The 57,671-nt window shown below is 69.2% G+C and carries 40 protein-coding genes, 1 pseudogene and 2 CRISPR repeat arrays (1 of these 43 cut by a window edge); of the genes and pseudogenes, 15 read left to right on the forward strand and 26 right to left on the reverse strand.

The window, feature by feature from the left end; all coding sequences use genetic code 11:
- Positions 1–586 precede the first annotated feature (586 nt).
- Positions 587–3,731: direct repeats of the CRISPR family, unit length 29 nt; unit sequence CTGCTCCCCGCGCGAGCGGGGATGGACCC.
- A gap of 210 nt (positions 3,732–3,941) precedes the next feature.
- The 7 genes from casA to cas2e are packed head-to-tail and all read left to right on the forward strand — an operon-like array spanning position 3,942 to position 13,299.
- A complete protein-coding gene (gene casA, locus ACFY9V_RS03835) occupies positions 3,942–8,579 on the forward strand; it encodes a type I-E CRISPR-associated protein Cse1/CasA (RefSeq protein ID WP_391159194.1) in 4,638 nt (1,545 codons plus the stop codon).
- Complete coding sequence (gene casB, locus ACFY9V_RS03840) at positions 8,576–9,283, forward strand: type I-E CRISPR-associated protein Cse2/CasB (protein WP_391159197.1); 708 nt, start codon at positions 8,576–8,578, stop codon at positions 9,281–9,283. Before casA ends, casB begins: the two co-directional genes overlap by 4 nt.
- Positions 9,280–10,506 carry a type I-E CRISPR-associated protein Cas7/Cse4/CasC gene (cas7e, locus tag ACFY9V_RS03845; protein WP_391159199.1) on the forward strand — a complete coding sequence of 409 codons (1,227 nt, stop codon included), beginning with the start codon at positions 9,280–9,282 and terminating at the stop codon, positions 10,504–10,506. Before casB ends, cas7e begins: the two co-directional genes overlap by 4 nt.
- Positions 10,503–11,231 (forward strand): type I-E CRISPR-associated protein Cas5/CasD, encoded by a 729-nt coding sequence (gene cas5e / locus ACFY9V_RS03850; protein ID WP_391159202.1) that lies wholly within the window; start codon positions 10,503–10,505, stop codon positions 11,229–11,231. Before cas7e ends, cas5e begins: the two co-directional genes overlap by 4 nt.
- 2 nt (positions 11,232–11,233) lie before the next feature.
- Positions 11,234–11,938 (forward strand): type I-E CRISPR-associated protein Cas6/Cse3/CasE, encoded by a 705-nt coding sequence (gene cas6e, locus ACFY9V_RS03855; protein ID WP_391159205.1) that lies wholly within the window; start codon positions 11,234–11,236, stop codon positions 11,936–11,938.
- Between the two features lie 3 nt (positions 11,939–11,941).
- On the forward strand, positions 11,942–12,934 hold the full coding sequence (cas1e, locus tag ACFY9V_RS03860) for a type I-E CRISPR-associated endonuclease Cas1e (protein WP_391159208.1): 993 nt from the start codon (positions 11,942–11,944) through the stop codon (positions 12,932–12,934).
- Entirely contained in the window at positions 12,931–13,299 is a 369-nt protein-coding gene (gene cas2e / locus ACFY9V_RS03865) for a type I-E CRISPR-associated endoribonuclease Cas2e (RefSeq protein ID WP_391159211.1), read from the forward strand. Before cas1e ends, cas2e begins: the two co-directional genes overlap by 4 nt.
- A 322-nt stretch (positions 13,300–13,621) precedes the next feature.
- Positions 13,622–15,774: a CRISPR direct-repeat array (repeat unit 29 nt; unit sequence CTGCTCCCCGCGCCCGCGGGGGTGGACCC).
- Positions 15,775–16,320: 546 nt separating this feature from the next.
- Here the strand turns inward: cas2e and ACFY9V_RS03870 are convergent.
- From ACFY9V_RS03870 to ACFY9V_RS03915, 10 genes are all read right to left on the reverse strand, one after another.
- The gene (locus ACFY9V_RS03870; protein WP_391159213.1) at positions 16,321–17,277 is read right to left on the reverse strand and encodes a thiopeptide-type bacteriocin biosynthesis protein; all 957 of its coding nucleotides are present in this window, start codon (positions 17,275–17,277) and stop codon (positions 16,321–16,323) included.
- On the reverse strand, positions 17,259–18,491 hold the full coding sequence (locus ACFY9V_RS03875) for a lanthionine synthetase LanC family protein (protein WP_391159215.1): 1,233 nt from the start codon (positions 18,489–18,491) through the stop codon (positions 17,259–17,261). The genes ACFY9V_RS03870 and ACFY9V_RS03875 overlap by 19 nt, the downstream gene beginning before the upstream one ends.
- Entirely contained in the window at positions 18,488–21,514 is a 3,027-nt protein-coding gene (locus tag ACFY9V_RS03880) for a thiopeptide-type bacteriocin biosynthesis protein (RefSeq protein WP_391159217.1), read from the reverse strand. Before ACFY9V_RS03880 ends, ACFY9V_RS03875 begins: the two co-directional genes overlap by 4 nt.
- A 134-nt stretch (positions 21,515–21,648) precedes the next feature.
- Positions 21,649–21,849, reverse strand: coding sequence for an FxLD family lanthipeptide (locus ACFY9V_RS03885; protein ID WP_391159219.1), 201 nt, complete (start codon positions 21,847–21,849; stop codon positions 21,649–21,651).
- Positions 21,850–21,900: 51 nt separating this feature from the next.
- Positions 21,901–23,133 carry a methyltransferase, FxLD system gene (gene fxlM / locus ACFY9V_RS03890; RefSeq protein ID WP_391159221.1) on the reverse strand — a complete coding sequence of 411 codons (1,233 nt, stop codon included), beginning with the start codon at positions 23,131–23,133 and terminating at the stop codon, positions 21,901–21,903.
- A 40-nt stretch (positions 23,134–23,173) separates the two neighbouring features.
- Complete coding sequence (locus ACFY9V_RS03895) at positions 23,174–23,743, reverse strand: DUF6907 domain-containing protein (protein ID WP_391159223.1); 570 nt, start codon at positions 23,741–23,743, stop codon at positions 23,174–23,176.
- Positions 23,740–24,135, reverse strand: coding sequence for a hypothetical protein (locus tag ACFY9V_RS03900; RefSeq protein WP_391159224.1), 396 nt, complete (start codon positions 24,133–24,135; stop codon positions 23,740–23,742). The genes ACFY9V_RS03895 and ACFY9V_RS03900 overlap by 4 nt, the downstream gene beginning before the upstream one ends.
- A 52-nt stretch (positions 24,136–24,187) precedes the next feature.
- On the reverse strand, positions 24,188–24,676 hold the full coding sequence (locus ACFY9V_RS03905; RefSeq protein ID WP_391159226.1) for an ATP-binding protein: 489 nt from the start codon (positions 24,674–24,676) through the stop codon (positions 24,188–24,190).
- Between the two features lie 161 nt (positions 24,677–24,837).
- Complete coding sequence (locus ACFY9V_RS03910; protein WP_391159228.1) at positions 24,838–25,077, reverse strand: hypothetical protein; 240 nt, start codon at positions 25,075–25,077, stop codon at positions 24,838–24,840.
- A gap of 92 nt (positions 25,078–25,169) precedes the next feature.
- Entirely contained in the window at positions 25,170–26,396 is a 1,227-nt protein-coding gene (locus ACFY9V_RS03915) for a helix-turn-helix domain-containing protein (RefSeq protein WP_391159231.1), read from the reverse strand.
- Between the two features lie 164 nt (positions 26,397–26,560).
- Between ACFY9V_RS03915 and ACFY9V_RS03920 the strand changes: the two genes are divergently transcribed.
- A complete protein-coding gene (locus ACFY9V_RS03920) occupies positions 26,561–27,187 on the forward strand; it encodes an HAD-IA family hydrolase (protein WP_391159232.1) in 627 nt (208 codons plus the stop codon).
- 139 nt (positions 27,188–27,326) lie between these two features.
- Here ACFY9V_RS03920 and ACFY9V_RS03925 read toward each other — a convergent pair whose 3' ends face one another.
- On the reverse strand, positions 27,327–27,665 hold the full coding sequence (locus ACFY9V_RS03925; RefSeq protein ID WP_391159235.1) for a hypothetical protein: 339 nt from the start codon (positions 27,663–27,665) through the stop codon (positions 27,327–27,329).
- Between the two features lie 176 nt (positions 27,666–27,841).
- Here ACFY9V_RS03925 and ACFY9V_RS03930 point away from each other — a divergent pair.
- Positions 27,842–28,103, forward strand: a pseudogene (locus ACFY9V_RS03930) (hypothetical protein); the annotation flags it as partial.
- 941 nt (positions 28,104–29,044) lie between these two features.
- Here the strand turns inward: ACFY9V_RS03930 and ACFY9V_RS03935 are convergent.
- Positions 29,045–30,613 (reverse strand): restriction endonuclease, encoded by a 1,569-nt coding sequence (locus ACFY9V_RS03935; protein WP_391159237.1) that lies wholly within the window; start codon positions 30,611–30,613, stop codon positions 29,045–29,047.
- A 387-nt stretch (positions 30,614–31,000) separates the two neighbouring features.
- Between ACFY9V_RS03935 and ACFY9V_RS03940 the strand changes: the two genes are divergently transcribed.
- Entirely contained in the window at positions 31,001–32,185 is a 1,185-nt protein-coding gene (locus ACFY9V_RS03940) for a hypothetical protein (RefSeq protein ID WP_355335910.1), read from the forward strand.
- A 166-nt stretch (positions 32,186–32,351) separates the two neighbouring features.
- Positions 32,352–34,361 carry a PQQ-binding-like beta-propeller repeat protein gene (locus tag ACFY9V_RS03945; RefSeq protein WP_391159240.1) on the forward strand — a complete coding sequence of 670 codons (2,010 nt, stop codon included), beginning with the start codon at positions 32,352–32,354 and terminating at the stop codon, positions 34,359–34,361.
- A 62-nt stretch (positions 34,362–34,423) separates the two neighbouring features.
- Here ACFY9V_RS03945 and ACFY9V_RS03950 read toward each other — a convergent pair whose 3' ends face one another.
- From ACFY9V_RS03950 to ACFY9V_RS03980, 7 genes are all read right to left on the reverse strand, one after another.
- On the reverse strand, positions 34,424–35,512 hold the full coding sequence (locus ACFY9V_RS03950) for a hypothetical protein (RefSeq protein WP_391159241.1): 1,089 nt from the start codon (positions 35,510–35,512) through the stop codon (positions 34,424–34,426).
- Positions 35,513–35,597: 85 nt separating this feature from the next.
- Positions 35,598–37,676 (reverse strand): methyltransferase, FxLD system, encoded by a 2,079-nt coding sequence (fxlM, locus tag ACFY9V_RS03955; RefSeq protein ID WP_391159244.1) that lies wholly within the window; start codon positions 37,674–37,676, stop codon positions 35,598–35,600.
- Positions 37,677–37,702: 26 nt separating this feature from the next.
- A complete protein-coding gene (locus ACFY9V_RS03960; RefSeq protein ID WP_391159246.1) occupies positions 37,703–38,977 on the reverse strand; it encodes a lanthionine synthetase LanC family protein in 1,275 nt (424 codons plus the stop codon).
- The gene (locus tag ACFY9V_RS03965) at positions 38,974–41,934 is read right to left on the reverse strand and encodes a thiopeptide-type bacteriocin biosynthesis protein (protein ID WP_391159248.1); all 2,961 of its coding nucleotides are present in this window, start codon (positions 41,932–41,934) and stop codon (positions 38,974–38,976) included. The genes ACFY9V_RS03960 and ACFY9V_RS03965 overlap by 4 nt, the downstream gene beginning before the upstream one ends.
- A 189-nt stretch (positions 41,935–42,123) precedes the next feature.
- Positions 42,124–42,303 carry an FxLD family lanthipeptide gene (locus ACFY9V_RS03970; protein WP_391159250.1) on the reverse strand — a complete coding sequence of 60 codons (180 nt, stop codon included), beginning with the start codon at positions 42,301–42,303 and terminating at the stop codon, positions 42,124–42,126.
- A 180-nt stretch (positions 42,304–42,483) separates the two neighbouring features.
- Positions 42,484–42,885, reverse strand: coding sequence for a hypothetical protein (locus ACFY9V_RS03975; RefSeq protein ID WP_391159252.1), 402 nt, complete (start codon positions 42,883–42,885; stop codon positions 42,484–42,486).
- A gap of 108 nt (positions 42,886–42,993) precedes the next feature.
- On the reverse strand, positions 42,994–43,494 hold the full coding sequence (locus ACFY9V_RS03980; RefSeq protein WP_391159255.1) for an ATP-binding protein: 501 nt from the start codon (positions 43,492–43,494) through the stop codon (positions 42,994–42,996).
- Positions 43,495–43,688: 194 nt separating this feature from the next.
- On the opposite strand from ACFY9V_RS03980, the gene ACFY9V_RS03985 reads away from it, so the two are divergent.
- Complete coding sequence (locus ACFY9V_RS03985) at positions 43,689–44,861, forward strand: helix-turn-helix domain-containing protein (protein WP_391159257.1); 1,173 nt, start codon at positions 43,689–43,691, stop codon at positions 44,859–44,861.
- Between the two features lie 94 nt (positions 44,862–44,955).
- Here ACFY9V_RS03985 and ACFY9V_RS03990 read toward each other — a convergent pair whose 3' ends face one another.
- The 4 genes from ACFY9V_RS03990 to ACFY9V_RS04005 all read right to left on the reverse strand — a co-directional run bounded on the left by ACFY9V_RS03990 (position 44,956) and on the right by ACFY9V_RS04005 (position 50,057).
- Positions 44,956–46,686: a relaxase/mobilization nuclease domain-containing protein gene (locus tag ACFY9V_RS03990; RefSeq protein WP_391159260.1), complete on the reverse strand. Its 1,731-nt coding sequence runs from the start codon at positions 46,684–46,686 to the stop codon at positions 44,956–44,958.
- Positions 46,683–47,219 carry a plasmid mobilization relaxosome protein MobC gene (mobC, locus tag ACFY9V_RS03995; protein ID WP_391159262.1) on the reverse strand — a complete coding sequence of 179 codons (537 nt, stop codon included), beginning with the start codon at positions 47,217–47,219 and terminating at the stop codon, positions 46,683–46,685. Before mobC ends, ACFY9V_RS03990 begins: the two co-directional genes overlap by 4 nt.
- Before the next feature lie 356 nt (positions 47,220–47,575).
- Positions 47,576–48,283 (reverse strand): DUF2637 domain-containing protein, encoded by a 708-nt coding sequence (locus tag ACFY9V_RS04000; RefSeq protein WP_391159263.1) that lies wholly within the window; start codon positions 48,281–48,283, stop codon positions 47,576–47,578.
- 253 nt (positions 48,284–48,536) lie between these two features.
- Positions 48,537–50,057, reverse strand: coding sequence for a DnaB-like helicase N-terminal domain-containing protein (locus ACFY9V_RS04005; protein WP_391159266.1), 1,521 nt, complete (start codon positions 50,055–50,057; stop codon positions 48,537–48,539).
- A 289-nt stretch (positions 50,058–50,346) separates the two neighbouring features.
- Here ACFY9V_RS04005 and ACFY9V_RS04010 point away from each other — a divergent pair, with 289 nt between their 5' ends.
- The 3 genes from ACFY9V_RS04010 to ACFY9V_RS04020 all read left to right on the forward strand — a co-directional run bounded on the left by ACFY9V_RS04010 (position 50,347) and on the right by ACFY9V_RS04020 (position 52,575).
- On the forward strand, positions 50,347–50,886 hold the full coding sequence (locus ACFY9V_RS04010; RefSeq protein WP_391159269.1) for a helix-turn-helix transcriptional regulator: 540 nt from the start codon (positions 50,347–50,349) through the stop codon (positions 50,884–50,886).
- Positions 50,887–51,037: 151 nt separating this feature from the next.
- The gene (locus tag ACFY9V_RS04015; RefSeq protein ID WP_391159272.1) at positions 51,038–51,340 is read left to right on the forward strand and encodes an excisionase family DNA-binding protein; all 303 of its coding nucleotides are present in this window, start codon (positions 51,038–51,040) and stop codon (positions 51,338–51,340) included.
- Positions 51,341–51,351: 11 nt separating this feature from the next.
- Positions 51,352–52,575, forward strand: a complete 1,224-nt coding sequence (locus ACFY9V_RS04020) for a tyrosine-type recombinase/integrase (protein ID WP_391159275.1) — start codon at positions 51,352–51,354, stop codon at positions 52,573–52,575.
- A gap of 81 nt (positions 52,576–52,656) precedes the next feature.
- Here ACFY9V_RS04020 and ACFY9V_RS04025 read toward each other — a convergent pair whose 3' ends face one another.
- The 3 genes in view from ACFY9V_RS04025 to ACFY9V_RS04035 are tightly spaced (at most 3 nt apart) and all read right to left on the reverse strand, a layout consistent with a single transcriptional unit that may run on beyond the window.
- The gene (locus ACFY9V_RS04025; protein ID WP_391159276.1) at positions 52,657–55,734 is read right to left on the reverse strand and encodes an HsdR family type I site-specific deoxyribonuclease; all 3,078 of its coding nucleotides are present in this window, start codon (positions 55,732–55,734) and stop codon (positions 52,657–52,659) included.
- 3 nt (positions 55,735–55,737) lie between these two features.
- Positions 55,738–56,988: a restriction endonuclease subunit S gene (locus tag ACFY9V_RS04030; protein ID WP_391159278.1), complete on the reverse strand. Its 1,251-nt coding sequence runs from the start codon at positions 56,986–56,988 to the stop codon at positions 55,738–55,740.
- On the reverse strand, positions 56,981–57,671 hold the final stretch of the coding sequence (locus ACFY9V_RS04035; protein WP_391159281.1) for an N-6 DNA methylase. 860 nt of this gene lie beyond the right edge of the window; 691 of the gene's 1,551 nt are visible here — the last part of the coding sequence; the start codon falls outside the window, past its right edge — the gene reads right to left on this strand; its stop codon occupies positions 56,981–56,983. The genes ACFY9V_RS04030 and ACFY9V_RS04035 overlap by 8 nt, the downstream gene beginning before the upstream one ends.

Below are 57,671 nucleotides of genomic sequence, written 5' to 3' on the forward strand. Positions count from 1 at the left end.
TGACGGCGCCGACCCGCCAGGCAATTGCGTGAGCAACGTCGAGGCAACAGCGGCTACGGCTGGCCGCGCCGGAATCGCCGAAGATGCCTCGGCCGTGTGCCTTGCCGAACCGCGAGTCTTCAGCCGAGATCCGGGACGGCGCTGGCGTGGGCGGCAAGGCCCCGCCAATTGCCGTCAGCGTGTATCCAGGTGCGCCTGTAGCGAAAGCGCGCTGTGAACTGATTCCTCCGGCGGTGCCTTCGAGCCCAGCCAGCACGCGGGTGATGCCCGTGGAGTCCACCACAGTGACGTGCAGTTCCTGCGGCTCGAAAATCTCGACGGTCAGGGTTGCGCGGGGAGCGCGGGTGGTCCGAGCTGGGCAGGCGTGGTGGCTCCAGGGCCGGCTGGACGCTCGTGGGCGGGGATAAGCGTCCCGGGGATGCCGACCAGGGTTGGCAACTTCGCATTGCTGGCGCCCGTCTCGGTAGCCGTAGGCTGTTTGCTGGGCGATTGCATGTCGATCCGAGGGCAGGAATGCGGTTTTTGCGGCTTTCTCTGAAGTTGGTTCCGTACGGCCTGCGTCCCCGCAATGACTGCAGGTCAATGAGACTGCTCCCCGCGCGAGCGGGGATGGACCCAACTGTTCGTCGGCCGCCCGTGGCTGCTCAGCACTGCTCCCCGCGCGAGCGGGGATGGACCCTTCGCGGCCTCGTTGTCGACGGTGTACGACGGCTGCTCCCCGCGCGAGCGGGGATGGACCCGCCTTCACCCCGCGCCTCTACCGTGTGATCAGCTGCTCCCCGCGCGAGCGGGGATGGACCCGCCTTCACCCCGCGCCTCTACCGTGTGATCAGCTGCTCCCCGCGCGAGCGGGGATGGACCCGCGGGGATCGTCCATTTCGATGTGCGGCAGGGGCTGCTCCCCGCGCGAGCGGGGATGGACCCCATGCAGGGAACGTGTTCCCACGCTGCTCACGCTGCTCCCCGCGCGAGCGGGGATGGACCCGTCGCACTCGGCCACAGAGCATAGCCAGGGGGCTGCTCCCCGCGCGAGCGGGGATGGACCCTGTCGAGCACGTCGACCAGGGGGATACGTCCGCTGCTCCCCGCGCGAGCGGGGATGGACCCACCGGCTCCGGCTTGCCCGTGTGATTGAAAACCTGCTCCCCGCGCGAGCGGGGATGGACCCACCCTGCACGGCTTCGTGCCGCGGCTCCAGCTCTGCTCCCCGCGCGAGCGGGGATGGACCCGACGACAAGGCCAAGGCCGACGCCACGTTCTGCTGCTCCCCGCGCGAGCGGGGATGGACCCAGCTCGCGCAGGATCTCCGCCAGCGTCTCCGGCTGCTCCCCGCGCGAGCGGGGATGGACCTTCCACAGCAGGGTGAGCGTGTGGGAGCCCGATCTGCTCCCCGCGCGAGCGGGGATGGACCCGCCTGGCTCTGCACGCCGGTGGTGTGCAGGATCTGCTCCCCGCGCGAGCGGGGATGGACCCGTCGCCGGGGTCAAGCTCCCGCGCACCTCGGACTGCTCCCCGCGCGAGCGGGGATGGACCCGTCATCGCGTTCACTCAGGCGTCCACCGGACACTGCTCCCCGCGCGAGCGGGGATGGACCCCAGTGAGCGTGATCCACGTCGTCACCGCATACCTGCTCCCCGCGCGAGCGGGGATGGACCCGCTCACCGGCGCACGGCGCGCCACCCGGGACGCTGCTCCCCGCGCGAGCGGGGATGGACCCAGCCCTGGCCAGCTACCTCGCTGACCAGGGCCCTGCTCCCCGCGCGAGCGGGGATGGACCCTACTGGCTGGGCGGGAAGGACCACTATCCGGTCTGCTCCCCGCGCGAGCGGGGATGGACCCGTGTCGAGCATGGAGACCAACATCTCCGGCTGCTGCTCCCCGCGTGAGCGGGGATGGACCCGCGACGGTGACGGCGATCAGGGCGAGCGTCCACTGCTCCCCGCGCGAGCGGGGATGGACCCCGTACGCGTTCACCGTCGTGATCTCCTTCGGGCTGCTCCCCGCGCGATCGGGGATGGACCCTCGCCCCCGACGGGTCCGGTTTCCGCGAGACCCTGCTCCCCGCGCGAGCGGGGATGGACCCTCACCGACGGTACCCCCGTCACCTGCGCCGCGCTGCTCCCCGCGCGAGCGGGGATGGACCCTTGGTCGACGGGTGGGCGGGGAAGCTCGATTACTGCTCCCCGCGCGAGCGGGGATGGACCCTCGACATCGTCGGGCATCAGCCGGATCGAGATCTGCTCCCCGCGCGAGCGGGGATGGACCCGGGTCGTCGTCGGCCGGCTGGGTGTTGTTCGTCTGCTCCCCGCGCGAGCGGGGATGGACCCTCGGGCACCCTTGAGGCCCAGAGAATCACCCCCTGCTCCCCGCGCGAGCGGGGATGGACCCGCGGTCTTGTACTCCGGCGGGAGGCTGTTGAGCTGCTCCCCGCGCGAGCGGGGATGGACCCACGATGTCACCGCGGCGGATGCCGGACCCGGCCTGCTCCCCGCGCGAGCGGGGATGGACCCAGGCCGGTCTCGGCGCCGAGGGCCTTGAGCGACTGCTCCCCGCGCGAGCGGGGATGGACCCGCCGCCGTGATGCCCTGCAACTGCCGCTGAAGCTGCTCCCCGCGCGAGCGGGGATGGACCCGACTACGCTGCGGCAGCACTCAAGGAGTCTCGCTGCTCCCCGCGCGAGCGGGGATGGACCCGGTCAACGCAACGTCAGAAGAGGGCCCCCTGCCTGCTCCCCGCGCGAGCGGGGATGGACCCACGCATTTCACCGCGAGGTGACCGAGGAAGCTCTGCTCCCCGCGCGAGCGGGGATGGACCCAACCCACTTCACCGGACCAGCCTGCTGAAGACCTGCTCCCCGCGCGAGCGGGGATGGACCCCTCACGCACATCCGCCAGTCCCTGTGGCAGGTCTGCTCCCCGCGCGAGCGGGGATGGACCCGCAGCAAGCACCGCGGCGACCGACACGCGGTCCCTGCTCCCCGCGCGAGCGGGGATGGACCCGAGACGCTGCTGTCGGGCATCGGCACGCTGACCTGCTCCCCGCGCGAGCGGGGATGGACCCGGGTCCGTGCTCGTGGTCGGCAGACCAGCGGCACTGCTCCCCGCGCGAGCGGGGATGGACCCGCGACGCCGACCGCCTCAAGAAGTCCAGCGAACTGCTCCCCGCGCGAGCGGGGATGGACCCGCGACGCCGACCGCCTCAAGAAGTCCAGCGAACTGCTCCCCGCGCGAGCGGGGATGGACCCGCGCGAGCCGACAGCCACATCTCGTCGCGCTTCTGCTCCCCGCGCGAGCGGGGATGGACCCGCGGTGATTTGCCAGCCCGCGCCGGGGTGCCTCTGCTCCCCGCGCGAGCGGGGATGGACCCGTACGGGACTTGCGGGAGGCGATCCGGAGACTCTGCTCCCCGCGCGAGCGGGGATGGACCCGCCACCGACATTCGCGGAAACGCGGTGTCGCACTGCTCCCCGCGCGAGCGGGGATGGACCCATGCCGCGCGTCGTGCTGTGGTTCTCGGTGTGCTGCTCCCCGCGCGAGCGGAGATGGACCCGTGATGTCCGTGCGGTGCTGGGAGGCCAAGGGCTGCTCCCCGCGCGAGCGGGGATGGACCCGTCGTCAGTGATTGGGAGAACGCCAAGCGGCGCTGCTCCCCCCGCCTGCGGGGATGGACCCGACCTGGGTTTTCCCCTTCGGCCGGCGACCTCTGCTCCCCGCGCCTGCGGGAATCGCCTGGGCAGCGAGGACGGCGTCCCTCGATCTGCACGGTAAAGAACTGCGAGCCGTTTCCAGTAATGATCGACCTTGCGTCGAATAGAAAGAATTTGATCACTTCGTACTACTGTGCCCCGGTCGTGCTCCCCGCCCTGTTGAATAAGCGGCGTGCGTGGCGATGACAGAGGGCCGGCGCCCCTGGGCGACCGGTTAACAGGTGCGGCCCGGACCGTGTGGGCGAAGCACGACCGGGATACGGCGAAGTGGCTGCCGCTGTGGCGGCACATGGCGGACAGCGCCGCCGTCGCCGGGCTGCTATGGGATCACTGGCTGCCGCGCAACGTGCGGGAGATGGTGGCCGGGCCGCTGCCCGGGGGAGTGGACGACGGGCGGCGGCTGTGCGTGTGGCTGGCCGGGACGCATGACATCGGGAAGGCGACGCCCGCGTTCGCGTGCCAGGTGGACGAGCTGGCCGATGTGATGAGCGCGACCGGTCTGGCGATGCGTACGCGCAAGCAGTTCGGCGACGACCGGCGGATGGCTCCGCATGGCCTGGCCGGACAGGTGCTTCTGCAGGAGTGGCTGGAGGAGCGCCACGGGTGGACGCGGCGGGCGTCGGGGCAGTTCGCGGTCGTCGCCGGCGGTCATCACGGAGTTCCGCCGGATCATATTCAGCTGCACAACCTCGACGCCCATCCGGAGCTGCTGCGAACTCCGGGCCCGTCCGAGGCGGTGTGGCGACGGGTGCAGGGCGAGTTCCTAGATGCCTGTGCCGGTACGTTCCAGGTGGAGGAGAGGCTCGCCGATTGGCAGCGGGTGAAGCTGCCCCAGCCGGTGCAGGTCCTGCTCACCGCGATCGTCATCGTGTCCGACTGGATCGCGAGCAATCCGGACCTCTTTCCGTACTTCCCCGAGGAGCATGCGCGTAGCGAGACCGAGAGGATCGCAGCGGCGTGGCAGGGGCTGAGGCTGCCGGCGCCATGGGCTCCCGCCGAACCGCGTGAGCCGGCGGCGGAGTTGTTCGCCACGCGCTTCGGATTCCCACCCGAAGCGCGGATCAGACCCGTCCAGGAGCAAGCGGTGACGATGGCCAGGGCCATGCCGGAGCCGGGCATGCTGATCATCGAGGCGCCGATGGGCGAGGGCAAGACCGAGGCTGCGCTCGCCGTCGTGGAGGTGTTCGCGGCCCGCTCCGGAGCCGGCGGCTGCTACGTCGCGCTTCCCACGATGGCAACGAGCAACGCCATGTTCCCGCGCCTGCTGGACTGGCTCGACCGGCTCCCGCGCAGCGACGTATCGGACGACGAAGCAGGTGCCGGATCCCCAGCCGGTCCGTCCGCCGGTGAGCAGCACTCGGTGCTGCTCGCCCATGCCAAAGCGGCCCTCCAGGAGGATTACGCGCTGCTGTTGCGCAGCAGTCATCGCACGATCGCCGCAGTTGACGCATACGGCAGCGAGTACGCACAACAGACCGGCGGGGCCAAGAGCGCGTCCGCCGACCTCGTCGCCCACCAATGGCTGAGGGGTAGAAAGAAGGGGTTGCTCGCGTCGTTCGCCGTCGGCACGATCGACCAGCTCCTGATGACCGGGCTCAAGAGCCGCCACTTGGCCCTGCGGCACCTCGCGATGGCGGGCAAGGTCGTCGTGATCGACGAAGTGCACGCCTACGACGCGTACATGAACACCTACCTCGACCGTGTGCTGTCGTGGCTCGGTGCCTACCGCGTACCGGTGGTGGTCCTTTCCGCGACGCTCCCCGCCGCCAGGCGAGCGGAGTTGGCCGAGGCGTACACCGGGTCGGGCGCCAAAAAGCTGAGGGACGTCACCGGCTATCCGCTGCTGACCGCCGTCGCTCCCGGCTCGGAACCCGTGACGGCATCGCCCGCGCCGTCCGGTCGCCGCACCGACGTGGCGCTCGAAGCGCTGGCCGACGACGATGCCGTACTCGTCGATCGTCTGGCCACGGAACTGACCGACGGCGGCTGTGCGCTGGTTGTACACAACACCGTCGACCGGGTGCTGAGTACGGCGGCCGTACTGCGCGAGAGGTTCGGCGAGGAGCACGTCACCGTCGCGCACGCACGCTTCATCGACGTCGACAGAGCGCGCAAGGACGCGGCGCTCCTGAGGCGTTTCGGTCCACCGGGCAGCGACGGCCGGTCGCCGGACCGCCCGCGACAGGCCCACATCGTGGTGGCCAGCCAGGTGGCCGAACAGTCACTGGACGTGGACTTCGACCTCCTGGTGACCGACCTGTGCCCGGTGGACCTGCTGCTCCAGCGGATGGGCCGGCTGCACCGGCACCCGCGCGGCGCCCAGCAGAGCGACCGCCCGCCCCGCCTGCGGGAACCCCGTTGCCTGGTGACCGGGGTGGACTGGCAGGCAGAGCCGGCACCCGAACCGGTACGAGGCTCGCGCACCGTCTACGGCGCCTACCCGCTGCTGCGCTCCCTCGCCGTCCTGGCCCCGCACCTGGGCACGACGGACAGACCGGGCCTGCCGGTACGCCTCCCGGAGGACATCAGCGTCCTCGTCCAACTCGCCTACGCAGAAAGCGAAGAGCACTGTCCGTCCCAGTGGGCCGGAGCCCTTGAGGCGGCACGCGCCCAGCACGAAGAAGACCGCACGACGCAGCAGCGGAAGGCCGAGGTCTTCCGGCTCGACGAGGTACGCAAGCCGGGCAGGCCGCTGATCGGCTGGATCGACGCGGGTGTGGGGGACGCGGACGACTCCCCGGCCGGGCGCGCGCAGGTGCGTGACAGCCGCGAGAGCCTGGAAGTCCTGGTGGTGATGCGCCGGTCCGACGGCACCCTGTGCACCGTGCCGTGGCTGGACGGAGGACGCGGTGGCCTCGAACTGCCCACCGACGCGGTGCCGTCCGCGCGGGCCGCCAAAGCGGTCGCCGCATGCGGCCTGCGACTGCCGTACCACTTCTCCTTCCCCGAGAGATTCGACCAGGCCCTGGCCGAACTGGAGGAGTTGTACGTCCCCGCCTGGCAGGAGAAGGAGAGCCACTGGCTCGCGGGAGAGCTGATTCTCGCGCTCGACGAGCAGTGTCGGACCCGGCTGGCAGGGTTCTTCCTGACGTACGACCCCGATGAGGGCCTGATGGTGAGTCGTGACGAACCGAGCAAGGAGGAGGAAGGAGCAGCGCCGATGACCACTGCGGAACCGTCCTTCGACCTGACCAACCGCCCCTGGCTACCTGTCCAGTTCACGGACGGGTCCGAGCGTGAGCTGTCCCTGCTCGACGTGTTCGACCAGAGCCGTGACATCCGCCGGCTGGCCGGGGATCTGCCGACGCAGGATTTCGCGCTGCTGCGCCTGCTGTTGGCGATCCTGCACGACGCACTGGGTGGTGAGACGCAGCGAGCGTCGGCGCCGGCCGATATCGAGGAGTGGGAAGAACTGTGGGAAGCCGATACCCCGTTCGCACCGGTCAGCCGCTATCTCGAGCGACACCGCGGTCGGTTCGACCTGCTGCACCCACGAGAGCCGTTCTTCCAGGTCGCCGGGTTGCGCACCGCCAAGGACGAGATCTTCTCCCTCAACCGGCTCGTCGCCGATGTACCCAACGGTGATCCCTTCTTCAGCATGAGAAGGCCCGGCGTCGACCGGCTCGGCTTCGCCGAGGCGGCGCGCTGGCTGGTGCACGCCCAGGCGTTCGACTCGTCGGGCATCAAGTCCGGTGCGGTTGGCGACTCGCGCGTCAAGGCCGGCAAGGGCTACCCGCTGGGCGTCGCCTGGGCCGGGAACCTCGGTGGCGTACTGATCGAAGGCGACACCCTGCACGAGACGTTGCTGCTCAATTTGATGGCGGCCGACACCGCGCACCAGCATTTCGGAGATGCCGACCGGCCCGCGTGGCGGGCCGAGCCGTGCGGACCCGCCGAGGCGACCGACCTGGCCCAACGCCCTTACGGACTGCGGGATCTGTATACCTGGCAGTCACGGCGCATCCTGCTGCACCACGATGCCGACGGTGTGCACGGCGTCGTGCTCGCCTACGGCGACCGGCTCGAACCGCACAACAAGCACCCGTACGAGCCCATGACGCGCTGGCGTCGCAGCCCCGCGCAGGAGAAGAAGCGCGGCGAGGCGCTCGTCTATCTGCCACAGGAACACGATCCCGCGCAGACGGCCTGGCGCGGTCTGAAGGGTCTCCTCGCGGGACATGATGCGGGGACCACCCAGGGGGACGGGGGCGCCGATCGTCTGTCGCCCCGCATCGTGGAGTGGATCGCCCGGCTGACCACCGAGGGGTTCCTCCCCCGCCGGCACCTGATCCGCGCCAGGGTCGTCGGCGCGCAGTACGGAACCCAGCAGTCGGTGATCGACGAGATCATTGACGACGGTGTGCTGATGTCTGTCGTCCTCCTCCACCGAGAGGACGACCGCTACGGGCAGGCAGCCCTGAGCGCGCTCGGCGACGCGGAAGCCGCCGTACGCACGCTCGGAGACCTGGCCGCCGACCTCGCGCTCGCCTCGGGATCCGATCCCGCCCCTGGCAAGGACGCCGCCCTCGACCTCGGGTTCGGCACCCTGGACACGCCGTACCGCCAGTGGCTCCGCGACCTCGGTGCGGCACCCGACCCGTACGAGCAGCGGGACCGGTGGAGGCGCCAACTCCACAAGGCCGTCCTCGGCCTCGGTGCCGGTCTGCTCGACGACGCGGGACTCGCCGCCTGGGAAGGCCGTGTCGTCGACGGCAGGAGCGGTCCGCGCTGGCTGAATGACACCGCCGCCGAACTCCGCTTCCGCACTCGTCTCGGCCGGCTCCTGACCGCCGCTCCGGAAGAGACAGCCGGAGACCGCCGACCTGCCGACCTGCCGAACGCTCGATCCGTTCCTCTGGAGTCGCCGGTATGACCGTCACCACCCCCACCGCTGCGCCCGCGACCAGTGTCCGGCAGCAGCCCCTCGGCCCGGTCGGCGCCGCCGTGCACCAGCGCATCGGTGTGCTTCAGCGCGGTTATCTCGACGACCGCAGCGACGCGGTCGGAGCCCTGGCCCGGCTGCGCCGCGGCATCGGACGGCCGGCGGGCGAAAGCCCCGACCTGTGGGGCCTGATCGGCACCGAGCCGCTCTACGAACGTTACGAACGCGGCGACCTCACCGAAGAGGCGATGCGCTGGGCGGAAGAGGCCGCGTACGCCGCCGTCACGCTGTGGTCGCTGCACCAGCAGTCCCACCACACCACCCGTATGCACCGCAGGCCGGGCCCCGAACTCGGCGCCGCCGTACGACGGCTCCACCCGGGAGCCGAGATCGACGAACCCACCCGTAAACGCTTCGTGCGCGCCGGCACCGCCGCCACGCCCGCCGAACTCGGCGGACGGCTTCGCGACCTGATCCTGCTCATGCGACGCGAATCCGTCCCGCTCGACTACGGCCTGCTCGCCGACCAGCTCTACGCCTGGCAGCAGGCCGGCGGGCCTCCCCGTGTACGCCGCTCCTGGGGCAGGTCCTACCTCGCCGTCCGTCCGGTGCCGGCGGGTAGCGCCCAGAACGACGCCGGAGGCGGCGCGGCGGACGAACCCGACACCACCATTCCGGAGGACGACACCCCGTGAGCCGCATCATCATCGATGTGCACGTGCTGCAGACCGTGCCGCCGAGCAACCTCAACCGCGACGACACTGGCACCCCGAAGACCGCGGTGTACGGAGGCGTACGCCGTGCCCGCGTCTCCAGCCAGGCGTGGAAGCGTGCCACCCGCCGGGCGTTCAAGGACCTGCTCGACCCGGCCGACCTCGGCGTGCGCACCCGTCGGGTCGCCGAACTCCTCGCCGAGCGCATCACTGCGCTGCGTGAGGAACTGGACGGCGACAAAGCTCTGGCGCTCGCCGCGGAGACGCTGCGCGTCGCGACGGGTTCGAAGATCGAGGTGCCGCGGCGGAAGGCGGAGAGCGCGAAGAAGAAGGGCGAGCCGGAACCGCCGCCGGAGTCCTCGTACTTGATGTTCCTCAGCGCGCGGCAGCTCGACGGCCTGGCCGAGATCGCGGTCGACGGTGCCGACGACATCGCCGCGTATCTGAAGGTCAAGGAGAACAAGGACAGGGCGCGCGAGATCGCCGACACCCGCCACTCGGTGGACATCGCACTGTTCGGCCGGATGGTCGCCGACTCCGCCGACATCAATGTCGACGCCGCTGCCCAGGTCGCGCATGCCATCAGCGTCCACCAGGTCGAGAACGAGTCGGACTACTACACCGCCGTCGACGACCAGAACGAGAAGGACGAGGAGTCCGGGGCCGGCATGATCGGCACCGTCGACTTCAACTCGGCCACCCTTTACCGCTACGCCGCGCTCGACGTCGACCGCCTGCGCGACAACCTCGGCGTCGGCGCGCGCTCCGACCAGCCGCTGGACGAGCCGGTGCGCAGGGCGGTGCGGGCTTTCCTGCACGGCTTCGTGGCGTCCATGCCGACCGGCAAGGTCAACACCTTCGGCAACCACACGCTGCCCGAAGCCGTGATCGTCACCCTGCGGTCGGCGCGGCCCATCAGCTTCGTGTCCGCCTTCGAGGAGCCGGTCCTCGCAGCACAGGGTTCGGGCGGCCATCTGCGCGGTGCCTGCACCCAGTTGCTCGCGCACGTCTCCGACATCGAGAAGGCGTACGAGGTCACCGAGGACCCCACCTGGGTGCTCCGGGTGGGCGCCGCCACCGAGCCGCTGGCCGCCCTCGGCACGGGGGTCACCATCGGCGGCCTGCTCGACGAGGTGACCGACGCCGTTGCCGGGCGGCTGACCGCCCAACCGGCCGGGGAGAAGGTCAAGGCCACTCGCGCATGAGCGAACCCACCGGCGTCCTGACGCTGCGCCTGGCCGGCCCATTGCAGTCCTGGGGCGCGGCGTCCCGCTTCGCCCGGCGTACGACGGAACGTGCGCCCACCAAGAGCGGAGTCCTGGGTCTGCTCGCGGCGGCTCAGGGCCGTGACCGCAGCGCCGACCTGTCGGATCTGGCGGCACTCCGCTTCGCTGTCCGTCTCGACCAGCCCGGCACCCGCGTGCGCGACTTCCAGACCGCCCACCACGCCGACACGGGCAAGTCGATGCCGGTCTCCGAACGGTTCTACCTCTCCGACGCGGTGTTCGTCGTGGCTGTCGAGGGTGACCGCGACTTGATCGAGGTCCTGCACGCCGCGGTCAGGTCTCCGGTGTACCTGCCATTCCTCGGCCGCCGGTCCTGCCCACCGTCGCGTCCCGTCGACCTCCGGGTACACCGGTCCGGTCTGTGGAAGGCGCTGGAGACCGAGCCGTGGCAGGCGTCCGCCTGGGTGCAACGCAGCCGTGCCCGTGAGCGTCGCGTCGAGTTGGAGGTCATCGCCGACTTGCCCGCAGGCGAGGGTCCCGGCGACGCCGTACGGGACCAGCCGCTCAGCTTCGACCCGCGGCACCGCCGGTACGGCCTGCGCGCCGTCCACTCGCGCGCCGTCACCGTCGCCAATCCGCTCAGCATCCCCCGCCGGGCCTTCGTACCGGCACAGCACGATCCGATGGGACTACTGGAAGACTGACGATGTTCCTGACCCGATTCCGCATCAACACCGCGCGCATGGGCGCCCGCCGACTGCTCACGTCCCCCCAGAGCCTGCACGCCGCGGTGATGGCGTCCTTCGCGGAGCGGCCCGACCACCAGGGCGACGGTCCCCGCGTGCTGTGGCGTCTCGACCAGCAGTCGCGCAGCGAGGTGCTGCTCTACATCGTCAGCCCCGAGCGGCCCGACCTCACCCACCTTGTGGAGCAGGCGGGTTGGCCGACCACGGGCGGCTGGCAGACCAAGCCGTACGCGCCCTTCCTCACCCGCCTCACCGCCGACGACACCTGGACCTTCCGGCTCACGGCCAACCCCGTCCACAGCATCAGGCGCCACGCCGCCGAGCCGACCAAGCGCACGGCGCACGTCACACCGCGCCACCAACTCGACTGGCTGCTCGCGCGCCAGACGGATGCCGGCTTCGCGATCGTGGAACGTCCCGAGCCGCGCCCGGACGGACTCCCCGGCGCCTGGCACGAGGTCGTCGTCCACAACCGCGGTGACCTCTCCTTCGGCAAGCGCAGCGAGACCGACGACCGTGCGCACCAGGTGAAACTGACCCGCGTCACCTACGACGGCCGCCTGCGCGTGACCGACCCCGACGCCCTGCGTCGCACTCTCACCTTCGGTCTGGGCAAGGCCAAGGCGTACGGCTGCGGACTGATGACCCTGGCGCCGGCGGAGTAACCGGTGACCACCGTCGGCAGACGTCCGGCCACCAGCCCCCGCCAACTCACCCGGGTCGGTGACCGGTTGTCGTACATCTACCTCGAGCGCTGCCTCGTGCACCGCGACGCCAACGCCATCACCGCCGAGGACGCGGAAGGCGTCCGCCACATCCCGTCGGCGACCATCGGCACGCTGCTCCTCGGCCCCGGCACCCGGATCACCCACCAGGCGATGGCGGTTCTCGGCGAGAGCGGCGCCGCAGTGGTGTGGGTCGGCGAGCACGGCGTACGGTTCTACGCCGGCGGCCGGGCGCTGAGCCGTTCGTCCGCCCTCGTCGAGGCTCAAGCGGTCGCCTGGGCCAACCAGCGCACTCGCCTCGACGTCGCCCGCGCCATGTACCGCCTGCGCTTCCCCGACGAGGACCCTGCCGGATGCACGCGCCGCCAACTACTGGGCCGGGAAGGCGATCGGGTCAAGCGCTGCTACGCGCAGGAGTCGGCTCGCACGGGAGTCCCCTGGCGAGGACGCCGCTTCACCCCGGGCGACTTCGGCAGCGGCGACGCTCCGAACCAGGCCGTCACCGCTGCCGCGCAGTGCATGTACGGGGTCGCGCACACCGTGGTCGCCGCTCTGGGATGCAGTCCTGGACTCGGCTTCGTGCACTCCGGCCACGAACTGTCCTTCGTCCTCGACGTGGCCGACCTCTACAAGACGGACATCGGCATTCCCATCGCCTTTGACGTTGCTGCGGAGGGCCCGGAGGACATCGGCCCCCGTACCCGGCGGGCCTTGCGCGACCGCATCAACACCACGAACCTGCTCGACCGTTGTGTGCGCGACATCCAGACGCTGCTCGCGCCGAACGGCCTCGACCTGTCCGACGACGGTGACCGGGTCACGCTCCATTCCGACCGAGGCGCCGAGGTGGCCGCCGGCCGCAACTACGGCGACGACGTAGCCGTATCGGACACCCTTACCCAGGAAGCCCTCGTCCACGAAGGCGTCATCTGGTGACGGTCATCGTCCTCACCCACTGCCCCGTCGGCCTGCGCGGCTTCCTCACCCGCTGGCTCCTGGAAATCTCCCCCGGCGTCTTCCTCGGCAACCCGTCCGCCCGCATCCGCGACGCCCTGTGGGACGAGGTCCGCCAATACGCGGGCAACGGCCGCGCCCTCCTCGCCTACTCCACCAACTCCGAGCAGGGCTACACCTTTCGCACGCACGACCACAAATGGCACCCCGTCGACCACGAGGGCCTCACCCTCATCCTCCGCCCGTCCGACCGCCCCGCCGACGGTCCGGCTTCTCAATCACCCCAGCCTTCCCAGGGCTGGAGCAAGGCGTCCAAGCGGCGCCGCTTCGGGAATCGAGCGCGGTAGCTTCGCCCTAGGTGGGCCGGCTGCTCAACCGGCGCGGTCACAGGCTGCCGCCACCGGCTCGGCCGACGCGGGGATTGTCAGGTAGTCCCTGGCTGGCCCTGGGCTTTATTCGGTATCTTCCTGCCCGCCGGAAGCATCCACGCTCGTAGACGGTGCGGGAGCAGCGGCCGCTAACAGTGGGTCCGAACTGCTTCCGTAGTAAGCCGGGTCGGATCCCCGTAGCCTTGCTGGGCAGTTTCGGATTGGCTCGTCCCTTATGCCCTTTTCTCTCATCCTTGCTGAAACAAGCACTGCTCATTGATAAAACCGCAGCTCGTAAAGACTGCTCCCCGCGCCCGCGGGGGTGGACCCGCCCAGGGCTACGGCATCCTTCGCCGACCCTCCTGCTCCCCGCGCCCGCGGGGGTGGACCCCGCGGCCAGGCGCGCCGTCATCAGCTCCTGGCCTGCTCCCCGCGCCCGCGGGGGTGGACCCTCGGCCCCCCTGTTCGACGGCCTGGCCAATGTCCTGCTCCCCGCGCCCGCGGGGGTGGACCCATGGTCTTCCCCGATGACCCGCAGATCTCGAAGCTGCTCCCCGCGCCCGCGGGGGTGGACCCTCCGCGGCCAGCAGGCTGCGGACCTTGTTGACCTGCTCCCCGCGCCCGCGGGGGTGGACCCCTGGTACGCGGACTGCCCTGCGGCGCCGTCGGCTGCTCCCCGCGCCCGCGGGGGTGGACCCGCGGCTGCCCATGCGGTGCGAGACGGTCCAGGCTGCTCCCCGCGCCCGCGGGGGTGGACCCCAGACGGCTTTGGCGAGGTCGGGCTTGAGAATCTGCTCCCCGCGCCCGCGGGGGTGGACCCACCCGCTTCTTGATGAAGCCTTTCACGACGCCCTGCTCCCCGCGCCCGCGGGGGTGGACCCGCGTTCGGCGACTCCAGCGTGCTGCCGCCGATCTGCTCCCCGCGCCCGCGGGGGTGGACCCAGGGGGGCGAGCGCGGCGGCGGCGCCGATCCACTGCTCCCCGCACCCGCGGGGATGGACCCACCGGCCCAGTCGGGGAACTGTGCGGCGAGGACTGCTCCCCGCACCCGCGGGGATGGACCCTGCTTCATCTCCATGAAGATCGTCTTCGCGAACTGCTCCCCGCACCCGCGGGGATGGACCCCGCGTGATCGTGTCCAACGGGGCGTCGTCAAGCTGCTCCCCGCACCCGCGGGGATGGACCCGCGGCGGGCTGCATTCGGATCTTCTCCGACAACTGCTCCCCGCACCCGCGGGGATGGACCCGACGCCGCGGTGCCAGGACGGCGGCTGCTCCCCGCACCCGCGGGGATGGACCCACCCGCGCGCTGTACGCCAGCCAGGACGGCGGCTGCTCCCCGCACCCGCGGGGATGGACCCACCCCCTGGCCTACTGGCCTACAACTCCCGGACTGCTCCCCGCACCCGCGGGGATGGACCCCTGTACGCGTGCTCGCCCCCGAGGTCGATCCACTGCTCCCCGCACCCGCGGGGATGGACCCGTGGCCGCGACCTCGTAGGGGAACCGCAGACGCTGCTTCCCGCACCCGCGGGGATGGACCCGCGGCGATGGTGCCTGTGACGGCCGGACAGTCGCTGCTCCCCGCACCCGCGGGGATGGACCCCTGTACGCGTGCTCGCCCCCGAGGTCGATCCACTGCTCCCCGCACCCGCGGGGATGGACCCGTGGCCGCGACCTCGTAGGGGAACCGCAGACGCTGCTTCCCGCACCCGCGGGGATGGACCCGCGGCGATGGTGCCTGTGACGGCCGGACAGTCGCTGCTCCCCGCACCCGCGGGGATGGACCTCCATGATCAGCACGGCCGAGAAGTCCCTCGGCCTGCTCCCCGCACCCGCGGGGATGGACCCTGATGGAAACGGCCGCGAAGGGAGCCACAGTTCTGCTCCCCGCGCCCGCGGGGATGGACCCGGTTCCAGGAGGTCAGCGAGCCAGCGCCGTAACTGCTCCCGCGCCCGCGGGGATGGACCCAACGCTTGCTACAGCACCGGACACCGCATGGTCTGCTCCCCGCGCCCGCGGGGATGAGCCCTGCTCGCGTGCAGCGGCGGGCGGGCGGCCGGGCTGCTTCCCGCACCCGCGGGGATGAGCCCGCGATGAAGTACTCCCCGGCCGGCAGCGTGGCCTGCTCCCCGCGCCAGCGGAGATGAACCTGCCCTGATGCCAGCGGCGGAAATGGCCAAGAGCTACTCCCCGCGCCCGCGGGGATGGACCCGAACCTCGCGAACGGCGGCTACGACGAAGCCGCCGCTCCCCGTACCCGCGGGGATGGACCCTCGTTGGTCAGCGCAGCAGTCCGATGTGAGGACGGCTCCCCGCGCCCGCGGGGATGAGCCCCATTGAGAGGCGCTCGGCAAGTAACCCTGCTCCCCGCGCTCGCGGGGATGAGCCCGCCATGAAGGTGTACTGCTGGTCAGGAGCCCACTGCTCCTCGCGCTTGCGGGGATGAGGCTCTCTGCTCTTATCAAGCGTGGCAACCAGTATTTTCAGCGACCGTAATGCCCCTTGTGCTGCCGTTCTACTTATTTTCGGATTTTCAATTCAGGTTGGTTGGCATGAGTTCGGGTGTTCGCCGACCCGCGTGGCGAACGCAGTTACCTTCTCCATGCCCATATCCTCGGCGTTGTGGGAACCATTTGAACCGAGTACCTCGCAATGGTTCCGCAACTTCGACTAGCCGCCAATGTTGCAACGCAGGTGCCTTAAAGCAGGTGCCCACCTAGACCAAGGGAGGTTATTTGTGTATGAGGATGATGGGGGTACTGACTCGCGATGGTGGCGTCAGCCTGCTTGGTGGCAGGTGTGGATCGCATTGGTCCGTGTCGTGTGCGCTCTGATTAGCGCGCTGCGCTGACCAACCTCAAGCGTCATGTGTCGCCCCCTAGAGGTGCGTCCTAGGAAGCGATTGCTGCCGGCTCCGGTTGTCGTCAGCCTAGTTGTCCGGTGACACATGACCTAATTCTTCGGGTCATCCCGAAGCTTCCTGTGATCACAGCATTTCAAGAGGAGTGAAGAACTGCGGCGCGGGCTGCCCAGGCGAGGGTGCTTTGGGTGCGGAGGGAGAGGCCGAGGCGGTTCCAGTGGAAGATGACGTGGTAGCTGAGGACTTGGCGTAGGCCGCGGTCGAGGGTGCCCGCTTGGAGGGCGGCGGCGAGGGTTCGGCCGGTGTGGCGGAAGGCTGCTGTCCACTCGGCGAGCGGGGCTAAAGGGCCGTCAGGGCTCAGTAAGGAGTCGCTGTCGGTCAAGAGCAGGGTGTGGATCTCTGCTGCTCTCGCGTTCAGGGTTTCGCGGGGGATGTCCGCGATGGTCGAGCGGTGGTCGGTGGTGATGATGCGGTGCCAGACGTCGCCCTGTTCGTACCATTCGAGGCCGGCTGCGCGCATGAGGGTCGTGCAGAGCACGATGGATAGCTCGCGGTGGCCGAGGGGGAGGTTCTCGCGGGAGGGCAGTTGCTGGATTTCGCGGCTGTCGGCGATGAAGAGGTTGTGTGCGGCGGTCATGCTGGCGGGGCCGCCGAAGGCGGCTGTTTCGGGTTCGTAGATGCCCGGCCACCAGCGGTGGAGGTGGCCTTCGGCGACGAGGCGGTCGAGGCCGTCGCCTATGGGGGTCGTGGTCTTGAGGCGGAGGCGCCAGCAGGGGTGTTTGCGGGTGTACCACCAGCCGTCGAGCGTGCCGTTGGCCTCCGCGGCCTGTAGCAGCGGCAGGACGTGGGTGGCGAAGGTGTGGTCGGCGTGCACCCAGTCGGTGAAGTGGAGATAGACATGCCACCACTCGCGCTGTACTGAGTGCCGGGCGAGGGCGTCGCGGCCCGCTTGTTGGAAGACCTGAAGGGCATCGGAGAGGTTCGCCGGGTCCAGGCGGGCCTCGGCGGCTGCTTCGGCCAGCGGCTGGCCGGCGAGCACGGCCAACACGGCGTGTTCGGCGGAGCCGGGCTGGGTCAGTTGATCAGGAGGCATGCGTCCCATCCGGTGCTCGGGGGCTGCTGGGTGGCGAGGGCGGACAGGGCGAGGGCGGTGCCTGCGGCGCCGTTCAGCAGACCGGGTGCCGCTGTGAGGCCGAGCCGCGCGTGGTCGAGGAGCGCGCGGCCGAGCGTGGGGAGCAGCTCGGTCAGGCGGGGGTCGAGGGAGTCGGTGGCGGCGCGGCTGGCGGTTTGGTAGATGCCGGCCCAGCCGTGGCAGAGGCCGGTGTCGGTGACGTTGGCGAGTTGGGCGGGATCGCTCAGGGCCCGGTGGAGGGCGTCTTCGTAGAAGGTCTGGAGGCTGGTGTCGCGCAGCGCGATTCCGGCGAGTTGTCCGGCCCGCGCGATGCCGGTGGTTCCGTAGCACCAGCTCGGTCGGGCGTCGTGAAACCGGTGAGGGCGGCGCCGTTCGAGGTCGTGGCGCGAGAGGTGCTCGGGCCACCACGGACCGGTGTCGGTGTCCTGCCGCCAGCTGTCGAGGTGGTCGCAGACGGTCCGGATCGCGTCGCGGTGGCCGGGGACTTCGATCCCACGGCGTAGCGCCTGGGCGAGAAGGAGGAGCGGGCCGGTGATGCCGTGGGCGGCACCCAGGTTGGCGTGCCCGCCGGGGAAGTACGGGGAGTGGCCGCGCTGCGGGTCGTGGCGGACCCACCAGCCGGGCAGACCGCGGCCCCCCGGGGCGAGCGGGTGCGTCAGCGCGACGAGGTAGCGCAGGACGCGTTCGTGAGCGCCGTCCTCGGGGCTGGCACGCATCAGGTAGGCACCTATGCCGGTCAGGCCGTAGAAGATGTCGTACTCGGCGAAGGTGGCCAGGTCGCCGCGGCGGATGCGGGCGAGGGCGGCGTCGGTACGGCGGTGGGCGAGTGCCAGGACGTGCTGGTGCACGGCGCGACGGGCTCGGGCGTAGAGGTGGTCGTACTCGGCGGGCGGTGTGCTGAGCAGGAAGCTGATGGCTGGTGCGCCGAGGAAGAGGCCGGTGGTGTCGGCGGCGCTGACCTGTCCGGAGGCCGCGGTGGCGATCCAGCGGTGGGCGGCTTGCCAGGCATGGGCGTGATGGCGGGCGGCTTCGACGTGGAGCAGGGCGGTTCCGGCGGCACCGTCGGCGAGGGACTGTACGACCCATGGCTCGTCCGGGTGAGGGGGCGCGGGTTCGGCCAGGTCGTGGACGACCTGAAGCACCATGTCGGAGGCGCTGGTTGTCGTCGCGGTCATCGGGCTGCCTTCTGCTGGCGCAGGGCGGCGGTACGGGCGAGGCGGAGGGTGAGGGCTTCGGCGGTGGGGTCGGCGCCCAGCGCCCGGACGTGGTGCTGGTGCAGCAGTGAGCGGGCGGCCCGGAGCGGATCGGCGTCGGCGAGGTGGAGCCGGTAGGCGTCGAGGGCCGCGGCGCGGGTCTGCCACGTCCGGATGATGGCGTCGCCCCCAGGCAGGGCACATAAGGCGTCTCGGCCGCCGGGCGAGGTGAGTTCGAGGGCTTGGTCGCGCAGGTGACGGTCCAGGTGGCCGGTGGTCTGCGGCAGCCGCTGGATGAGCCAGTCCGTGCCCTGGGTCTCGGAGGATGCGAGGTGCTGGGCGAGGTCGAGGATGCTGGCGGCGGCGAGGGCTTGCGGAGTGACGGTGTCGGTCTGGCCGATGAAGCGAATCTGCGCGAGGGCGGCGGCGGAGTCTGTGGCGAACACGCCGTGTGCGGCGTCCATCGCGTCGCCGTGCCCGAACCGGCCGGTCTGCGGCCGGTAGTCCGCCAGGGTGAGACCGGCGACGAAGCCGCTTCGGTAGAGGGTGTCCGCCCAGTCGTGCACGGCTTCGGCCGCCGTGGCGTAGGTGCCGGAAGAGAGGTGGAGGACGAAGTCGAGGTACTGGTCGGCGTCCGGGCGGGACATCTCGCGGTGCCGGATGAACCACCACATCGGCTGCACGTCGCCGAACACGGCTAGCAGGAACGGGAGTTGCTGGGTCAGGATCTCGTCATAGCGGCCAGGGTGGGCGTGCAGTCGGGCGTACAGCACGCTGCCCGCGCCTGGAAGGTGGAGCCGGGCCGGTGCGGCTCTGACTCTGACTGCCGGCGATACGTCGCTCTCCTCGGCGCGCGGGATCTGCGCGGTGTTGCGGAGGGACACCCAGATTTCGTGAGCGCGGCCGATCCAGCCGTGCACGTCGGCGGCGGGCGCCTCGCGCAGCTCCAGGCGACGGTTCTGGTCGAGTTGGGTGCGCAGCAGGCGGCGTTGCACCGGGTGGGTCAGGTCCAGCGGGAGACGCTGGTCGTACTCGATCATGCTGACGGTGTCCGGCACGCGCAGCCGCGTACGCCAGGCGGCGACCTCCCGTTCCCACATGCCCTGTTCGGCGGTACGGCCGGGCAACTCCTCGGCGGGGAGCAGCCAGCGGGCCGGGGCGAGGATCGTGCGGCGGTAGCGCACACGGGGCAGGTACGGCAGCCGGGCGGCGGCGCCGAAGTCGAACGGCTTGTACGCGGCGTATCGGGCGCCGGCGACCTCGGCGAGGAACCGGGCCAGCGCTGGGGTCTGGGTGGCGGCTTCGAGGGCGTGCAGAACACGCACGTCCAGGCGACGGCTGGTGGAGCGCTGGATCAGGTGGAAGTGGCGGGCGTCGGCGGTGACGGCGATGTCGTCGAGGCCAATCGTCTCGCCGTCCGCAGCCGGGCATTCGCCCACGGCGATGACATGGGGCAGGAGGCGGGGCGTGCGGATGACGTTCTCGACGCGGCGTTTGCGGGGCGGGAAGCTGAGCTGCGCGGTGAGCGCGTCGGGGTCGGTGCGGAAGCCGGCGGCAAGGTCGTTCTGTTGGCCGGGGGTGAGCAGGTGGGCGAACCGGCCGGCCATGCTGCTGCCCGGCCGGGGTACCGCGGCGATCTCGACCTGGAAGGCGCCGCGCGCGAGGGCCGTGATGGAGCGGGCGTGGATCTCGAAGGCGGTTTCGACGCGGGGCGCGAAGTGCGGGTCGGTGCCAGCGGCGTCCGCGAGAGCGTCGACCGTCTTGTCTGTGAGGACGAGTTCGTCGAGCCCTTCCATCAACACCGGTTCCAGCAGCGCGAGCAGGGTCTCGTCCCGGTCAGTGAGGAGCTTGGGCGGTCGGTCGCGCTCCGAGCCGAGGTATCCGGCTGGTAGGCCGAGGCCGCTGTCGGAGGTCAGCTCCAGGACGGGCACGAGCGCGCCGACGCCGTACCGGGCGCGGAAGCGGCGGTGGTAGTCGCGCCAGTGCCGGTAGCCGTACGGCTGCGAGGTGGTCCGGTACAACGCGGTGACGGCGGCCTGTACTTCTTCGAGTACGGCGGCGGGGATCTGGATGTCGCAGTCGAGGCCGGTGTCGATGGTCAAGGGTGTCGGTGTCGCCGTCGAGAGGGCGCGCATTTTCGGGATGACGCGGTCCAGTGTGATGGCGGCCGACGAGGGCTGATGGGCGGCGATGTCGTCGCGTATGCCGTACAACTCAGTTATCTGGTCGTGCAGTTCGGGGACGGTGCGCGCGTCGAGCCGTTCCAGCTCGGCGCACAGGTGGCCGAAGGCGTCCGGGATGGTCGTCGGCGCCCACAGGCTCGTGATGAGGAGCTGCTGGCCGATCAGATCGCGCAGGAGTTGGTCGATCTGGTCGGTGGCGGCCTGCGGGAAGAGCTGGTGCAGATGGGCGGCCAGGTCGGCGTAGGCGATCAGCTCGCGTGCGGCAGCCATCGCGGCGGCTATGGGGCGGGTGTTGCGCACGGATATCTCGATCGGGGCGATGAGCGGGGCGAAGGCGTCGGCGGGAGGCCCTACGGCGACGAGGCGGTCGCCGCGCTCGCGTGCGGTGTTGTTGGCCGTCAGCGGGAGCTGGCGCAGCAGCTCGGGACTGGACTGGAGGCGCGTAATGATGTCGGTGACCCATTCGGTGTCTGCGCGCAGCAGCGCCCGGTGCTCGCCGTGCCACTGGGCGCGGGCAGTGTCCGCGACGGCCACGGAGGCGGTGCCGGCGAACAGGCCGAGCGGGGTGGGCCTGTTCTGCCAGCGCAGCAGGTAGGCGATCGTGGACAGCGCCGTACGCCTCACCTGCCGGGGCCGGGTCTCCCGACCGCCGACGACGGCTTCGACCGCTTCTGTCAGTACGGGCGTGGCCGCGCGGAGGGCGTCGCGGAACGCCTCCTGCTGCCACTGACGCGTCAGCCACGTACGGGTGGCCGCCACGTCGTCCAGGTCGAGGCCGCGGGGCAGGTCTGCCGTCCCGGGGATCGTGCTGGCTCGCAGCATCGCAGGCTCCTGCCACCTGTAGCTGACGGCCGGGTGCGGGGCCATGGGCAGTCCCTTCCTGTACAGGCACGCGGGCGGCCGGTGGGCCGGGCCGGGTGTGCGCCCGGCCCACCGGATGGGGAAGTTGCCTGCGATCAGGCGGGGTCCTCGACGAAGGAGCTGCACGCCGAGGCGCCGTTGGAGCACGTGCTGCCGCAGCCGTCGCTGGTGGTGCACATGAGCTTGCCGTGCGGGTGCGCGGCGATGACGACCCTCACGTCGAGCGGGGCGAAGTCGTCGAAGTCGTCCTCGAAGGCCGTCGGTTCGAGGGCCGGGGCCAAGATGGCGGTGGTCATGGAGGTGCCATTCCTTCCGTTAAGGGGTTGGTGCGGAGTCCTGGTCCGCGGTCAGCGCTGCGCGGGCCAGGAGAGCGAGATCCGGCTGTGGATCTTGTCGATGACGCGGTCGCCGGAGATCCGGTCGTCGGGGGTACCGGCCGGATAGACCCGGATGACGGGGCCAGGGCCGCCGCGGTGTTCGCCGGCCCAGTCGCGCAGATGACCGGCGAGGGTCTCGGCGAACACCGCGGCGTCGGGGCCGAGGGCGTGCACGCCGAACTCGACGTGCTTGTTGTCCTCGGTGCGACGCGTGGTGAGGTAGGCGAAGGTGCGGCCCTCGTCGTCCACGGCGGCCAGCGCGAAGCCCTTGTTGGCCGGGGCGACGATGCCGGAGTCCAGTTCCGGGTCGACGGCCATGATGCAGAAGCCGGGAAGGCAGATGGCCAGGTGCATCTGGAGGGTGTCCACCAGCTCACTGACGCCGATGGTCACCCCGGTCCACCTCTCGAACCGCGTGAACGTCACGGCGTTGTCGAGCAGGCTCGGGTCGGAGGGCAGTCCGTCGTCGAATCGCAGGCCGATCTCCGGGGTGCCGTTGACGAGCAGCAGTTCCTCGTTGTGAGCGGTGGAGCCCTGCACGGGTACGAAGCCGCAGATCTTCGCGGACTCGCTCTCCAAGTGGTCGCCGACGCGGGTGAAGGCGACCGAACGCGTCAGCCCTCGCATCCGCAGCGGCACCACGAGGCTGCCGCCGGGCTTGAGCTGGTCGATCCATGCGGGCGGTACGTCCCAGGCGCCGACGGTCACCATCACGATGTCGACCGTCCCCAGGCCGGGGATTGGTTCGGCGGCGTCGGCCGTGACGACCACGACCCGGTCGTACCCGTGCTCGCCCAGCAGCCGCCTGGCGCGGTCGGTCACGACGGGGTCGATGTCCACCGTGGTGACGTGGCCGCCGGTGCCGACGAGTTCGGCGAGGTATGCGGCGTTCAGGCCGCCCGACCCGATCTCCAACACCCGCATTCCCGGGCGGACGTGGGCCTGTTCCAGCATGATCGCCTGGATCTGCGGCGCGGACACGGAGCTGAGCTGCACACCGTGTTCGTCGGTCTTGGTGATCACCGCCGCGTACGGGTCGTACGCCTTCTCCACGCTCACCTCGGGGGTGAACGCGTGTCGGGGGACGGCGCGCATCACGGCCTCGACCTCGGGAGTGGTGATCCACCCTTCCGCGCAGAGGGTGTCCACGGCGCCGTTCCGCAGGCGGACGGCCTCGTCGGGTTCGACGGTCGTACCGGTCATGAAAGGAAGCTCCTTCGATGGAAATACGGTGAGTTGCCAGCTAGCTACGGAACGCGCCGATTCGTCGGGACGGTATCGCCGTGCCGGCGGGCTCCTCGTGCGCGGTGAACCAGTCGTCGCGGGCTTCTTCGAGCATCGGAACGAGCTCCGTCTCAAGGCGGTCGGCTTGTGCGCGGAGCCGGGCGGCGAGGTCGGTGAGGTCTTCGGGGGTGAGGTTGTTCAGCCAGAAGTCCTCCACCACCCGGACGTCGGCGTACGGGGCCCGTTCCTTGGGGTTCTCGCTGTACGGGTAGCAGGTGATGTATCCGTCGAAGAGGCTCTCTTCGGTCCCGCCGGCCTGTCCGTCGACCCCGGTGCGTGCGGGGTGGTGGACGCGCATCCGCTGCCCGGCGAAGGGCTGGCGGTGCGCGAGGTCGATCAGCGTGACGGACAGCCGTTTCAGCGGGACGTCCGTGTCGCTGGGGTCTTCGTCGGCCCACGGCGGCAGGTGTCCGGTGAGCGTGAAGCCGCCCGTGGTGCTGATGGACCACGTACGGCCCGGCGAGGCGGCGGCGGATTGGATGGGCGGTGAGACGATGGCTGGGTTCTGGGCCAGGGATGTTGCCGTCACGACACGCTCGCTTTCGCCGGCGCCGAGAATTCCACCGGCGTATCGGTGAGCTGGTGGGTGTGGGCGCCGGGGTGGGACGCGAATTCGCAGCAGGCTTCGCGTGTTTCGTGGTTGACGAAGGAGCAGTCCGGTCGGACGTCCAGCGCCTCGACCGGCTTTCCGTCCGCCCAACGGGCCCAGACGGCTCCGGTGTCCACGCCTCCCAGATCAAGGACGAGGGCGAAGTGGTCGCCGTCGTCGTGGATTTGGAGGTGGCACCATAAGCTCCGCTCGACGTCCGCCTCGTCTGCCGACCCGTACGGGGTCGCGGCGCGCAGCGTCTGCTGGACGAGATGTTCCGGGAGCCGGGCGGTCCGGCCGCAGACCGGGAACAGGATCTTCGCGTTCTTCATTGCGCGTTGCTTTCTGCGTGGATGCGGAAGAAAGGTGGCCGTTGCCGCGCCGTCACCGGCGCACCGGGGCGGTGCGCAAGGTGCACCAGGTGGTCGTGCCGTCGGGGCTCACTCCCCAGTCGTCGGCTATCGCGGCGACGAGGAACAGGCCGCGGCCGGTCTCGCTCTCCTCGTCGACGACGCTCAGCCGCAGGCGGCGGCCGGACCCGTCGTTCACTGCGATCAGCACCCCCTGCAGGGTGATCACGAGACGGAACCCGATCTCGCCGTCGTCCCCGTACCGCAGAGCGTTGGTGACCAGCTCACTCACCAGCAACTGGACGTCGTCCATGAGCGAGTTCAGGCCCCAGGGGCGCACCTTGGCCGCGCTGATATGGCGAAGCCGCCCCACCCACCGGCCGTCCACGTCCCGTTCAAGGGTGCCGTCCATGGCGGCGGCACCGGAGACACGTACCGCGAACTCGTCGCAGACGGGCTCGGCGAGGGTCGGAACGGGCGCTGTGGGCGTGGCATCCGTCGCTGCGTGCAGTGTGCGGGTCATGAGGTTGTCTCCTCTCTCCGGGCGCGGAGGAGACGCGACATCTTCACAGCCGGAATCCGGGTACGCATCGGCGACGGTTGTGCCCGCCGGGTGCAGGCCAGCGGCAGCCGAGTGGAGGGTTCGGCGGCGTTCGCGGTCGGCGGCGGTCCGCCGTGGCCGGGTCATGACGCGGCCTCCTGGCCGCCGGAGTGCAGCAGCGCCACCAGTTCACCGCAGAGCGCTTCGGCTTCTTCGGCGGTGAGTACCAGCACCGTCGCGGTGGCGGAGACACGCTTGCCGATCCGGCGGAGCAGGACCGGGATGGCGACGCGTCCGGCCTGAGTCAGCTCGGCTGCGCCGGGAGCGCGTTCGACGCGCCAGGCTCGTAACTTCCCACTCAGCGGCAGGTGACGTTCTGTCATGTCACTTACCGTAAAAGCGTCGTCGCTGACTGACCCTGAGGAAAAATCAGGGCTGACACAGGGTCAGAGCGTGCCGATCTCCAGGCGACTCTCTACGCGGTCATGCCGATGTGCTGCGCCACGGACCTCAAATCCTGCCGCCACATGGGCTTTTCCCGCTTGAGCAGGTCCGCGACCGCCTCCCGGACCAGCGGCGAGAAACCCACCTCTTCGGGGGACTGGCTGGTGATTCGCTTGAGCATGTAGACGGTGGCGAAGTCGTCACGCTGGATGCGGTTGCAGTTCATGACCTCGATTAAGTACCTGGTGCGCCGCTCAAGCGGCAGCTCGGGGTTGTCCTCCACGCTGTCGGCCACGCGCAGCGCCTCCACCGTGTCGCCTTCCTCAGCCCGCAGGTGCACGGCGTGCATGGCCACGTTCGTCGGCCCGAAGCTGGTGTGCCAGTCGTTGCGGTCCTGACCGAGACGCGCCGCCGCCCGCTCGGCGCCGTGGTACAGGTCCCACGCCACGGGTCCTTGATGGTCGCGCACCGCGGCTACGGCCGCCGACAGGTGAAGCGCCCCGTACGCGGACAGGTGCTCCGCCGAGGCGTCCTCGCCCGGCCGGCAGCTCGCAATGGTCTCGCGCGCCAGGGCGACGCTGTCGGCTACATCGCCGGTGGAAGTGAGCACGCACGCCAGGCTCCACGTGGCCGCCGCGAGCAGTGCCGGATCCCCGACCTGGTCGGCGAGGGCAACGCCCCGGTCGGCGGCGATACGGGCCTGCACCGGCTCTCCGACGCGCCGCAGCCAGACCTGGGCCATGCCGTACACCGAGATCAGCAGCGCCACCGCCTGCCGCTCTTGCTCCTCGCCTTCGGCGTCACGCACGGCCGCGTAGCCCTGCCGCAGGAGATTCGGCAGCCGACCGCCGATGTCGGCGTACCGGTCCTTGGTCTGCGTCTCGTACACCCGCCACGCGTCGTCCACAGCCGCCCGGTACTCGTCCACAGGCACCTCTCCGATCCCGGACGGCAGCAGCGAGGAAGGCAACGCCAGCACACGGCGGATCGCGGGCACACCCTCGTGCTCGGTCTGCGACCCCGATACGGCGCCCGTCAGGACACCCCCGGTCAGGTCGGTCAGATCACGGATGTACAGCACCCGCGCGAGGTCGATCAGTACCGAGAGGCGGTCGATGGGCAGCACGCCCTTCTCGACCTTGTAGGCCCAGTTCTCCGTCTTGCCCACGAGTTCGGCCATGGCCTTCTGCGACAGGCCCCGACGTTCGCGGTAGTAGCGGATACGAGCACCGATACCGAAGTCCTGCTCGACAGTCATGAGCTGACGTCCCCTCGCCTGTACGGCAGTTGCTACGGCCCTCCATCGCCAGGGTACGACTCCGGCCCGGAAGGGCGAGGGCAATCGACCGACGGCTACGATCCGTGCAACAGCGTGCCCCAGCCCTGTGCCCCCTGGGCGAGTCACCTCCGATGGAGCCAGCAATGACCTACCGCGGCCTGATTCTCGATTTCGGCGGCGTCCTCACCATCCGGATGCGGCTCAACGGCGAAGCCTTCGAGCGCAGCGAGGGCCTGGCCCCCGGCGCCTACACCCGCGCGCTCAACGAGCATCCCGACGGCGTAGCGGTCTATGCGGCGTTGGAGGTCGGCGAGGCCACGCAAGAACAGTGGAACCAGGTCATCGGCGGCATCCTCGGCATCGACCCCACCGACCTCATGCGCCGTGCCCTGGCCAACCTCTACCTCGAACCCCGCATGGTCGACGCCGCCCGCCGCGCCCGCGCCGCCGGCATCAAAGTCGCCATGCTCTCCAACAGCTTCGGCCTGACCCCCTTCAACCCCTACGAGGCCCTGGGCATGTGGGACGGGCAGTGGGACGCGATCGTCCTGTCCGAGCAACTCGGCGTACGCAAGCCCGACCCCGGCATCTACCTCCACACCCTGGAACAGCTCCAACTAACGGGTGAGGAATGCGTCTTCGTGGACGACCACGCGGTGAACCTGCCACCGGCCGAGGCGTTGGGCATCCGCACCATCCACCACACCGACGCGGCCGAAACTGTGGCGCAGCTCGATGCGTTGCTCGGCTGCGTCACGCCAGCGACGTAATTGCTTGAGTTGCCCATACTCCGAGGGGCTTCGCAACTGGCAGTTGGCCACTGGCCTGGTGCTTCGGAGCAGAATCCGGAACGGACAGAACCAGAGCGGGACCAAGGAGGCGGCCCAGACCGCGAGCTGGGTGTCTCAGCTACTCGGTCCGCCACCAGCCTTGTCCGACGTGCCAGTCCTTCACCCAGGTCAGGAAGTCGCCCGCCCGCTGTTGGGGCGGGGGGTCGGCGTAGGGTGTGGCGCATCCGTCTCTGAGCCACCAGACCTGGCCGCGTTGCGGCCCGGCCACCACCAGGGTCCAGAACGCCCCCGGTTTGCCTTTGCTCAGCAGCGCCGAGTCGTGCAGGTAGGTCTCGTGGAGCAGTGACGAGTGGAGGGGGTCGTCGGAGTAGTCGTACTCCCACTGCCACTCCTTGGTGAGTGGGAAGGCGATGCCGGGCACCCGCGGTGCGGTGCCGTCCCTCGGCTCGGGGCTCATCCAGCAGTCCGCCTCCCAGACGAACCAGCTGTCCGGGTTCTCTCCCAGGGGCAGCAGACCGCCTTCGTCGGGCTGGGAAGATCTCGGCCAGGAGGGCGGTCGCACTCGACGTCGCATCGTCCACGCGCCATGGATATCAACGGGGGCCGACGCTCTGACCCCGGCCAGGGTGAGGGTCAACATACGTGTTCATCAAACCGCTGGGCGGTTCGCTGAGTCCGAACACGGACTACCACGACGGGAAACGGCCCTTGGTGGGAGCCGGGCACGTCTGCCAGCATGCGAGCGCGGTACCTGCATGTGCCGGACGCCATGCTCAAGGACGTGGCGCGGAAGATCGCCGGTGCCGTCTGGGGCCGCCCCGCTGCGCCCACTGTGGGCAAAAACCAGGACAACGGGGGCTGGGAAGACACCGATGGCCCCCACCGCGAACGGTGAGGGCCATCGGCATATTGCCCGGTGAGAGCAATGGCGGAGGATACGAGATTCGAACTCGTGAGGGGTTGCCCCCAACACGCTTTCCAACGGGTCACGTTGGCGTGCGGGAGGAAGCGGATGCGGTCTGACCTGCGGCCGATCCGACGCATGGGCGGGTAGCGGACGGACCCGAACGCGGCTGAATGAGACCAGAACTGAGACCAGCAGACCATACGTTCTTGCTGGCCAGAGGGGGTGCATGGCCGGGTGCCACCACGACGGCCAGCGCCTAGCGGTGCGAGGTCGAGCGTACGGCGGGACGAGACGGACAACAGCAGTGGGTCTTCGGTCTCCTCAAGGCAGCGCGGGAGAAGACCGGGCGCCCCCCTCCACAGGCGATCTGTCTGGGGGGAGGTGAGCCGGCGGCATCGAGTCAGCTCGAACCCGCGCACTCCGGGTTGCGCAGTATGGCAAAATGCGACGCCTCGGTCGGGTATATCCGGCTGTTACGGCCATCTCTGGGGGATCCATGCGTTGTTGCACCGCCCTGTCTGCGTTAGCTGCCGTGCGCGCGAGGGGGGAGGCTCAGTGCGCATGAGCTGGCGTGTCCCGCTCCCTGGTCCGTTCTCGATCAGCGGCCACGTCGGCGGTAGGTCACGCCGCCGCGGGACAAGCAACAGCGGGGGGCCGGGCTGCATCGCAGGCGGCTTCAAGTTGTTTGGATACCTGCTGCTAGGCGAACTGTGGCTGTGCTGGTGGGCCTTCAAACCCCTCTATATCGCTGGGGTACTGGTGCATCGAAAGGTGGCGGGTCAGCACACGCCGATCTGGCGTTCCCGTAACGGCTGGTGGTAACGCCCGGTCTGCGTCGGATTTGTCGGACGGGGCCCGATGGGGGCGAATGAGGCCGGAGCCGAGACCATGCCCCGTGCCTCGCGAGGATGTCGGGTGCGACTCCGCGGCTACCGAGGGCGCCGTTTCGGTGGCACCGGCCCGGGGATGACGTCGAGATTCATGTGCTCCTTGAACAGGTGCACCAGGTTGGCTCCGTCGAGGAGTTCGAGGCGCCCGTGCTCGTTGGCGAACGCCTCGCTGGCTCGGCCGAACCAGGAGGTGGTCACCAGGATGCCCTTGGCTGCTCGCTTGTGTTCCACGACGCCGGCGAGCGCGGAGACGGTCTCGAAGGGCACTACGTTCTTGGTGCGCTTGGCCTGAATGATGCACAGGCCCTTCATGACCGGGTCAGTGTTCATCGCGACTGCGTCGACGCCCTCGTCCTTCGAAGGCTGAGTGTTCACACTGTCGAGGCCGATAGCTTCGAACAGCTGCCGGATGAGGTGTTCGAACTCCGTGGGCTTCAGGTCCATCAGCACGGGTCGGCTGTCCAGGCCAGCCACGACGTCCAAACTGTCCATGAGCCGGAACTTGGACAAGTCGAACGTGACGAGCGGGCGCACCGGTTCGAGCTCGTACGGATTCGGCGAGATAAGCGAGCGTAGCCGTTTCAGACAGGCCCGCGGGTCAACCTGGGTCAGCACCAGCTTGCTGAACTCGGAGCGCTCTGCTTGGAGTGTGATCAAGCACGGATGCACTTTTCGGCCCGTGGCACGGTCGATGGTGGCCACATGCCCGTTCAGCGCGATCGACTGCACCACGCCATCGGTGTCTGCGGCGAACAGTTCGTGCACCGTGCGCAGAGCCGTCTGGGCCAGGACCGATGCGTACAGTTCCTTCCGCTCCTTTTCGGGGCGCGGTACGGGCGTCATCTCGTCGCGCGTCTTGACGTAGCGGTAGGCACGAGCGGCGGGGACCACGTCTTCCAGGGGGAGGTCGATCTCAACGAGGAGGTCGCCGGTGTCTGCCTGGTAAGAGACCTTATGCGCCTTCGGGAAGCCGTGGGGGTACGCGGAAGCAGCGAGGGCCTGGTCGACGAACCACTCGACCGCTTCGACATCCCGGTCACGATAGGCGTTGCGACGCTGCCCAAGTGCGTCATTCCACGCCCCGATCCGCGCGGCCTCGTCCCGATTGTGTTCCGCGTGCCGAGCGCGCGCCTCCTGTAGCTTCTTACCGCGCTTCTTCTCGTCGCGTGCGTGATCCCGCAGCGCCCTGTCGAAGCGCTCACGAGCCACTTCGACCTCCGCCTCGTATCCACGCCGGCCGAACCCGAGTGCCCCCCGCAGACCGCGTGGCGCCTCTGGTTCGTATTCCTCCCAACGAGGTGTTGGGGCGGCTTTGGTACGTCCGACGGGTGGGACGAACGGAGCGGGGACGAACTCCTGCCGCAGCTGATCGAACGTCAATGGACGCCCGTCGATCACCGCGGTACGCAGCAGCGTCGACAGCTGTTCGACGTCGTGCTCGGTCACGCTGGTGCGGTCGACCGCTTCCTGCGCACGGGCTGCCTCGTACGCAAGTTTCTCCTCGCGTGCCTTCCGTTTGGCCTCGGCCTCGGCTGCTTTGCGGGCCCTCTCCTGCTCTCTGGCCTGCCGCGCAAGCTCCCGTGCGTATGGGTCGTTCGCCCCCGCCACCGCTTCCCCCAGCCCTGTACGTGAGTCTCAAATCGGAGCCGTTCCGTAGTATCCCGCACCGAGTGGATCGCGTCAGTAGGCCCTCGTCGAGCGGCTCCCTGGTCACGAACAGCCCTATGGAGCTATCGCCGGACACCATGTCGTCTTCCTCGGGGGCAACTCGGCGACCCTTCTGGCAGCGGATGGCACATTCGTTCTTGACCGTCCCCCGGTCAGTGGCTGCCGTTGATAGCTCCTGACCGCCGACGTCTCGGCAGCGTCGGAAGCTGGACAGCACCTGCGCCGACCTTGCTGCACGACTCGGAAATCTGGTGAGCCCTGCCATCCATTGCAGCGCAGTGGAAAACAAACAGAAGTAGTCGGCCGAGTGATCTACGATCGCTGGCCATGGTCGTTTACACCAACTGGGACCGTACGGATGCGTCGCCGAAGAGAGCGGCGGAGAGGGACGCCGAGTTCTTCGAGAGGATCGCCGGTCCTTTTTGGGACCAGGTTCGGGATGTGATCAACGAGTGGTGGTCGCACCTCCCGGACCACGCTCAGCCCGGCGTGTGCAGCCGGCTGTTGGACCGGAACTCCGACACGAACGTCTTCTCCGCGCTATGGGAGCTGTACCTACACGAGATGCTGCTCGGTTCCGGATGCACCGTGGAGATCGAGCCCGGCATAGGCACCCGTGGCAAGAACCCTGACTTCCTGGTCACCCGCGACGGCGAGCAGTTTGTCGTCGAGGCGATCTGGACGGCCCAGCGCCTGAGTGGCTACGCGTCCAACCCGCTCCCGCCCCAACTGGCCGACGCCATCGATCGTGTGCCGAGCCCCAACTTTTTCGTGTCCTACCAGCTCGAAAGAGCCGGATCGGCAACGCCGCCGCAGAAGCGGCTGAAGGCCGAGCTGACGCGGTGGCTCGCAAGCCTGGATCCCGACCAAGTCATTGCCGAACACGAGCGCAAGGTTCCACTGCCGAAACACACCTGGCAGGACGGCGACTGGAGCGTCACATTCCAGGCCTTCCCCCGCGATCCCGGTGCGCGAGGTAACCCAACAAGCAGGACGATCGGCATCCATCCCGTGTCAGACGGGCTCGACGACCAGCCGGGTCGGGTGCTTGACGCGGTCAGGAGGAAAGGCGGGAAGTACGGCGACCTAGCGCTGCCGTTCATCGTGGCAGTTGGCCATGCGGCCTTCTTCCCTGAAGATGTGGACACCGAGACGGCGCTGTACGGAACCTCCGTCGAGTATGCCCACGCTGGCACACCTGCCCTCGGCCGAAAGCGCGACGGCTACTGGACTGCAACCTCCGCCCACGGCCACGGCCGGGTCAGCGGCGTACTCACCGTCCACAACCCAGCACCGTGGACTTGGACGAAGAACCCACCCGTCCTCTGGCAAAGCCCAGACCCCAGCTCACTTCCAGCCCCCATCCTTCCTACCTGGGCAACTGCACAGCTCGTCGGCGTCCAAGTCACACGCCAGCCAGCGGCTTCCTCTGTCCATGCTGTCCTCGGTCTGCCAGAGGTTTGGCCGGTCGGCGAGGCATTTCCCCGCCATCACACGAGTAACTCCGACTGACTGCGCCCGCAGGGCTGGGCGAAGATGTCGAAGTGCGCCGCTGCACGCGTATGGCCACTATCTTTTCCCCCCATAGCGAGCAAGGTGCGGGTAGGAGGAACGCTGCCGTTTCCCGGCCGATGGACGGAGCCAGCGGACCCACCGCGGGCGGGAAGGGAAAGCATTGATGGGCAAGGTTGCTGGAGTCCACCCGTACGCCACGGGCGGGGGCGGTACCCGGCTTGAGCACCAGCAGGGGGCGGTGTTGCTCTCTCACCTGCTGACGAGGGCACCGGTTCCCGGTCTCGGCGACGGCGTGAGTCCGGAGTCGGTGCGTTTCCAGGCGTGGTCGGACAGTAGCGTGGATGACCTGCTGGTGCGAGGTGTGGGGGTGCACGGCACTCCGCATGCGCTGGCCATCGGGGTCCGGCGGCGGCCCAAACTCACCGCGGCGGACGAGTCCTCCGTTCGGCTCATTGGCGCGTATCTCGACGTTGTCCATGAGCGGTGGCCGCTCCTGAGAAGCGGGCGCTGGGCCCTCGGGTTGGCGGTCGTGCCCGGATGCGTACCCGCGCACGAACTGGGGGCGCTGGCGACGATCGCGGTTTCGTCCGGAACCGAGGGCGTCTTCCGCGCCAAGGCCGCGAGCGATGCTGACAGCAGGGCTCGTCGTCGGCTTGTGCAGTTGGACGCGATCGTTGAGGCGGCAGTCCGGGGCGGAAGCGGGACTGCGGATGTGTCGGTACGGGAGCTGACATGGCGCCTGTTGTATCGACTCAGCCTCCTGACGATCCGTCTTGAGGGAGCTGACCTCAGCGACAGGACGAGCGCGGTCGAACGACTCCTGCCCAGCACGCCGAACCGGTCGAACCACGAGGCCGATGCACTGTTCTCGCGCCTTGCGGAACTGGCCGGCACCTACGCCTCCAGGGGAGCTGAGGTCACGCGTTCGATGATCTGCGCCGACCTGTACGGACACGCCGCCTTTGCCGGCGGGCCCCCTGTGCCCGCGGAACCGAACGGACCCGGGGCCGCCACTCCTGTGGCGAAGCGAACGTCACGTCGTACCGATGGGAGGTCCGTCCGTGACGGTGCTGACCTCTGGCCGCCTCTCAAGGTCGGCGAGGGCGCAACCCAGCCGCAGTACTCCGAAGGGGTCCTTGTCGTGCGCGACCGCAGCCTCTTGCGCGCTGTCGACGCGGCTACTGGTGAGGAACTGTGGAAGTACCCACGCACGTCGAGCCTTCCGGTGGTCGGAGCTGGAGCGGTCTACGAGATCGCGGCCATGCAGCAGTTACGCTCCCGGGATCTTCGATCGGGACAGCGCCGGGGACCGCTGCCGTTTCGAGTCCGCGAGGGCGCGGTCGTTCACGATCGCGGAACCCTGTACGTCGTGGATGAAGCCGGCGGACTGATGGCGATCGACTGCCGGTCCAGGGGACGGCTCTGGTCGTGGCGCGATAGCAGCGGAATGGTCGCCTCACCGCCTGTCGTTCGTGGCGAGAACGTGTATGTGCTGGTGACGGATAACTCCGGCTCTTCCCAGCCGGGGGTGTCGCGCCTTGTGGCAGTGGACGCGACCGTCGGCAAGGAACGCTGGCGATCAGGCGATCTGCCGTCGATCCGGCACTGGACGATTGGACAGACGTCCGCCTACATGGTCTTGAGTGCCGACAGGTCCCACGATAGGACAATGGCCCTCAGCCTCGACGATGGCACCGCTCGGTGGGAGCACGCCACAGCGCAGGCTGTGGTGGCACCGCAGGAGGCGGGCCCCGTGGTGTTCCTCGTGGACAGGGAGAGCCGGCTTCTCGCCGTGGACGCGGTGAAAGGGACCACCCGGTGGGGTATTGAGGTCGGCGCGAGAATAAGCGCTGCTCCTCTGGCGACGAGCCGGACCGTCACTGTTCCCACCCGGAATCCTCATCGACTCACCTCCTACGACTACCGCGCCGGAGAAGTCCTGTGGACCCACCGCGGGCCGGGTGCATTCGACAAGCAGCCCTTCGCCGTCGGCGAGACCGTGTTCGCCGCACACCGCGCCGGTCAACTCCTCGCATTCGACGAGAGCACCGGGAAGAGGCGCACCGTCGCAGATGCGCTCTGGTCCCACGATCCCGCGCAGCCACCCCCAGTTGTCGACGGAGTTCTCTACGTGGTGAGCGGAGGCTTCCTTCGAGCGCTACCGCTTGTATGAATTGACGCATGTGTTAGTCGGGGATTTGAGGTCGACGCGGCTGCTCACCGCACGAGTCTTGGTCACCGGGCGGTGAGTACCCGTCCGGCGGTGTCGAGGGCGCCGGAGAGAGTTGCCTGGAGCTCATCTGGGATGGTGCCGACTCCCAGTGCGCAGGCTCGGATCAGGTCACGGCAGTCCTTGGCCTGCGTGGCCTTGGCGAGCGCGACGGCCACAGGATGAATCGCGAGTTCGTGAGCCGTGTATCCGTCGCGGACGCCCGTGGTTCGGCGGACGATACTCTCGATGAGGTTGCGCGCTTCGGGATGCCGTGATGTGCCCATTGCGTCCAGAACCGTGAGGCCGAGGCGAACGTCGAAGACGGTCAGGCCCGGCTTTGCCTCGTGGCCCAGATACGCGTTGATGAGGTCTGCGACTTGGCGGTCGTCTGGCTGGCCAGCTTCGCGGCGGCAGAGCACCGTCAGACAGGCTGTGACGAGCTGCTCCCATGGTTCGCCCGGTGCCGTGTCGGCGAGGAGTTCGGCGGCGTGGTCCGTGTCGCCTTCGGTGAGGGCGGCGACTACGGCTACTTGGCGGCCGTCGAGCATGCGGGTGCCGATGCCGTGGTGCTGCTTGATGTGGGCGAGGGCTTCCTGCCAGCGGCCGGTGGAGGTCAGGGTACGGGTGCCGTCGGCGAGGAGGACGCGCCAGAGCCAGGCGTGGACTTCGTGGCGGTCTTTGTCGGTGTGTGTGAGGTTGTCTGGGACGGTGATGCCCTCGAAGGTGACGGGGGTGCCGGTGCCGACGGCTTCGTAGAGGGCGAGGAGGCGTTGGCGGGCGTTGTCGGGGTGGCCGGCGCGGATCTGCAGGCGGGCGAGGTTGATTAGGGGTTCCAGGCCGCGGATGGCGCTCGTGGCGGGCAGCGGGCCTGCGGTCAGGTATGCCTTGGCGTGGCGGTGGCACATCTGGCGGGCGAGGTCGGGGAGGCCGACGTCGGAGGCGAGGAGGGCGGCCTGGTTGAAGACGGTGGAGGCCAAGCCTTGGTCGTTCTGCTCGGCGGCCCGGCTGGCCAGGTCCACCAGTGTCTGCACGCGGTCGGGAAGCGGCAGGCAGGCGGGGCGGAAGCGGGCGACGAGTGGGAAACGTTTGGCTATCGGGCCGTGCGGGTCCATGGGTCCGCCTGTCGGTGACGGTGTGGGTAGGGACCGGGGGAGCCCGTCGGCTACGCGTGCGGGCTCCCCCCAACGCCAACTGGCGTTACCGCCAGTGCGCGACGATGCGGTTAAGCGGGGTGTCGATGGCGAACAGGCCGGGCCGCTGCTCGATCTCGGGTGCGTCGAGGCGCTGGATCTCGAAGGACGCTTCGCGGCCCCGGTATTCGCGGTCCCAGGTGCGGATCGCGTCGGCGACCTGTGCGGCCAGTCCGTCACTGCCGGGGCCGTGGCCGATGACGCCGAATTCCCAGAGCTTGCCGCCCTCGGCCGTCGTCGTCTTCAAGAGGCGGCGGGCGAGGTAGGTGACGGCGCCCTTATCGACGGCTGCTGTGGATGACGGGTACGGGTCCTCGGTGAGCAGCGTGCCCTTGGCGTCGGCCGGGAACAGCATCCGGATCAGACCCGAGGGCAGGGAGCAGGAAACGAACAGCTCCATCCACTCCGGTGACTCCATCGCCCGGACGGTCATGCCCGTCCATTCCTCGGTGCGCGGCTGATCCAGCACGCCGGCCAGGGCGTCGGCGTCGATGGGCTGTCCGGCGGGGGTCTGGAGCCGGACAGTGCCGTCCGTGCTGAGGGGGATGACGCGGCGGTCGTCGTCGGCGATGCCGCGTCGCAGGGGCATGAAGGTGTTCATCTTGCTGCTGACGCTGGTCCAGCGGCCGTCGTGCTGCTCGTAGGCGATGGAGCGGGACACGCTGCCCTTGAGCCGTTGGGGGACGACGAGGCGTCCGCCGGGTGCGAGCTGGTCGAGCCAGGCGTGGGGGACGCCGTGTGCTCCGACGGTGGCAATGATCCGGTCGTACGGTGCGCCTGCGGCGTTGCCGACGGCGCCGTCGCGGGTCAGGGCCTCCACGTTGCTGAACCCGGCGGTGGCAAGGTGGGCGCGGGCGCCTTCCACGAGGTCGTCGTCGACGTCGATCGTGGTGACGTGGCCCTTCTCGCCGACGAGGTGGGCGAGGAGTGCGGCGTTGTAGCCGGTGCCGGCGCCCAGTTCGAGGATGCGTTCGCCGGGGAGGGCGTCGAGCTGGTCGAGCATGAGGGCGACGACTCCGGGCTGGGAGGCGCAGGAGATCGACGTGCCGTCGGTGTCGTACTTGATGTTGACCGGGTTGTTGCCGTAGGCGTCTTCGAGTGGTGCGTCGGGCACGAACAGGTGGCGGGGAACGGTCCGCAGCGCGGTCTCGACGGCGGGCGTTCGGGCGTATCCGGAGGTGCGGATCTGGTCGACCAGGGCGTTGCGGAGTCGAGCGGCTTCGGCCCCGTTGGGGGTGATCGTGTCGGTGGTCACCACCTTGACGCTAGTGGTGTCGGGCGTGGCCTCGGTGGACGACGCGGTGTTGTCACTCGATCCCATGACTGCCTCTCGTGCGGTGGTGAACAGGGCGCTTTGGTCCTCCGGGAGGAGGACGGCGCGGTTGGCGTGGAAGATCACGTGGTGGGCAATGACGGCGCGCAGACCGCGTGAGAGCCCGCCTCCGGCGGCGAGGTAGGCCAGCGTCGTACCGGCCCGCTCGAAGGCGGCCACCCATTCGGCGTGCCCGTCGAGAGGGCGGTTCGGACGGCACAGGCTGTGGGCGTCAACGGTCATCAGCGTGCGCATCGCCGGGATCAGGGCAGCGGCCTGTTCCGGGGTGAAGTCGTTGGCCGGTCGTAGCGCTGCGGCCTTCGCCCACACGTCGCCCTGCTCGAACCAATCCAGGTTGGCGGCGCGCATCATGGCGCTGAGTAGGAGGACGGCGGTCTCTCGACGGCCCACGTGTCCCGGGCCGGGCTGGTAGGTGAGCAGGTGCCGGCTGTCCTCGTGGAAGAGGTCGTGGGCGGCGTCCATCGAGAGGGCTCCGCCGAAGGCGGTGGATTCCGGCTCGTAGATGCCGGGCAGCCAGGACTTCACCGTGCCGTCGTCGACGAGTTGGCTCAGGACCGACTGGACCAGTGGCGACGGCCGCGCGGCCCGGTATCGCAGTGGCCAGGGCTGCTTGTTCATGAACCACCAGCCGTCGAGCTGCCCGGCTTCCTCGGCCGCGAGGAGGGCGGGGCCGAGGCGTTCGGTAATGGCGCGCTTGCTGCTCTCGCGGTCGGTGAAGACGACGTTGTGCTGGTACCAGCGGTCCGGGTCCATGGGCGGTGGTCCTTCAATCAGTGGGTTCAGGCGAGGAGCAGGCAGGAGTCCCAGGCGGATACGGACGCGCTGGTGGTGGCGGGGGAAAGTAGTGCCAGGGCGATACCTGCCGCGCCGTCGAGGAACCCGGGACCAGCTTTCTCGTCCTGCACGAGTGCCTTGGCCACGGTGGCGGGGTCTTTGCCCGGTGGGCACACCGCGGCCAGGAGGCCCGGGATCGCGGTACGGAGCTGCCCGGCGGTCGGAGGGTGGGCGTCGGCGGCGGTGCGGGCCGCGATATGGGCGAGCCCGGCGTAACCGTGGCACAGGCCGTTGTCCGTGGTGGCCTTGAGCTGTGCGGAGTCGGTGAGGGCGGCCACGAGCGCGTTCTCGGCCTCGACTTGGCGGTGTGCGTCGCCGAGTGCGAGGGCGGCGAGCTGTTGGGCGCGGGCGAGGCCGGCTGTGCCGTAGCACCATGAGGGGCGGCGCGGTGTGGAGGGGGCGGAACGTTCTTCGCGGAGTTCGGCACGGGTGACCCAGTAGGGCCAGGCGACGCCGGGGCCGGTCTCTTCCTGCCAGCGGTCGAGCCACGCCAGGATCGTTCGGATCGCGTCGTGGTGGCCGACGACGGTGTTGCCGCGCCGGGCGGCGAGGGCCAGCAGCGCGACCACTCCGCCGATGCCGTGCGCCATGCCGCTGTTGGCGTGCCCGCCGGGGAACCTTTGGTCCGGGCGGCCGGAGGGACCGGAGGTCGTCCACCAGCCGGGCAGAATCTCGCCGTCTTGGGCGACTGGCTCGGTGAGGCGGACGCAGTAGTGGAGGAGCCTGCTCAGGGTGGGGCCGAGCGGGGCGCGGTGAAGGAGGTAGGCGCCGTAGCTGGCGAGTCCTCGGATCACGTCGAACTCGGCCAGCTCAGGCAGGCCACCGGCGTCGATGCGGCGGTGGGCGGTGTCGAGGCGCCGATGGACGTCGCGGTCGGTCTGCGCGTCGAGGCGGAGAAGGGCGCGCTGGTAGGGGCCGGGCTGGCGCTCGGCTGCGCAGGCCACGGCGTGGGCGAGGGGCGGGGCGCCGTAGAAGGGGTGGCTGTCGGGTCCGCTGGTGAACGGCTCCCGGGCGGCGGCGGTGAGCCAGGCGTGGGCGCGCTGCCACGGGCCCAGACCGGCCGCGGCGCGTTCGATGTGCAGCAGCGCGATCCCCAGGGGTCCGTACGCGAGCTGCTGCCGGTGGGCGGTCATCGTACGCGGACTCACCGGGGCCGTGTTGGGGTCAGCCAGGAGGTCGGAGACCGCGTCCGCCACCTTCAGCGCGAGGGGATCGGTCACCGTGACCTCCGGGAGAGCCAGGCCAGGGCGGCGGCGCGGGTGAGGTAGAGGCAGATCTCTTCCTCCGGAAAATCGACCGCGATGTGCCGTACGAAGTGGACGTGCAGCAGCGAGGACAGGACGTCGTCCAGGCGGATGCCTTGGGTGTCCGGCCCGGGGAGGTGGGAGCGGTAGGCGGCGAGCGCCGCGTCCCGGTCGGCCCACGTGTCCACGATGCTCTGTCCGCCGGGTACGTTGCGCATCGCCGCCCAGTCGTTCGACGGGTCGGCCAGTCGTACGGTCTCGGTGAATTCCGGACGCGGAACCGGTGCGGGCGCGGCGGACGGAACGTGGTCGATCAGCCAGCGCATCGCGGCCTCGGTACTGCCGAGGAATGCCGTGGCGATGCCGATGCTGTGCGCGGCCACCAGCGCGCGCTGCGGCGGACGTTGGCGCTGGGCGAGTTGGGCCACCACGGCCCGCGAGTCGGTACGGAACACCTCCTCGGCGGCGTCCCAGGCCGGACCGGAGCCCCAACGGCCCATCTCGCGGTAGGAGGTGGGGAAGCACAGGTCAGACAGCAGCCCGGCGGCGCGCAGTTCGTTGGCCCAGGCGCCGACGGTACGGGCGGTCTCGGCGAAGTCGTCGGGATCGGGCAGCGCGATGCGCAGCCGCAGGTGGTGGGCGGGGTCGCGGAAGCGGACGAACCACCACGGCGGGCCGCCGAGCCGGTCCAGCAGGTCGGGGATGTGCTGAGCGAGGAGAACGTCCTGGCGGCGCAGGTCGCCGTAGAGGGTGGCAAGCAGCAGCGAGGAGAGACCGGGCGTCTGCATCTGTGCCGGAGAGAAGGTACGGGCCGGGGTGGGAGTCGGCAGCGCAGGCCAAATCGGAGGCCGGGTAGCCTTGAGCGGCACGACGACCTCGTGCGCGCGGCCGTCGCACCACCCGTAGGCATCGGCCTCCGGGGCTTCCACGAGCACCGCCAAGAGGGTGCGGTTCAGGTGCTGGCGCAGCAAGGTCCGGTGCGCGGCGTGGTCGAGGTCCAGGACCAGGCGTCGATCGCCCTCGGCCAGGTGGACCCGCTGCGGCATCCGCCGCCGGGTCCGCCAGTCCTCAAGTGCGGTATCCCACAGGGCTTGCGGACGGTCGCGGCCGGGCAGCTCGGCGGCCTCCAGCCGCCACCGGGCCGGGGCGAGCACCGTACGGCCGTAGCGCAGCCGCGGCAGGAACGGCATCGCGTTCGCGGCGCCCCAGTCGAACAGGGTGACCTGCGAGCACTGAGCGCGGGCCAGCTCGGTGAGGAAGCGGACCAGCGGCGGCGTGTGCTCCTTGAGGTTCAGCGCGTGCATACCCACGGCCTCGATCCGCTGCCCGCGTGCGGGCGCGGCCAGGTACATGCGGCGGCCGTCACAGGCCACTGCCAGGTCGGCCGGAGTGAGCACGCCGCTGGTCGGTGCGCGGTGCTCCTGGACGCTGACCACGATGGGCAGGACCTGCGGAGCGCGCGTGACGTGGGCACTGGTGGGGTGCAGTGGGGGGAAGGACAACTGGGCGGCGACGGTGCCGGCGTCGGCGGCGGGGAGGCTGGCCAGCTCTGCTGCCAGCCGTTCGCGGTCCTCGGGAGCCAGCACGCTGAGGAATCGGCCGGTGGTGACGCCGACGCCGCGGGACACGCTTGCCAATTCCAGCCGGAACCGACCGCGTCGCAGTTCCTCGGCGCTGCCAGCGTGCACCCGGACGCCGACTTCCAGGTGCGGCGGCACTCTGGGGTGCTCCGGCCCCAAGCCCATGGCACCGATCAGCTCATCGGTGAGGACCACTTCGTCGTGGCCGTCGAGGACGGCGGCCTGCGCCAGCCGCACCAGCGTGTCATCGCGTACGGAGAGACGAGAGCGGCGCCAGTCGGCGGGGGCTCCCGGGTACCCGTCGGGGAAGCCGGTGCCGCTGTCGGCGATGACGTCGGGGAGCGGCACCATCGTGCCGATGCCGTACTTCTCGTAGAACCGCCGCTGGTAAGCCTTCCACGCCGCGGTCCCGTACGGCAGGGCGCTGACCCGTACCAGAACGCTGGCGGCGCGCTCGACCTCGCGGGCGACCTGTTCCGGCAATTCGACCGTGGCGTCCAAGCGCAGGTCGAGGGCGAGGGGGTGGCGGTTGAGGTCCGGAACCACAGACCGCATCCGCGCGGAGGTGCGGACCCGGCCGCCGGGCGAGTCACAGTTACGCAGGTCGTCCTGCACGGTACGTAGTTCGCGGACCGTACCGGTGACCGGGGCGACCGTGTCGGCGTTCACGGCATCGAGCTGGCCCAGCAGGTAGTTCAGGGCATCGGTCTCGGTGCTCGGCGCGTGCAGGCTGGTGATCAGCACGTGGTTGTGGATCAGCCCCTGCACGAGTCGCTGCGCCCGGCCCGGACCTGCCTCTGGGAAGTCTGCGGCCAGCTTGTCGGAGAGGACACCTGCGCAGATGGGTTCGCGGGCTGCTGCGTCCAGGATCACCCGCACCGGTTCGGTCAGCACGATGGATGCCTCGACCGCACGTCGCCGGTCGCTGCGGACGTCGGACTCGTACGGGACAACCAGCTGTCCACCGCGTACCTGCACGGTGTTGTTGAGTAGCACCGGAAGTCGCTCCAGCAGCTCGGGACATGACTCCAGCCGTTCGATGACGGCCGTCAGCCACTCCGCGCTCGCCCGCGCGATGACCGTATGGTCCGAACCCCACGTCGCCCCTGCTCCTGTCCCGATGGCGGCGGCGGTGACGCCGGCGAACAGACCGAAGGGAGTTGCCCGCTGCTCGGCACGCAGTACATAGCGGGCCACCGAGGCGGCGGCGCGCCGCACGTCACGGTCGGCCGGGGCTTCGCAGGAGCACAGGGCCCGCACCTGGGAGGCGAGGGCCGGACTCGCGTGCTCCAGCGCCTCGGCAACGTGCCTCTCGGACCAGACCTCTCGCAACCACGCCAGCCGGAGAGCCATGCCGCGGGGAGAAGGGTCATCGAGGCTAGGGACTGGAGGGACAGGGACTCTCGGCCGAGCGACCGCGCGGACGAGCGCGGTGCTCCCGGCACGGAAGGTGGTGCTCGGAGCCATCACGACCTCCTGGTCCAGACGGGCGGCCGGTGCCTTCGCACACGAAGACACCGGCCAGATACCGAGTGCCTGGGATCAGGCCACGTTGGTGGTGCAGGCGCCGCAGGTCGAGCCGCAGCCGTCGTCCGTCAGGCTGATCAGACCTGCGACATCGCCGACCTCGACCAGGGTGACGTCCAGTTCGAAGCCGTCCGATGTCGTCGTGCTTGCGGCCACCGGCTGCGCCTTCGTGGTGTGCGTGATGTTGGGGCTCATGCCAATTCCCTTTCGTTTTTTTGGGGGGTGCGGATGGTGCTGCTGACAAGTGCCTACGTGCGGAGCGCATGGAGACAACCACGCCGCGGAGGTGGTTACCGGCCACCGGCCCGAGGCGCTGGCTTGGGTGCGGCGTCGGACGCAGGCGTGGCACCGGCCTGTTACGAGGTGTGACTCGTCTCACCGACCGGAGCGCAACGGGGGTTCCAGGGGGTCGTCAATCTGCCAGGTGTGACCACCGGGGTGACCTTCGTACTCGCCACAGCCGCCGTGGGCGGGGTGGGAGGCGGGGCAGTCGGGGAGGACGAGCAGCGTGTCGGGGGTGCTGTCATGGAGCCAGCGGCTCCACGCGGCCGTTTTCTCGGCGACATCGTGGACCAAGGCGTAATGGTGGCCGCCAGTGTGGTGTTCGAGGGTGCAGCGCAGGTCGCGGATGTCGGCGGGTATGCCGTGGCGATCGCCGGCCCAGGCGAGGGCGGTGCGGGCGAGGGGGTCGGGCAGGACCGTCATCGCGGAGCAGAGGGGCGGTCGGCTGGGCACCGGGTCGCGGTCCGTCGGGGAATTGGAGGTGGCGGTGGTCACGGCGTATTCCTAGGAGGTGGGTGTGGATCACTGTGCGGATCGGATCGGCCGAGGCGGCCGGAGGCGGTCTGGCCGAGCGACGGCGCGGCTCGGCGTGCTGAGATGTACTCACGCGGTCACCGCGTGGTTGCCGGTGGTGGTCAGAGCGGGTTCCGGCGGAACGCCGGCCGTGAGGGGGAGTTGGGCCCAGACGGTCTTCCCCGGACGGTGTGCGGCCGGCTGGTAGCCCCATGCGCCATCGCTGAGGCCGTTCACCAGTTGCAGGCCCCGGCCGTTCTCGGACTCGGCGGAGGGCGGGCGCAGGAGAGGCGGGCGCGGGCTTTCGTCGTACATGGCTATGCACAGGCGGTCGGCTGCGATCCACAGGGTCAACTCGCACCGGGGAACGTGCGGTTGTCCGCAGTCGGGGGCGAACGGCTTTGCCTCGGCGCCTGCGTGGCGTACGGCGTTGGAAGCCAGTTCGGCGACAACGGTGAGGGCGTCGTACGCGAGGTCTTCGGGCAGGCCCCAGTCGCGTAAGACGGCGTCGGCGTGCCCCTTGGCGTAACGGACGGCCGACCGTTCGCATGCCAGGTCCAGCACGCTGTGTAAGCGGGAGCTGGAGGTCATGACCACACCCTTCACCGATGTCTCCGGGCAGCCACGGCGTCTGTGAGACGACCGGGGCAACGCTGCTGTCTGTAATCAGTCAACGACAGAAACGATCGGCGAAAGTGCACAAGAAGTGCACAAGCCCGGGGTGGGGGTATGGATGGGCTGAGAGCATGGCTGGGAAGGAAGACGATCAGAGGGACACTGGCGACATGGGATCAGTCATCGCAGTTCCTGGGCCCGGTGCCAACGTCTCCCGGCTCCGCAAGGAACGGGGCTGGGGGCAGGCGCGGTTGGCCGCGGCGGCGGGGGTGTCGACCTCCCAGCTCGGCAAGATCGAGCGGGGTGAGCGCACGCTGACGCAGGGCGTCGCGGCCGCCCTCGCGCGTGCCATGAACCTCTCTCTCGAAGAGGTGCTCGGCACCACGGCCGTCCCGCTGGACGCCGCGGCTTCGGTGAAGGCCCTCAACAGCGCGGTGCGCAGATTCGACCTCCCCCACGAGCCCGAGATGAGCGGCGAGGAGGTCAGGGCGGCCCTGGACGCGATGGGCCGTACCCGTAGCAGCGCCGACCTCGACAAGGTGCTGACCGACCTGCCGGCGCTGGTCTGCGGGGCGCAGAACCACGCGCACGCGGTGGGTACGCCGGAAGCCTGGGCATGGGTGGTGGAGGCGTACTCCTCCGTCTACTGGCTGGCCGCCAGGCACCGCTGGATGACGCTGGCCGATCTCGCCGTCACCAAGCAGAAGCTGGCCGCACAGCAGTCCGACCCGGTGACCGCCGCCCTGGCCGCCCGGGACGAGGCCGGGATCTACCTCAACCACGGCGAGTTCGAGGACGGCCTCGCGGTCGTGGACCGCGCCATTGTCGAGGCGGAGGGAAACGCGACGGGACGGGGACGTACGTACGCCCTGGGCATCCTCCACCTGCGCGGCCTGACGCTGGCCGGGCGCCTTCAGGACAAGCGGACCGCCGACCAGCACATCGGCCGCGCGTGGTCTGTCGCGGACGACTTCAGCGAGGACGTCGAGCGCTGTGGCATCCAGTTCGGGCCCGAGAACACCGCGGTCCACGTGATCGCAACCAGCGGGGACCTGCGCCGGCACGGCGACGCCATCAGCACGATGGAGGACCTCATGCGCGACGGGGTCTCCCTCCCGGCCACCCGGACCAGCCCCCTCCACATGAACACCGCCCGCTCCCGCCTCGCCCTCGGCGACCGGGACGGCGCGCTGGAGGACCTGGAGATGGCATGGGTCCTCGCCCCCCAGATGGCGAAGGTCCATCCCACCTCGCAGGAAGTCCTCCGCGTCCTCACCTCGGCCCACAAACGCAGCAACCCCCGCCTGGTGAAGCTGGCGAAGAGGGCGCACATCCAGTTCTGACGGCCTACGGCAGGTGCTTCCCGGTCAGCCCCCCGCGCGGCTTGGCGAGGCGTTGGCGGGCTGACGCGGGCGCGATACGCGTCAGCGGAATGCGTCACCGTCCACGGCGCCACCCAGGAGCCTCGGACTGCGGATTGGGAGCCGCGGGCGGAAGCGTGTCCGCCTGAACGGCACGGGACGTTCCGATCACAGGGGACCGCAGGCGGGCGGCCTCAGCGCGGCGGTTCGGGGCGGGGTTGCGGTTGGTGTGCTGGATGCGGCCGAGGAGGACGCGGGCTGGCTGGGAGGCGGTATGGAGTTCGCGTTGCTCGGCGGCTTCTTTGAGGAGCTGGAGCGGCTTGTGGCCGCCGGCTTCGGCGTCGGCGAGGACGGTGGCGAGGGCGGGCCAGTCGGGGTCGGCGAGGATGCGGGTGGCGTGGTCGGGGATGGCGGCGCGCACGTCGTTGGCGAGGGTGGCGCGGGTGTCGGGGTTGGGCTGGCGTTGGGCGAGGGCGGTGAGCTGGGGTGCGGCTGCCTGGTCGTAGGCGGCTTGGAGGTGCTGGACGCTCTGGCGGGCGGCGGCGGCCTGTTGGGCGTGGCTTCGGGCGGTGTGCCAGCCTTCGGCGAGGATGGCGGACCAGATGAGGGCTGAGAGCAGGACGGCGAGGGGGCTGCCGTCCTTGCCGGTGCCCGCGTTGACGAGGTCGCGTGCAGCTGCTCGCAGTGTGGTGGCGGTGTGGTGTTCGGCGCGAATCTGGGAGCGCTGGGCGTGGGCGAAGGCTCGTGCTGCCGTGCGGAGTTCGGCACGGAGTTCCGCGGGGGCGGCCTGGGCGGTGGCTTCGATCAGCTCACCGAGGGCGGCGATCTGAGCCTGGCCGCGAGCGTCGGCCCCCTCCCCTGTGCCGCTGATCTCGTAGCTGAAGGTGTCCAGGGCTTCGGTGGCGTGCTGCCATGGGGTGCCGGGTCGGTTGCGGCGGGCGGTGGGGTACTCCTCGGGGGTGCCGGCTTCCAGGCGGGCTTTCAGCTTGGGCAGGGTGAGGTCGGGGGCGATCTTCCCGCCGGGGTGGTAGATCTGCTCGCCGTCCTTGTTGAGGTCGCCGGGGCGGCCGACGGAGTAGCCGATCAGGTCGCCGGAGGGACCGCAGCGCGGTTTGACCACGACGTCGCCGGCTTCGAGGTAGGCGAGGAGTTCTTCGGCGGTGGTGGCGTGGGGGATGGCGGCACGGATGCGGTCCTGGAGCCAGGCGCGGCTGGTCTGTTCCCAGCCGAGGCGCTTGGCCTTGTGCATTTCGGCCTGGGTGGGGGCGCGGGTGGCGGTGCGGTCGCCCTTGTTGAGCTGGCGGAGGCCGTAGTTCTTCTCGATCTCGCGGCAGGTGTTGCCGATGCGGATGCCGCTGTCGTGGAGTTTGGGGCGGCGGCCGTCTTCGCGGACGGTGGTGGCGAGGATGTGGATGTGGTCGTCGGCGTGACGGACGGCGATCCACCGGCAGGCCATGTCGTCGCCCGCGGGGTCGATACCGGCTGCGGCGACGATGCGCTGGGCGATCTCGCCCCACTCGGCGTCGGACAGGAAGCGATCCTCAGGGGCGGCACGGACGGGGCAGTGCCAGACGTGATCGGTCACGCGCTTGCCGAACTCGCTGTTGCGCAAGGCAACGGGTGCGTCGAGATGGCGAGCCAGGGCGGTCAGGGTGGCGTTCTCGTCGCGGCCAGGGTCGGGCATGCCGAGCATGGCGAAGCCAGCGACGATGTGCGGGTCGAGATGCTCGTCGTGGCGGCCGGGGCCGTAGAGGTAGGCGAGCAGGCCGCGGGTGTTGGCACCCGCGGGCTTGATGGCGGCGATCACGGGCGTCCCACCTCCGCCTCGTCGGCCGGCTGGCGGAGGGCTTCGGCGATGGTGACGAGCAGGCGCTGCAGTTCGGCTAGGTGCTCGCCTATCTCGGGTGGGGTGTAGTCGCTGTTCAGGGCACGGGCGATTTGATTGACGTTGTTGCCTATGCGGCTGAGGGCGCGCAGGACCTGAGCGCGGAAGACGTGCGTGCGGCGCCGGTCCTCGCTCAGCGGCAGGTTCGCGGTGAACCGGCCGGTGATGAAGGCGAGGACGATATCGGCGGCGAAGCCGGATTCGCCCTTGTAGCCGTGCTCCGCGGCGGCCTCCTGGAGGAGCGCGTGCTCGTCGGGGGTGAAGCGGAGGGGGCCGACGCGGGCGGTGCGTTTGTCGCCGGTGAAGCGGCGGATCGTGGGCTGCACGCCTTGCGCGGCGGGTTCGGCGGACGCTGGGGCGAGGACGGCTTGCTGGGTGGCGTGGAGCGTGTCCGGGTCGGATGCGGCCCCCACCTCCCGGCCTTGCGCGCCCTCGCGCTGGGCTGTCTCCGCCACCCCTGGGGCGGAGATCCCCCAAGACTGGCCGCGAGTCGGACTCGGGGTACTACTGGCTCCGCCAGGGGCCGTCTTTCCGAACGCCTGCTGCCAACGTTCCCTCAGCTTATGGGACTTCGTGACGGTCGACGGCTCGTCGTGTGGGGCTTCGAGGTGGTGCGGGGTCTGGGTCACGGCTGGTGCTCCGGAGGGTGCAGGGGGATGGTGGGCGTATCGCTGGCGACGGCTCGGCCAGGAGAGGGCCGGTCCTTCTCTTCGGGTGTCGGGACCGAACTGGGGTGAGGAGCGTGACCGCGGGGGACAGGGTGGTCGGAATCGTTCCGACCACCCCGGCTCCGTTCCGGCCGCCGTTGCGGTCACTCATCGCTGCGTTCCGTGCGGAGTTCCGCCCGCAGGACGGCCATGGCCTGGGTGAGGCGTTGGCCACCAACTTTGAGGCCCTTGTCGCGTATGGCTTGTTGGACGACGGCGCGGGTGGCACGCCCGTGTTCGCCGGCCGCTGCCCGCCCGATCTCGACGAGTTCGTTGAGCGTGGCGTCCGCGGGGCGGCCGGCGCGCGGCACGGTCTGCCGATCGACGGCCTGCGGAAGGGCGTGCGGTCGTTTCGCCGGCTGTGCGGATACCGGCTTCCCAGTGTCGTCGGGCGCGGTGACGAGTTGGTGGATCTGCCGCATCAGCACGCCGAAGGCCAGGAGCGCGGCGGTCGGCGGGACGGCGGCGACGACGTAGTCGAGGAGGGGGATGGCGGTGCCGTTCCGTGATCCGCTCACCCCGGCGACGTTGAGCGCAATGGATCCGACCGATCCGGTCGCGGTCAGGGCGACGGCCCACCAGTCCGCTGTGTTGCGCAGGCCCGCGCGAAGCATCAGCAGTTCGCCGGCGACGATGAACGCGTCCAGCGTCGCGGGCCAGGTCCACTGGCGCGCTGGGTAGTTCCTCAGCCCGTGCTGTCCGGCGACTTCGGCGAGGTGGGCGTACGAGAGCCAGAAGCCGCCGGCGGTGAGGATGATGATGACGGTCCCGGCGGCGGCGAGCGCGTATCGCTCGGCGGTGGTCTTGGTCATGCGGGAGTTCTCCATGGTGGTGATGTGGGGCGATCACGGGGCTCCGCCGAGGGGGCGTACACGCGGACCCCCTTCTAAAGGGGGGTCCGCGCGTGTACGCCTGGCCGCGTGTGCGCCGTGTACGGTCGCGTGATCGTCTGACCTGCGGGTTCGTGGCAGGCGTGGACGGTTGTGAACGCTTTTCGCAGGCCGGTCCCGACAGGGCCGCGTGTACGCCCCCGTGTACGGTCCGGGCGGCCCGACAAGGGAGCGGTCAGCCGATGGCGATGTGCAGGTTGGAAACCTGGTAGCGAGCCTGCTGGCCGCCTCCGCTGCCGCCTGCCGCGCCTTCGGTCTTCCTGGCGAGGCCGCTCTTGACGAGGCGTTCCAGGTGCCTCCTGGCCTTCTCGACGGCCGACCGGTCGGGGTTGGCCTGGCCGCTGAGGACGGCGGCGAGGTCTCGGGTGGTGAGCCCGCCGGGATGAGCGCGGAGGATGGCGATCGGGTCGAAGGTGGGCTCGATCGTCGTGGTGCCGCGCTCGTGGTCGTGGATGACCTGGAGGGGGCCGATCTCCCCGGTCGGGGTCTTCAGGTGGTGGACGGTGACGGCTGGGTCGCCCGCCTCCCCGGCGATGAACAGCACGCTGCCCGCCCCGGAGGTGATCCACGTGGAGCCGTAGACGCGGTCCAGGGTGGGGCGTTGGCCGCGCGGTGCGTCGGCGGTGGCCTTGCGCTGGTGGTGGAGTTCCATGACCTCGACGCCGTTGCGCAGCGCGCGCATGCGGGCGTTGTGGAACGCCACGGCCAGCGCGTCGTCGACCAGGGTGCTGACCGCGTCCTTGAGGCTGTCGATCACGATGGTGTCGGCCTGGTGGGCGGCGGCGAGGTCGGCGAGGAGGTCGGGCTCCTTGTCGAGGGTGGCGGGCAGGGGTCCCTGCCAGACGGCGAGCCGGTCACGCAGGACCGGCTCGTGCTCCGGCGCGACGCGGCGGGCCATGGCGTGCGCGATCTGCTTGGGGCGGTCCATGGCCAGATACAGCACCCGCTCGCTGGGGGAGACGGGCATGCTCAGGACGGTGTCCTGGAGGCCGAGGCGGGCGAGGATCACCTGATGGGCCAGTGTGGTCTTCCCGACGCCGGGCGGCCCGACGATCATCAGGCTCTCGCCGGAGGACCAGGCGGTCTGCTCGCGGGTGCCCCACAGCGGGTCGGTGTCCGCGCCGGTCTCGGTGACGAACCGCCATCCGTCGACCAGGTAGCGCGACAGTCGGCCGCCGCCGGAGGCCAGGGCCCGATCGCGTTCGGCGCGCAACTCCGTCTCGGCGGCGTTGCGTATCGCGTCGGGGTCGGCGCCTGGCTCGGCGGCGAGCTGGACGGTGCGGAGGCCGTTCTCCCGCAGGCGGCGTAGGTCGGCCTTGCGGCGGACGATCTCCGCGTAATGCGCTGCGTTGGCGACGGCTGGCGGCGCGCCGGCCAGCACGTGGAGGTAGGGCGCGCCGCCGACGCGGTTCAGGTCGCCGCGGCTGAGGAGGTAGTCGCCGAGCACGATCGGGTCGGTGGGCGCGTCCTCGGCGCGCAGGGCCAGGATGGCCCGCCAGATCGTCTCGTGCGCGGGCCGGTAGAAGTCCTCCGGCACTAGCAGCGCGCGTACTTCGTCCACGGCCTGGTGCCGGAACATGCCCGCGCCGAGAACCGCCTGCTCGGCCGTGATGTCGTTGGGCGGCTCGTCCACGGCCGGGGCTGCTGTCGGGGGACGCGATGGCGTATCCGGCCCCGAGGCCGTACGCTGGTTCAAGGAAACTCCTCACCTGGCAGGCATCGGGACGGCAATCCCAGCCAGCCGGTCTTGATCGTTCGTGGGTACGGGCGGTTGTTGAGGTTTCTGCTTCAGCCCCTCGGCGTTCGTAGCGCCGGGGGGCTTCTTCGTTGTCTCCTTCGCGTTCGTCCCTGTCCCCAGGGGGTCCTACGAGTATACCACGCCCATTCGGAAATGACTAACTTGCATTCGGCTCCCGAATGAGCTTTACTACTTGAGCCCCGCCCGTGCCGTCGCCCGACGGCCCGAACCGAAGGAGGAGGACGCGATGACCGAGGAAGGAGCAGCCCGAGCCGCAGGACCCGAACGCCCTCTGCCGGAGGACCACGTCGCGCAGCGCATCAAGATGGAACGCGAGGTCCGGGGTTGGAGCACCGTCGCGCTCGCTGAGCGCATGACCGAGGCCGGCCACCTGATCAACCAGTCCGCGATCTGGCGCATCGAGAGCGGCAAGCCCCGCCGCCGAGTCAACCTCGACGAGGCACTCGGCTTCTGCAAGGTCTTCGACATCACCCTCGACGACCTCACCAGTGCGCCCGGCCATATCGCCAACCCCCAGGTCCGCAGACTCGTCGGTGAGTACGTCGAGCAGTGGAAGCAGTGGCGCGCACTGGGCAAGTCCATGGACGCCGTCCAGGCCGAACTCCGCGCGTACACCGAGGCCCACCCCGACCAGGACGACATGGTCAAGGCCCTGCTCACCCACGAGCTGACCGTCGCCTCCAACGGCGAGTTCCACCACCACCGAGGCGCTCCCCCCAAACTGCAGAGCTGGCTCCCCGCCCCGGACCAGGACACGGCCTCGTAGTCCCACGACCCTGCTTCCGCCGGTGCTACGAACGCCGGCGGAACAGCCATGTCCTGCCGCACCACCAGCACAACCGCCCGTACCCACGAACGATCAAGACCGGCGAGGCCGGGGTTGCCGCCCCGACACCTCGCCAAGAGAGGTTTCCGCCTTGCACTCCCACGACCTTCCGGTCGCCCAGATCGCCCGCCTCCTCGGCGTCCCCGAGGACGATCTGCGCACGCTCATCGCCGCCCGCAACGGCTCCCACGGCGACCCCACCCTCGTCGCCCTCACCGTCGCCGAAGCCGCCCGCCGCATCGGCATCAGCCGCACCAAGATGTACGAGTACGTCTCCTCCGGCCAGATCCCGTCCGTGAAGATCGGCAGCCTGCGCCGCATACCCGCCGAGGCGCTGGGTGCCTTCGTTGCCCAGCGTTGCGGTGGCGTATCCGACTTCACGACCGCGGCCTGAGGGAGACGGACATGCCCAAAACCCGGCAGCCCAACGGCGCCTCGTCCATCTACCAGGGGAACGACGGACGGTGGCACGGCCGCGTGACCGTCGGCATCAAGGACGACGGCACCCCCGACCGTCGCCACGTCTCCCGCAAGACCCGGGCCGAGGTCACCAAGCTCGTCCGCGAGCTGGAGAGGCAACGCGACTCCGGCACCGTCCGCAAACCCGGCCAGGCGTGGACGGTCAAAACCTGGCTCACCCACTGGATCGAGAACATCGCCCCGATCAGCGTCTCCGAGAACACCATCGCCGGCTACGAGGTCGCCGTCCGCGTCCACCTCATACCCGGTCTGGGCGCCCACCGGCTCATCAAGCTGGAGCCGGAGCACCTGGAGCGCTTCTACAAGAAGATGCAGGATGGCGGCAGCAAACCCGCCACCGCCCACCAGGCCCACCGCACGCTGCGGGTAGCGCTGGGCGAAGCCGTACGCCGTGGCCACCTCACCGTGAACGCCGCCAAGATCGCCAAAGCTCCGCGCCTCGAAGAGGAGGAGATCGAGCCGTACTCGGTCGAGGAGGTCCAGCGCATCCTCCTGGCGGCCGGCAAGCGGCGCAACGCCGCCCGCTGGGTCATCGCCCTGGCGCTCGGCCTCCGACAGGGCGAGGTCCTCGGCCTCCAGTGGACGGACGTCGACCTCGACGGCGGCGTGATCCGCGTCCGACGCGGACGCCTCCGCCCCAAGTACGCCCACGGCTGCGGCGGGGAGTGCGGCCGGAAGCCCGGCTACTGCCGCCAGCGAACGCAGATCCGTCGCGAGACCAAGGACACCAAGTCCCGTGCAGGCAAGCGCGCGATCGGCGTGCCTGACGAACTCGTCAAGCTGCTACGCCAGCACAGGGAGGCCCAGGCGGAGGAGCGCGCCGCTGCCCGTCAGCTCTGGACGGAGAAGGGCTACGTCTTCACCTCACCGACCGGTGAGCCGCTCATCCCGAACACCGACTACCACCATTGGAAGGAGTTGCTCCAGGACGCTGGCGTCCGCGACGCCCGCCTCCACGACGCCCGCCACACCGCCTCCACCGTCCTCCTGCTCCTCGGCGTCCCCGAGCGCATCGTCATGGCCATCATGGGCTGGTCCTCAGCCTCCATGGCCAAGCGCTACCAGCACGTGACAGACCCACTTCTTCAGGAGACGGCCCAGAAGGTTCATGGGCTGCTGTGGCAACCCCAAGGGCTCGGAGAGGAGTAAAAGGCAGCAGCGACGTGGGGCGGACCTGGCGAAACTGGACCGCCCCACGAGGTCCGGCAACCACACGGTTGCCGACCTTCGTCAGTCAACGAGGTAGTGGGCTTCCACGTAGGCGACAGTGGAGCTATAGGGCTCCCCCACCGGCTTCAGCATGTACCGGCGGAAGACTGCCGCAGTAGCACGCCGGACCCCGCGGTTGCGGGCCTCGGCGTTGTCCCATGACTGGGCGAGGGTGCGCTTGACCACCTGGTCGATCTCCTCGGCCAGGTTCTGCTCCGTGACGGTAAGACCGGGCGGAGCGTGGTCGTGGATAATCCGCGACAGGACACCTACGTGGTCGTCGTCCAGCACGACGGCTTCGTCGGGGTGTTTCTCGGCGTTCACGATGGCACGGGCGACCCGAAGCGCTTCGGCCAGGAACTCCAGTGCGTCCTGGGCGTTCTGGATGATCCGGTCCCGCAGCTGCCTTATCCGCTCCGCCAGGGCGGTGTACTTCGCTGACCCCGGTTCGACGCCTTTGTCGAGGGCGGCCTTGATGTGGTCCAGGATCTCCACCGCCGACGGCGGCCTCTTGTCTTCGGTGTCGTCCTTGTCGGGCTTGGGACGGACGAGCGCCAGCAGCTCCTTGAGGATCGTGATGCCCTGGGCATCCAGGACGAGGGCTTCTTCCTGGGAGGCGGCTACCGAGAATGAGTGGACGTGGGCGTTGATTATTTCCAGGACCATCGGTCCCAGCTCCCCCAGTCGTTCCTTCCGTTCCTCGTCGGACGACTTCTTGAACAAGGTCGTGTAGGCAGACCCGAAGAGCCCGAACCCCTCCTGGTACTTGGCGACCCGCTTGTCCGTGTTGATCAGTGGGTACAGGCGGGCCAGAAGTCGGTAGTCCCTGCTGAAGACCTCGGCGGCGTCAGGGTTGGCGTCCAGAAAGCTGTTGATGGTACGTACGGACTCGTACCCGTGAGCTGTGAGGTCGAGGCCGTCCACGTCTGCGAGGAGGTCTTCGATGCGGGCGAAGGTGGTGCGGAATTCGGCGATCAGGTCGGTCAGGTCGGTGACGAACCCGCCGCCCCTGCCGGCGGAACCCTCCGAGGTCGGGTCGACGACGGCGCGCTGGACCTCTTCGGCCAGGCTGATGTAGTCCACGACCACGCCGGTGGTCTTCACGAATCCGGCCGGGGACACCCAGGTGCGGTTCGGGCGGGTGATCGTCTGGAACAGGTTGTGAGCCTTCATTGGCTTGTCCAGGTAGAGGACGCCCTCGTTGGGGGCATCGAACCCGGTCATCAGCTTGGCCGTCACGACCAGGAAGCACAGCGGGTCATCGGGAGTGAGGAATCGCCGCTTCTGGTCCTCCTCGTCGACCTCGGAGAGCCGGTAGGGCCGCATGGCCGCTTCCTCGGTCTTGGCGTCCGAGACGTGGATGTTCACCTCGGCGGTGATCCGGTCGTGCTTGCCGACCTCGGCGAGCACCTGGGACGCCTCGAAGCCGGCCAGCAGCTCGTTGATCTTGTCCGTGTACTTCACGGCCAGCTCACGGTTGTAAGCAACGACCTGTGCCTTGAGGCCGTTGCGATAAGTGCCGGCCAGGTAGTGGTCCACGATGTCCTGGCAGACCGTATCGATGCGTTCGGGGTTGGCAAACACGGAGGTGAGGCGCCCGAACTTGCGGGACAAGGTTTCACGGTCGGGGTCGTCGAGGTCGAATTCCTCGGCGAACTGGTCGAACTCGGCCTGTAGGGCCCGGTCGTTCATCTCGAATATGACCGGGTGCGGGTCCAGCATGACGGGAACGGTTGCCTCGTCCTGCAAAGACCGCGATACCGAATAGCGGTGCAGCACCCTGTTCGGATCGGTCTCCTCACCGAAGAGGGCGAAGGTGTTGGTGGCGAGATTCCTGACGGGCGTGCCGGTCATGCCGAAGAACTTCGCGTGCGGCAACGCTGCGCGCATCTGCCCCGCCAGGGACTCTTCATCGGATGACTGAGTGCGGTGTGCCTCATCTACCAGCACAATGATGTTGCGGCGGGTCGACAGGCTCTTGCCAGCGTCGGCGAACTTGTGGACAGTCGTGGAGATGACGCCGCGCACATCGTCAGCCAGTAAAGAACGCAACTCCTTGCTGGTGGTTGGCTGGTGGAAGTAGGCGTCTCCCATCGCGGAGGTGAACACCCCGGAGGTTTGCCGCACGAGCTGGGTTCGGTCCGAGAGCAAGATGATCGTGGGCGACTCAGTGCGGGTGTCAGCCAGCAGCAGCGAAGCAGCGAACACCATCAGCAGCGTCTTCCCGCTACCTTGGTGGTGCCAGATCAGACCCTTCTTGCCGTCGGCCAGGACCCGCCTATGAATCAGATGTGCGGCCTCCATCTGTGGGTAACGGGGCAGGTACTTCTTATCCGCCCCGCCCCCAGAGGTGCCGAAGAGGACGAAGTTGGCGAGCATGTCCAAGACCGTGGCCGGGTTGAGCAGCAGCCCAACGGAGCGCTGCACGTCGGCCTGTCCGGACAGGTTCTCGTCATCGGCAGTGGATCGGAACGGCTGCCACAGGTTCAGGGGTGCACCAGCGACACCGAACCGCAGCTTCAGTCCGTCGGAGGCGACAGCGAAGACATTGGGGGTGAAGAACCACGGGTATTCGGTGGCGTACACGTCGTTGATCTCGCGTGCGGCGTCAGCCCACCCTGACTTAGCGGTCGGTGACTTCACCTCTACGACAACGAGGGGCAGGCCATTGGCCCAGTACACGAGATCGAATCGGCGGGGGGTCTTGCCGGGGATGGTTATGGTCACCTCGTCCGACACGACCAGGGTGTTGGTGGTCGGGTGCTTGAAGTCGATGACCTTCAAGGCGTGCCACACGCCGTCGGCGCCTCGGAACTCCTTGTGCCCGCGCAGTAGTTCCAGCACCTGCTCGTTGGCTCGCACCAACCCGCCGTCGACGGCGTTGACCATGGCGAGGATCTCCTCGACCACGGCGTCCACGTCGAACCCGTCTATCACCTCAGGGTTGAGCCGGACGATGGCGTCCCGCATATGGCCGGCGAGCACCGTTTGTGTCGTCTCACGCGGCAGTGACCTGCCCGCTTTGTAGCCCCATCCCATCGGGAGGGACCACTGGATCATCGAGTTCTGGAACTCGCGCTCTCGTATGCCCTTAGCCACGGCTCAGACTCCCGGTTCGGCAGATTCAATCTCGATGGTTCGGTCCAGCAATCCCGACAGCAGTCCGGCCCGGACTTCACGGAGACGTGCGGCTTCAGCGACGACAGCCTCACGATGCCCCCTGAGCGCAGACAGCGCCGCGTCTACCGAAGCGATGCTGTCCGGACAGGGCATTGCTACCTGAATCGAGAACAACTGTTTGCGGTTCACCTTGGGCATCTTGGTCCGCCCGGCCATTGAAATCGCTGACTCGACTACGCGCTCTTGGAGCAGTGCCTCACGTAGCAGGGATGCAGGAATGTCAGCCTTGGGCCTGAGCGGGTAGGCGTCCGCACTGCACAGCCCTGAGAATCCCGGCACAGCAACCTTCCGCAGCGCGGGACGGATCTTCGAATAGATGACGTCGCCTTCACGGAATAGGAACTTCCCGCTGATGATCTTGTCTTCCCGAGCGGTTCGTGCGCCGACGATCTCCCCGGTGCCTTTGGCGATCGTCTCAACACCAACGTGGGTCAAGTCCGCGTATTCTTCCAACCTCGGGTCCACGAGGCGAGCGGTCAGCTCGCAGACATCAGAGAGTGGCGTCAAGGGCGCATCCTTGAGTAGCGACTCACGTGTTGCGTCATGAACCCGAGCGAGCGCTTCCACTTCCCCGAGGAGTGTGGTGATCTGGTCATCGACCGCGTCGATGACCTCTACGATTCGAGTTTGTACCTCACGGGGCGGGATCGGCAGTTGGATCTGCAAAAGCTGCTCTGGGTTGAGACGCTTGCGCCGTTGGACTGTCCCGCTCACTCGGTTTTTCATCTCTGCCCACAGTCTCGGTGAGCCACAAACGTGCCTCATCCAGTCGGGCATGAGTTCTGGACCAAGCGTGAACGTCGGGAACTCATTGCTGACGACGAATCCGTCGAACTCGGCAGGTACAACGGTGATTGGCCCTTCCCACGCAGTCAGTTTTCGCATCACGACCTGGTCGGCGCGTAGCACGTTCATTGCTGCGTACTCTGTATCTCCACCGTCGAGTTCTCCCTTAGCGACAACCCCCTTCCCTGCATTCAGGACACCGGCTAGACGGTAGGTGGTTGCAGGCTTCATCGGTGTGCGCTGGATGTCGAGGCGCATCACTTCCCCGAGCGGACGAAGCGGATAGCGGTCACTCGCCGAAGCCGTCGGTGCCTGTGGCGGAGAAATTACCTTGCGACGCACGGGAGACTCCAGACCACCGAGGCTGATCTGCTGCCAGTCACTCATCGAAGCCCTCGATCCCAGCGGCAGAAAGGACCGCGAGCATGTGCTGCTCAGCCTTTTGACGCTCAGCCCGGGCGATGTTGTAGGCGTCGATGAGAGTGCCGAGGTCTTCCTGCTCAGCGGCGGCCTGCTTGATGTAGCGGCCGATGTTGAGGTCGTAGCCGTTCGCCATGATCTCTGTGGTGGGGACGAACCGTGTCGAGAGGTTAGCCTCTCCGCTACCGTCAGAGCGCGAGTGGTAGGCGGTCACGACGTTTGCGATGTCTACGTCGGTGAGAACGTTGCGGTTCTTGGCTTTGGTGAACCGCGCGGAGGCGTCGATGAACAGCACGCCGTCCTTCCGCTCCGGGGCCTTGGTACCGGGGGCGCGGAATACCAGGATGCAGGTTGGAATCGTCGTGCTGTAAAAGAGGTTCGCGGGCAGCCCGATCACGGCTTCCAAGAGATCGTGGTCCAGGACGCGCTGGCGGATGGCTGCTTCCTGGCCGCCTCGGAAGAGGACACCGTGCGGCAGCACAACACCGGCGCGGCCCTTCTGCGGGTTCATGCTGGCGATCATGTGCTGCACGAATGCCCAGTCCGCTGACGACTGCGGGGCGACCCCGCCAATGGCGCGCGGGTCATTGGACCAGGGCTTCCATTTCAGACTGTAGGGCGGATTGGCGACGATCATGTCGAATTGCTTC

The sequence above is a fragment of the Streptomyces sp. NPDC008317 genome (assembly GCF_042955955.1).
GTDB lineage: Bacteria > Actinomycetota > Actinomycetes > Streptomycetales > Streptomycetaceae > Actinacidiphila.

Coding starts and splice junctions, on each gene's coding strand:
- cas5e (WP_391159202.1), top strand. CDS start 10,503: ATGAGCGAACCCACCGGCGTCCTGACGCTGCGCCTGGCCGGCCCATTG.
- ACFY9V_RS03965 (WP_391159248.1), bottom strand. CDS start 41,934: ATGGCTCTCCGGCTGGCGTGGTTGCGAGAGGTCTGGTCCGAGAGGCAC.
- ACFY9V_RS03880 (WP_391159217.1), bottom strand. CDS start 21,514: ATGCTGCGAGCCAGCACGATCCCCGGGACGGCAGACCTGCCCCGCGGC.
- ACFY9V_RS03925 (WP_391159235.1), bottom strand. CDS start 27,665: ATGAGCCCCGAGCCGAGGGACGGCACCGCACCGCGGGTGCCCGGCATC.
- ACFY9V_RS03970 (WP_391159250.1), bottom strand. CDS start 42,303: ATGAGCCCCAACATCACGCACACCACGAAGGCGCAGCCGGTGGCCGCA.
- ACFY9V_RS03985 (WP_391159257.1), top strand. CDS start 43,689: ATGGGATCAGTCATCGCAGTTCCTGGGCCCGGTGCCAACGTCTCCCGG.
- ACFY9V_RS03900 (WP_391159224.1), bottom strand. CDS start 24,135: ATGAAGAACGCGAAGATCCTGTTCCCGGTCTGCGGCCGGACCGCCCGG.
- ACFY9V_RS03875 (WP_391159215.1), bottom strand. CDS start 18,491: ATGACCGCGACGACAACCAGCGCCTCCGACATGGTGCTTCAGGTCGTC.
- ACFY9V_RS04020 (WP_391159275.1), top strand. CDS start 51,352: ATGCCCAAAACCCGGCAGCCCAACGGCGCCTCGTCCATCTACCAGGGG.
- ACFY9V_RS03885 (WP_391159219.1), bottom strand. CDS start 21,849: ATGACCACCGCCATCTTGGCCCCGGCCCTCGAACCGACGGCCTTCGAG.
- ACFY9V_RS04010 (WP_391159269.1), top strand. CDS start 50,347: ATGACCGAGGAAGGAGCAGCCCGAGCCGCAGGACCCGAACGCCCTCTG.
- fxlM (WP_391159244.1), bottom strand. CDS start 37,676: ATGGACCCGGACCGCTGGTACCAGCACAACGTCGTCTTCACCGACCGC.
- ACFY9V_RS04030 (WP_391159278.1), bottom strand. CDS start 56,988: ATGAGTGACTGGCAGCAGATCAGCCTCGGTGGTCTGGAGTCTCCCGTG.
- ACFY9V_RS03980 (WP_391159255.1), bottom strand. CDS start 43,494: ATGACCTCCAGCTCCCGCTTACACAGCGTGCTGGACCTGGCATGCGAA.
- ACFY9V_RS03920 (WP_391159232.1), top strand. CDS start 26,561: ATGACCTACCGCGGCCTGATTCTCGATTTCGGCGGCGTCCTCACCATC.
- ACFY9V_RS03915 (WP_391159231.1), bottom strand. CDS start 26,396: ATGACTGTCGAGCAGGACTTCGGTATCGGTGCTCGTATCCGCTACTAC.
- ACFY9V_RS04000 (WP_391159263.1), bottom strand. CDS start 48,283: ATGACCAAGACCACCGCCGAGCGATACGCGCTCGCCGCCGCCGGGACC.
- fxlM (WP_391159221.1), bottom strand. CDS start 23,133: ATGACCGGTACGACCGTCGAACCCGACGAGGCCGTCCGCCTGCGGAAC.
- ACFY9V_RS03950 (WP_391159241.1), bottom strand. CDS start 35,512: ATGGACCCGCACGGCCCGATAGCCAAACGTTTCCCACTCGTCGCCCGC.
- ACFY9V_RS03905 (WP_391159226.1), bottom strand. CDS start 24,676: ATGACCCGCACACTGCACGCAGCGACGGATGCCACGCCCACAGCGCCC.
- cas6e (WP_391159205.1), top strand. CDS start 11,234: ATGTTCCTGACCCGATTCCGCATCAACACCGCGCGCATGGGCGCCCGC.
- ACFY9V_RS03910 (WP_391159228.1), bottom strand. CDS start 25,077: ATGACAGAACGTCACCTGCCGCTGAGTGGGAAGTTACGAGCCTGGCGC.
- casB (WP_391159197.1), top strand. CDS start 8,576: ATGACCGTCACCACCCCCACCGCTGCGCCCGCGACCAGTGTCCGGCAG.
- ACFY9V_RS03940 (WP_355335910.1), top strand. CDS start 31,001: ATGGTCGTTTACACCAACTGGGACCGTACGGATGCGTCGCCGAAGAGA.
- ACFY9V_RS03870 (WP_391159213.1), bottom strand. CDS start 17,277: ATGCCTCCTGATCAACTGACCCAGCCCGGCTCCGCCGAACACGCCGTG.
- ACFY9V_RS03945 (WP_391159240.1), top strand. CDS start 32,352: ATGGGCAAGGTTGCTGGAGTCCACCCGTACGCCACGGGCGGGGGCGGT.